The 57,671-nt window shown below is 55.2% G+C and carries 42 protein-coding genes (1 of these 42 running past the window's edge); 21 read left to right on the top strand and 21 right to left on the bottom strand.

All coding sequences use genetic code 11. The features are described from left to right. Positions 1 to 454: 454 nt before the first annotated feature. Complete coding sequence (locus tag Q0I19_RS09205; RefSeq protein WP_294761743.1) at positions 455 to 1,654, bottom strand: helix-turn-helix domain-containing protein; 1,200 nt, start codon at positions 1,652 to 1,654, stop codon at positions 455 to 457. A gap of 74 nt (positions 1,655 to 1,728) precedes the next feature. Next, positions 1,729 to 3,030: a family 1 glycosylhydrolase gene (locus tag Q0I19_RS09210; protein ID WP_294761741.1), complete on the bottom strand. Its 1,302-nt coding sequence runs from the start codon at positions 3,028 to 3,030 to the stop codon at positions 1,729 to 1,731. A gap of 234 nt (positions 3,031 to 3,264) precedes the next feature. Between Q0I19_RS09210 and Q0I19_RS09215 the strand changes: the two genes are divergently transcribed. The 6 genes from Q0I19_RS09215 to Q0I19_RS09240 all read left to right on the top strand — a co-directional run bounded on the left by Q0I19_RS09215 (position 3,265) and on the right by Q0I19_RS09240 (position 11,210). Continuing rightward, positions 3,265 to 4,752, top strand: coding sequence for an MFS transporter (locus Q0I19_RS09215; protein WP_294761739.1), 1,488 nt, complete (start codon positions 3,265 to 3,267; stop codon positions 4,750 to 4,752). A gap of 78 nt (positions 4,753 to 4,830) precedes the next feature. Continuing rightward, positions 4,831 to 7,020 (top strand): glycoside hydrolase family 2 TIM barrel-domain containing protein, encoded by a 2,190-nt coding sequence (locus Q0I19_RS09220; protein WP_294761737.1) that lies wholly within the window; start codon positions 4,831 to 4,833, stop codon positions 7,018 to 7,020. A 4-nt stretch (positions 7,021 to 7,024) separates the two neighbouring features. After that, positions 7,025 to 8,836, top strand: a complete 1,812-nt coding sequence (locus Q0I19_RS09225; protein ID WP_296023646.1) for a family 43 glycosylhydrolase — start codon at positions 7,025 to 7,027, stop codon at positions 8,834 to 8,836. Between the two features lie 3 nt (positions 8,837 to 8,839). After that, a complete protein-coding gene (locus Q0I19_RS09230; RefSeq protein ID WP_294761100.1) occupies positions 8,840 to 9,688 on the top strand; it encodes a TIM barrel protein in 849 nt (282 codons plus the stop codon). 115 nt (positions 9,689 to 9,803) lie between these two features. Next, the gene (locus Q0I19_RS09235) at positions 9,804 to 9,965 is read left to right on the top strand and encodes a binding-protein-dependent transport permease (protein WP_294761099.1); all 162 of its coding nucleotides are present in this window, start codon (positions 9,804 to 9,806) and stop codon (positions 9,963 to 9,965) included. A gap of 432 nt (positions 9,966 to 10,397) precedes the next feature. Next, positions 10,398 to 11,210, top strand: coding sequence for a type II CAAX endopeptidase family protein (locus tag Q0I19_RS09240; RefSeq protein WP_114000749.1), 813 nt, complete (start codon positions 10,398 to 10,400; stop codon positions 11,208 to 11,210). A 113-nt stretch (positions 11,211 to 11,323) separates the two neighbouring features. Here Q0I19_RS09240 and Q0I19_RS09245 read toward each other — a convergent pair whose 3' ends face one another. Next, a complete protein-coding gene (locus Q0I19_RS09245; protein WP_294761096.1) occupies positions 11,324 to 11,455 on the bottom strand; it encodes a hypothetical protein in 132 nt (43 codons plus the stop codon). An 88-nt stretch (positions 11,456 to 11,543) separates the two neighbouring features. On the opposite strand from Q0I19_RS09245, the gene Q0I19_RS09250 reads away from it, so the two are divergent. Beyond that, complete coding sequence (locus tag Q0I19_RS09250) at positions 11,544 to 11,981, top strand: zinc ribbon domain-containing protein (RefSeq protein ID WP_294761095.1); 438 nt, start codon at positions 11,544 to 11,546, stop codon at positions 11,979 to 11,981. 77 nt (positions 11,982 to 12,058) lie between these two features. On the opposite strand, the gene Q0I19_RS09255 is transcribed toward Q0I19_RS09250, so the two are convergent. Next, the gene (locus tag Q0I19_RS09255; RefSeq protein WP_294761093.1) at positions 12,059 to 14,671 is read right to left on the bottom strand and encodes a family 78 glycoside hydrolase catalytic domain; all 2,613 of its coding nucleotides are present in this window, start codon (positions 14,669 to 14,671) and stop codon (positions 12,059 to 12,061) included. Positions 14,672 to 14,951: 280 nt separating this feature from the next. Here Q0I19_RS09255 and Q0I19_RS09260 point away from each other — a divergent pair, with 280 nt between their 5' ends. Together Q0I19_RS09260 and Q0I19_RS09265 are read left to right on the top strand one after the other, a co-directional pair. Further along, positions 14,952 to 15,761, top strand: coding sequence for a LytTR family transcriptional regulator DNA-binding domain-containing protein (locus tag Q0I19_RS09260; protein WP_294761092.1), 810 nt, complete (start codon positions 14,952 to 14,954; stop codon positions 15,759 to 15,761). A gap of 238 nt (positions 15,762 to 15,999) precedes the next feature. After that, positions 16,000 to 16,239, top strand: coding sequence for a hypothetical protein (locus tag Q0I19_RS09265; RefSeq protein WP_294761091.1), 240 nt, complete (start codon positions 16,000 to 16,002; stop codon positions 16,237 to 16,239). 261 nt (positions 16,240 to 16,500) lie between these two features. Here the strand turns inward: Q0I19_RS09265 and Q0I19_RS09270 are convergent, their stop codons facing one another. The 17 genes from Q0I19_RS09270 to Q0I19_RS09350 form a co-directional block, all read right to left on the bottom strand. Then, positions 16,501 to 17,733: a glycerate kinase gene (locus Q0I19_RS09270; protein ID WP_294761087.1), complete on the bottom strand. Its 1,233-nt coding sequence runs from the start codon at positions 17,731 to 17,733 to the stop codon at positions 16,501 to 16,503. 11 nt (positions 17,734 to 17,744) lie between these two features. Next, positions 17,745 to 18,482: an MBL fold metallo-hydrolase gene (locus Q0I19_RS09275; protein ID WP_294761085.1), complete on the bottom strand. Its 738-nt coding sequence runs from the start codon at positions 18,480 to 18,482 to the stop codon at positions 17,745 to 17,747. Between the two features lie 60 nt (positions 18,483 to 18,542). After that, positions 18,543 to 20,555, bottom strand: coding sequence for a DUF6259 domain-containing protein (locus Q0I19_RS09280; RefSeq protein WP_294761082.1), 2,013 nt, complete (start codon positions 20,553 to 20,555; stop codon positions 18,543 to 18,545). 14 nt (positions 20,556 to 20,569) lie between these two features. Further along, entirely contained in the window at positions 20,570 to 21,310 is a 741-nt protein-coding gene (locus Q0I19_RS09285) for a sugar isomerase domain-containing protein (protein WP_270462175.1), read from the bottom strand. After that, a complete protein-coding gene (locus Q0I19_RS09290) occupies positions 21,297 to 22,259 on the bottom strand; it encodes a BadF/BadG/BcrA/BcrD ATPase family protein (protein WP_294761078.1) in 963 nt (320 codons plus the stop codon). Before Q0I19_RS09290 ends, Q0I19_RS09285 begins: the two co-directional genes overlap by 14 nt. Positions 22,260 to 22,277: 18 nt before the next feature. Next, positions 22,278 to 23,030 carry an SIS domain-containing protein gene (locus Q0I19_RS09295; protein ID WP_294761077.1) on the bottom strand — a complete coding sequence of 251 codons (753 nt, stop codon included), beginning with the start codon at positions 23,028 to 23,030 and terminating at the stop codon, positions 22,278 to 22,280. 68 nt (positions 23,031 to 23,098) lie between these two features. Then, a complete protein-coding gene (locus tag Q0I19_RS09300) occupies positions 23,099 to 24,421 on the bottom strand; it encodes a sugar ABC transporter substrate-binding protein (protein WP_294761074.1) in 1,323 nt (440 codons plus the stop codon). A 58-nt stretch (positions 24,422 to 24,479) separates the two neighbouring features. Then, entirely contained in the window at positions 24,480 to 25,340 is an 861-nt protein-coding gene (locus Q0I19_RS09305; protein ID WP_294761071.1) for a carbohydrate ABC transporter permease, read from the bottom strand. Position 25,341: 1 nt separating this feature from the next. Beyond that, positions 25,342 to 26,259: a sugar ABC transporter permease gene (locus tag Q0I19_RS09310; RefSeq protein WP_294761069.1), complete on the bottom strand. Its 918-nt coding sequence runs from the start codon at positions 26,257 to 26,259 to the stop codon at positions 25,342 to 25,344. A 111-nt stretch (positions 26,260 to 26,370) separates the two neighbouring features. Then, on the bottom strand, positions 26,371 to 27,081 hold the full coding sequence (locus Q0I19_RS09315; protein ID WP_294761067.1) for a GntR family transcriptional regulator: 711 nt from the start codon (positions 27,079 to 27,081) through the stop codon (positions 26,371 to 26,373). Positions 27,082 to 27,385: 304 nt separating this feature from the next. Further along, positions 27,386 to 32,353 (bottom strand): hypothetical protein, encoded by a 4,968-nt coding sequence (locus Q0I19_RS09320; RefSeq protein WP_294761064.1) that lies wholly within the window; start codon positions 32,351 to 32,353, stop codon positions 27,386 to 27,388. After that, entirely contained in the window at positions 32,350 to 32,676 is a 327-nt protein-coding gene (locus Q0I19_RS09325; protein WP_294761061.1) for a glycosyltransferase, read from the bottom strand. The genes Q0I19_RS09320 and Q0I19_RS09325 overlap by 4 nt, the downstream gene beginning before the upstream one ends. A 159-nt stretch (positions 32,677 to 32,835) precedes the next feature. Then, positions 32,836 to 33,465 carry a PrsW family glutamic-type intramembrane protease gene (locus Q0I19_RS09330; protein ID WP_294761059.1) on the bottom strand — a complete coding sequence of 210 codons (630 nt, stop codon included), beginning with the start codon at positions 33,463 to 33,465 and terminating at the stop codon, positions 32,836 to 32,838. After that, complete coding sequence (locus tag Q0I19_RS09335) at positions 33,462 to 34,088, bottom strand: histidine kinase (RefSeq protein ID WP_294761057.1); 627 nt, start codon at positions 34,086 to 34,088, stop codon at positions 33,462 to 33,464. The genes Q0I19_RS09330 and Q0I19_RS09335 overlap by 4 nt, the downstream gene beginning before the upstream one ends. Further along, a complete protein-coding gene (locus Q0I19_RS09340) occupies positions 34,075 to 34,437 on the bottom strand; it encodes a DUF4179 domain-containing protein (protein WP_294761054.1) in 363 nt (120 codons plus the stop codon). Before Q0I19_RS09340 ends, Q0I19_RS09335 begins: the two co-directional genes overlap by 14 nt. Beyond that, positions 34,424 to 34,972 (bottom strand): sigma-70 family RNA polymerase sigma factor, encoded by a 549-nt coding sequence (locus Q0I19_RS09345; RefSeq protein ID WP_294761051.1) that lies wholly within the window; start codon positions 34,970 to 34,972, stop codon positions 34,424 to 34,426. The genes Q0I19_RS09340 and Q0I19_RS09345 overlap by 14 nt, the downstream gene beginning before the upstream one ends. Positions 34,973 to 34,995: 23 nt before the next feature. Continuing rightward, positions 34,996 to 36,138 carry an AraC family transcriptional regulator gene (locus tag Q0I19_RS09350; protein ID WP_294761048.1) on the bottom strand — a complete coding sequence of 381 codons (1,143 nt, stop codon included), beginning with the start codon at positions 36,136 to 36,138 and terminating at the stop codon, positions 34,996 to 34,998. Positions 36,139 to 36,515: 377 nt separating this feature from the next. Here Q0I19_RS09350 and Q0I19_RS09355 point away from each other — a divergent pair, with 377 nt between their 5' ends. The 12 genes from Q0I19_RS09355 to Q0I19_RS09410 all read left to right on the top strand — a co-directional run. Further along, positions 36,516 to 38,867 (top strand): glycoside hydrolase family 3 C-terminal domain-containing protein, encoded by a 2,352-nt coding sequence (locus tag Q0I19_RS09355; protein ID WP_294761045.1) that lies wholly within the window; start codon positions 36,516 to 36,518, stop codon positions 38,865 to 38,867. Between the two features lie 439 nt (positions 38,868 to 39,306). Next, positions 39,307 to 44,967 carry a SpaA isopeptide-forming pilin-related protein gene (locus tag Q0I19_RS09360; protein ID WP_294761043.1) on the top strand — a complete coding sequence of 1,887 codons (5,661 nt, stop codon included), beginning with the start codon at positions 39,307 to 39,309 and terminating at the stop codon, positions 44,965 to 44,967. Between the two features lie 59 nt (positions 44,968 to 45,026). Further along, a complete protein-coding gene (locus Q0I19_RS09365; RefSeq protein ID WP_294761041.1) occupies positions 45,027 to 47,246 on the top strand; it encodes a SpaH/EbpB family LPXTG-anchored major pilin in 2,220 nt (739 codons plus the stop codon). 125 nt (positions 47,247 to 47,371) lie between these two features. Continuing rightward, on the top strand, positions 47,372 to 48,250 hold the full coding sequence (locus tag Q0I19_RS09370) for a class C sortase (RefSeq protein WP_294761038.1): 879 nt from the start codon (positions 47,372 to 47,374) through the stop codon (positions 48,248 to 48,250). After that, positions 48,250 to 49,254, top strand: a complete 1,005-nt coding sequence (locus Q0I19_RS09375) for a class C sortase (RefSeq protein ID WP_294761035.1) — start codon at positions 48,250 to 48,252, stop codon at positions 49,252 to 49,254. Before Q0I19_RS09370 ends, Q0I19_RS09375 begins: the two co-directional genes overlap by 1 nt. Before the next feature lie 5 nt (positions 49,255 to 49,259). Then, a complete protein-coding gene (locus Q0I19_RS09380; RefSeq protein ID WP_294761033.1) occupies positions 49,260 to 50,219 on the top strand; it encodes a MoxR family ATPase in 960 nt (319 codons plus the stop codon). Beyond that, positions 50,209 to 53,313 (top strand): transglutaminase domain-containing protein, encoded by a 3,105-nt coding sequence (locus Q0I19_RS09385; RefSeq protein ID WP_294761031.1) that lies wholly within the window; start codon positions 50,209 to 50,211, stop codon positions 53,311 to 53,313. Before Q0I19_RS09380 ends, Q0I19_RS09385 begins: the two co-directional genes overlap by 11 nt. A gap of 95 nt (positions 53,314 to 53,408) precedes the next feature. Continuing rightward, positions 53,409 to 54,425 (top strand): LacI family DNA-binding transcriptional regulator, encoded by a 1,017-nt coding sequence (locus tag Q0I19_RS09390; protein WP_294761029.1) that lies wholly within the window; start codon positions 53,409 to 53,411, stop codon positions 54,423 to 54,425. A 405-nt stretch (positions 54,426 to 54,830) separates the two neighbouring features. Continuing rightward, on the top strand, positions 54,831 to 56,147 hold the full coding sequence (locus Q0I19_RS09395) for an ABC transporter substrate-binding protein (protein WP_366012735.1): 1,317 nt from the start codon (positions 54,831 to 54,833) through the stop codon (positions 56,145 to 56,147). Positions 56,148 to 56,367: 220 nt separating this feature from the next. Further along, complete coding sequence (locus Q0I19_RS09400) at positions 56,368 to 56,586, top strand: helix-turn-helix transcriptional regulator (RefSeq protein WP_294761026.1); 219 nt, start codon at positions 56,368 to 56,370, stop codon at positions 56,584 to 56,586. Further along, entirely contained in the window at positions 56,576 to 57,367 is a 792-nt protein-coding gene (locus Q0I19_RS09405) for a DUF3169 family protein (RefSeq protein WP_294761025.1), read from the top strand. Before Q0I19_RS09400 ends, Q0I19_RS09405 begins: the two co-directional genes overlap by 11 nt. A gap of 153 nt (positions 57,368 to 57,520) precedes the next feature. Beyond that, positions 57,521 to 57,671, top strand: partial view of a hypothetical protein gene (locus Q0I19_RS09410; protein ID WP_294761023.1) — the 5' portion only. Its footprint extends 74 nt past the window's final position; the window shows 151 of its 225 coding nt (coding positions 1-151); the start codon lies at positions 57,521 to 57,523; its stop codon lies off the right edge, out of view.

Here is a 57,671-nt window from a genome sequence, read left to right on the forward strand (position 1 = left end):
CGGATGTCTTTATTCTAGCAAAAACTGTTACCTATGTCTCTTCTCTACCTGTTACCTATGTTACTACTCTATACACAATGCTCGCCCCTACGGATTAACCCGTTATGTTGTTGCAATATTCCGTGACAATATGGTATTTTCGGCAGGTTTGTAGGGGACGCATATATGCGTCCCGCAGCTTGTAGAAAAAGTTACTTGCCGGAAGATTTGTAGGGATGGGTCTTGACCCATCCGCACATATGGCCGCGCGCAGCGCATAAAATCGCGCCGAATGGCGCGCGGTTTTCTCGTTACGTCGTGCTTTTGGCGAGGCAGCACGGAACGGTCAAGACCGTTCCCTACAAACCAGCCGAAAGGTCGCAATCATCCCGTTAGGTTTATCGACAACCTGCGGGCGGCATATATGCCGCCCCTACGGACTAACCCGTTATGTTGTTGCAACCGTAAAACCGCGTTACCCCTCGCGGTATTCCATGGGGGTCTGCCCGGTCACTTCCTGAAAAACGCGGCTGAAATAATTGCGCGTGGCGAAGCCCAGCCCCAAGGCAATATCCTGTACGGGGCGGTCGGTACTTTTTAACAAAACCTTGGCGCGCTCGATCTTGGCAAATTTGGCGTAGTCGTTGACCGAAAGCCCCGTTTCTTCCTTAAATTTATGGGTCAGGTAGTATTCGGTATAGCCCACCAGTGCCGCCAGGTCGGCGGCGCGGATTTTTTCTTCCAAGTGCATTTCGATGTAATCCACACACTTTTGCACCTGCTGGCTGAGGTTGGGGTTGGTGCGGCATTTATGCACGCGGCGCACAAAATCATCGTACATCATCAGCCCCAGCGGTTCCAAGTCGTCCAGCGTCTTGGCATTCTCGGCGGATTGTATATAGCTGTCCCCCAACGCGTAGGCTTCCTCGGGCGAAAGCCCGCCCTCAATGGCGGCGCGGCACACCAGCGAGGTAAACACGATAATGCTCGTCTTGCTTTGGCGCAAGGCGTCATCGCTGCGCACAGGCACGCCCGCACTGATGCCCATACTGGCGGAAAGCGCCTGCTTGTAGTTCAAGTCCCCTGTGCGCACCATCTGCAAAAGTCCCTGCTCTGCCATCCAGACCTTGTGGCGGTCATGCGCGGGGTTTTGCGGGGCATCGGCAGGCTTTGCCGGCACGTCGCTGTTGATATCGCTCAGCGTAAGATGCTCACCGCACAGGCAGTAGTGCAGCATCAGGGTATAGCGATGCAAAATGGTGCATTGCAGCACGGGGACGGTTTTCAGCACCTCGTACAGCTGCATCGTCCACGCGACGCTGACCTCCAGACGGCTGTAGTATTGCAGCCCTTTTTCAATGCCGCGCAAGGATACATCCTGATAAAACACAGGGCCGATGACCCACGCACGTTTTAACGTGCCGCCGTCCTTTTCAAAGGCTGCCGCCCACGTCATGCCCAAGGCTGTGCCCAGCGTGACGGGCTTTGTGTGCTGCCTGCCGTAGTCCAGCATTTTTTGCCGGCAGCCGAATAAATCAAACGCGCCGGAAAGAAACCCTGCGTCCGGGCAGTTGCTTTGCAGCAGCTTGCCGTCCGCGTCATAGCACCATGTATAAATATCACCGCCGCAACGGATCATCTCCGAAAACAGCGTCATATTTTGAAAAACGTCCATCTCGCCACCTCCGTTTTTTAACAGCATACCACAAAAAGGGGCTGCCGTACAGACAGCCCCTGGTATATATTTATTTATGCGTTGGCGTAGCTGCCCAGCACGGCAAGGCTGGGCTTGGCGGTGCGCTGCATCGTTTCGCGGTCAACAGCAACCAAGCCAAAGTTCATGGCATAGCCCTTCTGCCACTCAAAGTTATCCATCAGGCTCCAATGGAAGTAGCCCTTCACGGGGATGCCGTCGGCGATGCAGTTTTGCACACCAGACAGCGCGGCTTCGATAAACGCCACGCGGCGGGTATCATCGGCGGTGGCAATGCCGTTTTCGGTGACAATGAGGTCGCCCTTAAAGTCGGCCGCCACCTTGCGGATGACGTTTTCCAGCGCCTGCGGGTAAAATTCGTAGTCCATCTGGGTCAGCTCCACGCCCTGCGGGGCGGGCAGCTGACCCTGCGCGCCGTACAGCGTGCGGGTGTAGTTCTGCACGCCGAGGAAATCGTCCTCCTTTATATAAGGTAGGTAATGGGTGAATTCTTCCTCCCACGCGGCGTCGGCAAAGGCTTCGCCGCCCGGCTGGGCTTGCAAATCGTGCAGGGAGAGCGTCAGCCCGACTTTGACTTGCGGGCAGATCTCCTTGATGACTTCCCGCGCGGCAGCGTGGGCGCGCAGAACCAGCAGGTCACCCTCGGGCGTGCGCTCACTGACAAAGATTTTCGGCTGCGGCGTGCCGAACACAGCGGCGTTTTCGGCGGCGGCGTACTTCATGTTTTCCATCATCTTCTGGAAGTTCATACCCACCTGCACGCTGCCCTCGGCGGATTTGCCCGCGTTGGCGGCAGCCTTGGCGGCTTGCTCCGCCATTAAGCGGAACCGTTTGGAGATGGCCGCCAGCTGCAAGCCCATATTCGCCTCGTTGATGGTGCAGACGTATTGCAGCTCGCTGCCCAGCTGCTGCATAACATAGCGAGCATAGCGCTTGAAGTCGTCCACGGTGGATTCCGCTTCCCAGCCGCCCTTGGCGATCAGCCATTTGGGGCTGGTGAAGTGCAGCAGCGTCACAACGGGTTCCACCCCGTGCGCCTTGCAGCAGGCAATGACCTTGCGGTAATGCTCGATTTCGGCGGGGTCAAACTTGCCCTTCTCTGGCTCGATGCGCGCCCACTCGATGGAAAAGCGGTAGGCGTTCAACCCGGCGTCCGCCAGCAATTTGATATCTTCTTCATACCGATTGTAGTGGTCGCAGGCAATGCCGCTGGGTTCGGCAAAGCTCGTATGCGGCAGCTGCTCCTGCGCCCAGTAGTCGGAATGGATGTTGTTGCCCTCGACCTGATGGGCGGCGGTGGCAGCACCCACAAAAAAGCCTTTTTCAAATTTCTGCATGGTCTTTCTCCTTTATTAAATGCTTGCGGGTTTGTTTCTGTTTGTATCATAGCACAGACCGCGCCGACTGTATGTACAAAATTTCGTGTTTTGGGATTATATTTTGTGATGCTGTAAATTTTGCGTGAATTTTTGCCCTGTTGTTTGGATTTTTGCCCCGCTTTGTGCGGTCGGGTCTGGTATAGTGGTGTCAGTAAGAGATACCCCTTGCGGAATCTGAGGAGGAAAAACAAAATGTTCAAAAAGAAACCCACTGCTTCTGAAGTTGACGGCGTGCAATATCGCCGCGCCAAATTGTGGCAGATCATCTGCTACGCCTGCAACGGTCTTGTCGGTATGAGTGTCTACTCCCTCATCGGTATGGCAAGCTACTCTGCCAGCATCGGCTACGGCATCACGACCGCCGCCGTCGGCATTATCCTGACCTGCTCCCGTATTCTGGACGGCATCACCGACCCCCTGCTTGCCTTTGTGTATGACCGCGTCAACACCAAGTTCGGCAAGCTGCGCGTCCTGCTGGTTGCCGGGTACCTGATCGAAGCACTTGCCCTGTACGGAATGTTCACCGGCTTTTCGTCCAAGGGTCTGGGTCTGCCGGTGTTCGCCCTGCTGTACATCGTTTACATCATCGGCTATACCATCACCAATATGACCGCACAGACCATCCCCGCCATCATGACCAACGACCCGCGCCAGCGCCCCACCATCGGCGTCTGGACGACCGCCTTCAACTATCTGGTGCCGATGGCCATGTCGATGATCTTCAACGTCGTGCTGCTGCCCAAATGCGGCGGCACCTACAACCAGGCGTTCCTGACCGCTGCCTGCAATATGACCCTGATCGCCGCGGGTATCGGCACCATTCTGGTCTGCCTGGGCGTTTCTGCCTACGATAAGCCGGAAACCTTTGTCGGCACCAAAAAGTCCGAACCGCTGAAAATGTCCGACATCGTCGAGGTTCTCAAGCACAACAAGCCCCTGCAGTGCTACATTGCCTCCAACGCTTCTGATAAGCTGGCGCAGCAGGTTGCCAGCCAGGCCATCATCGGCACGCTGTTCAATGGTATTTTGATCGGCAATATGGGTCTTGCCACCATTCTGACCGTCATAAGCATGGTTCCCTCCATCTTCTTTGCGGCGTTCGGTGCCAAGTATGTCGGCAAGCACGGCAGCAAAAACGGCATCGTCACCTGGACCTATGTCAGCATGACCATCACCGCCGCGCTGGTTCTGTTCTTTATTTTTGGCGACCCCACGCAGATCGGCGTTATGGGCAGCCCGTCCATGATCCTCTATGTGGTGCTGTCCCTTCTGCAGAACGGCTCCAATATGTGCATCACCACCTCCAACACCTCTTACATGGCGGACGCCATCGACTATGAGCTGGATCGCAGCGGACGTTACATTCCCGCCGTTGTTTCCGGCACCTACAGCTTGGTGGATAAGCTCATCACCTCCTTTGCCGCTGTCATCGCAACCGGCGCCGTGGCGCTGCTGGGCTACACCACCACGATGCCCCAGCCCACCGACCCCTGCACGAGCGGGATTTTCTGGATGACGATGTCCCTGAAATTCGGTCTGCCCCTCATCGGCTGGGTCATCACGCTGATTGCCATGCGCGAATGCCCGCTGACCAAGGAGGAAATGGTCAACGTCCAAAAGCGCATTGCCGAGAAAAAGGCTGCCGCGCAGTCCGAACTCTATAAAGAACAGCTTCAGTAAGCCCATCCCACAAAAGCCGAAAGGGTTTGCAGCCCTTTCGGCTCTTTGAAGTTAAAACCATACATAAGGAGTCATTTTATGAGCAAGACCATTCTTTTGAACCGGAACTGGATTTTCTCCAAGGAAGGACACGACGAACCCGTCACCCTGCCCCACACCTGGAACGCCATTGACGGGCAGGACGGCGGCAATGACTACTACCGCGGCACCTGCAGCTACACCACCGTGCTGCCTGACATAACCTTGCCGGAGAACGGGCGCGCCGTTTTGCAGTTTGACGCCGTTGCCATGACCGCCGAGGTCTATCTGAACGAGCAAAAACTGACCGAGCATAAGGGCGGCTATTCTGCATTTTGCGTGGACATTACCGATGCGCTGCGCAACGGCAGCAACCTGCTGCGCGTGAATGTGGACAACAGCGACAACGACACCGTCTACCCGCAAAAGGCTGACTTTACCTTCTACGGCGGCATTTACCGCGATGTTACGCTGCATATTCTACCCGCTGTTCACTTTGCCCTTGCCGAAAACGGCGCGGTACCCGTCAAGGTCACGCCCGTTGTGACCGACCTTGCCGCGCATCGCTGTGAGGTGACCGTGGAGGCGTTTGTCGTGGGCGCAAAGACCGTGCGCTTTGCGCTGGACGGGCAGGAAACCTGCGCCACCGTGCATAACGGCACCGCCAAGGCGGTGTTCACGCTGGAACACGCCCACCTGTGGGACGGCGTGGACGACCCGTATCTGTACACCGTGACCGCGCAGCTGGACAACGGCGAGCAGGCATCGGCGCGTTTCGGCTGCCGCAAGTTTGAAATCGACCCGCAGAAGGGCTTTATTTTGAACGGACGCGAATATCCCCTGCGCGGTGTTTCCCGCCATCAGGACCGCAAGGGCGCGGGCGTTGCCATCACCCGCGAGATGATGGAAGAAGATATGGCGCTGATTCTGGAAATGGGCGCCAACACCATTCGCCTGGCCCACTACCAGCACGTGCAGGCGTTCTATGACCTGTGCGACGAAAAGGGTCTTGTCATTTGGGCGGAAATTCCCTATATCACAATGCATATGCACAACGGGCGCGCCAACACGCTGTCCCAGATGGAAGAACTCATCGTGCAGAACTACAACCACCCCTGCATTGCCGTTTGGGGGCTATCCAACGAAATTACCGCCGCGTCGGCTGTCAATGAGGAGCTGCTGGAAAACCACCGCGCCCTCAACGATTTGGCGCACAAGCTCGACCCGACCCGCCCGACCACGATGGCGAACGTCTTTATGCTGGAGATCACCAGCCCGATTCTGGAAATCCCCGATGTGAACAGCTACAACCTGTACTTTGGCTGGTACTTGGGCGAGCTTGACCAGAACGACGACTTTTTTGACACCTACCACGCCAAATACCCCGACCGCTGCATCGGTTTTTCGGAGTACGGCGCGGACGCAAACCCCGCCTACCAGAGCGCCCACCCCGAAAAGGGCGACTACACCGAAACCTACCAGTGCGTCTACCACGAGCATATGGCGAAAATGATTGCCGACCGTCCGTGGCTGTGGGCGACCCACGTCTGGAATATGTTCGACTTTGCCGCCGACGGGCGCGACGAGGGCGGCAAAAACGGCGAGAACCAGAAGGGTCTTGTCACCTTTGACCGCCAGATCAAGAAGGACGCTTTCTACCTGTACAAAGCCTACTGGAGTAAGCAGCCCTTTGTGCATACCTGCGGCAGCCGCTATGTGGACCGCACCGAGGACGTGACCGAAATCAAGGTCTACTCCAACCAGCCGGAGGTTGCGCTGTACAAGGACGGGCATCTGGTCGAAAGCAAAAAGGGCGATAAGGTGTTTGTTTTTAACGTACCCATCTCCGGCAAGCACAGCATCGAGGCGCGCGCGGGGGCGTATTCCAGCGTGATTCTGGTCAACAAGGTTGCCGAGCCGAACCCCGCCTACGCCATGTCCAACCGTCAGGTCGTAAACAACTGGTTTGACGGTGAATTGGACGAAACCTGCTGGAGCGTCAAAGACAATATGGCAGCTGCCATGGCGGACGCCAAGGTGGGACCTGTTCTGAAGGCCATCACCGACAAGGCGGCAGCCGCCCGCGGTGATGTCGCCGCCGCCGTCAAGGACAACCCCGCGCTGGTTGCCATGATGGAGCGCGCCATGCAGCGTATGACCGTGGAGGGTATGCTCAAGCAGGCGGGCGCGGACGCCGAAAGCATCAAACAGCTGAACCGCGTTTTGCAGGGCATCAAAAAGGATGTGTAACACGATGAAAACCTACTGCAACCCCTTGGATTTAAGCTACCGCTACCAGCATATGAAGGAGGGTGAGCGCATCGCAGGTTTCCGCGAGGGCGCCGACCCGACACTGGTGTATTTCAAAAACAAATACTATCTGTTCATTTCAATGTCGGCGGGGTTCTGGTATTCGGACGATCTGCTGCACTGGGATTTCCACGCCGACCCCGATCTGCTGATTTACGACTACGCGCCCGATGTGCGCCAAGTCGGCGACTCCCTGTATTTTTCTGCCAGCCGCAAGGGGCGCAACTGCCCGATTTTGCGCACGGCTGACCCGCTGACCGAGCCGTTTACCGAGGTCAGCGCGCCGTTCGCCTTTTGGGACCCGGATATGTTCTGTGACGATGACGGGCGTGTGTATTTTTACTGGGGCTGCTCCAACACCTCGCCCATCTGGGGCGTGGAGCTTGACCCCGAAACCATGACGCCCATCGGGGAAAAGAAAGAACTGATTTTCGGTCGTGAAAACGAACTGGGCTATGAGCGCCCCGGCAACAACGGCATTGTGGATAAAGAGTCCAGCGTGCTTTACAAATCCATGAAGCCGTTCTATAACGAGGCAACCGGCAAGCTGGAGCTGCCGCCCCAGATGGCGCAGATACCGGGGCTGAACGCCGAGGCTCTGACCGCTATGTTCCACGCCGTCGGCAAGCCCTACATTGAGGGCGCGTTTATGACAAAGCACGACGGAACGTACTATTTGCAGTATGCCTGCCCCGGCACCCAGTACAACACCTACGCCGACGGCGTTTACACGTCCAAGTCCCCGCTGGGACCGTTCACCCTGCAAAACTCCAACCCGTTTTCCTCCAAGCCGGGCGGGTTTATGACCGGTGCGGGACACGGCAGCACCATTGCCGACAAGTACGGCAACTACTGGCACGCATCCACGATGCGCATTTCGGTCAACTACGACTTTGAGCGCCGCGTGGGGCTGTTCCCCGCGGGGTTTGATGCGGACGGCGTGCTGTACTGCAACCAGAATTTTGCCGACTACCCGCACGAGATTCCGGCTGGCAAATTCGATGCCGCCGCGCAAGCCCCCGAGTGGATGCTGTTGAGCTACCGCAAGGCTGTCACCGCATCCTCCACCGCCGAGGGCAGCGCCCCGGCCAACGCCGTGGACGAGGACTGCCGCCGCTGGTGGAGTGCCGGCAACAGCGCCCCCGGCGAGTGGCTCTGCGTGGATTTGGGCAGGGACTGCGATGTGCGCGCGGTTCAGGTCAATCTGGCGGACGAAGCGCTGGTGGTGGACTTCCCTGCGGACAGCTACGGCGATGACCGCAAGACCCGCCACATCGAAACTCGCCCGCAGATTTCGCATTACACCGTCGAAACCAGCTTGGACGGCAAGTCGTGGACTCTGCGCGAGGATGTCGCCCGCGAATGCTCCAACGGCTATTATGAATATGCCGACGGCATCCGCGCGCGGTATATCCGCGTGACGGGCGGCGAGCTGCCCTACGGTCAGACCCTGCGCATCAGCGGGCTGCGTGTGTTCGGCAACGGCGAGGGCGACCGCCCCGCCCAAGCCGACGCCAAAGCCGTGCGCGTGGATGCGCTGGACGGCAAAATCAGCTGGCAGCATATTGAAAACGCGCAGGGCTGCAACGTGCGTTACGGCATTGCCCCGGATAAGCTCTACCAGAGCTGGCTCGTCTACGATGCCGACGAAGTGACGCTGTCCACCCTGATGACCGGGCAGGAATATTACGTCTGTGTGGACAGCTTCAACGAAAACGGCATCACAACGGGAAAAATCATCAAGATGGAGGGCTGAACCATGCCCACAAAAGCAGTCCAGCAGTTTATGCTGGGAACCGTTTTAAGCAACGAAAACGAGGCACGCCGGACGCTGGCCGCCATGAAAGCCGCCGGCTATGACGGCATTGAGCTGTGCGGGTTTATGATCCACCCCATTGGCTTTATGGTGCGGCTGCTGACCAAGGCGGCGGGGATGCCCGTGGGCAAGGGCGGCAACCTTGACTGGCACAAGCTGGTCAAGGACGCCGACCTGCAGGTCGTCAGCCTGCACACCGATTTGGGCAGCTTAGAGCGCGATGCCAAGGCGGTGGCGGACGAAGCCAAAAGCTTTGGCACCAAGTATGTCGTTATTACCGGAATGTACCGCTTTGATTACGGCGATGAAGCCACCATGCACGACCTTGCCGCACGGCTGAACAAGGCGGGCGCGGCGCTGAAGGCTGAGGGCGTGGAGCTGCTCTACCACAACCACAACTGCGAGCTGCGCCATGTGAACGCCGAAAAGCGTTCCTACGACATTTTGCTGGAGGAAACCGACCCGCAGTACGTCAACTTTGAGTTTGACAGCTACTGGTTTACCGAGGGCGGCGCGAACGCCCTTGCGTGGATGCAGCGTCTGGGCACCCGCATGAAGCTGTGGCACATCAACGACCGCGGCACCCGCCTTACGGGCAGCGCCGTGACGCCGATTTTGAAAACCGACAGCATGGAGCTGGGCACCGGCAATATGGACCTCGACAGCCTGATGGCACAGGCGCTTTCCGTCGGCGTGGATGCCGTGATTCTGGAAAGCCACCGCAACTGGGTGGATAACTCTCCCCTAAAGAGTTTGCAGGTCAGCGCCGAATATCTCAAACAGCATTGCTAAACTTCAATCCCCTGCCCGCAAGGACAGGGGATTTATTTTTCCTGCGTTGAAATTTGGTTTTATGTATGATATACTTAGGGCAGAAAATTGGAATTTGATAAGGGAGTGTGTTTCTATGGGTAAGGCGATTTTTGCAGCAATCGTTACATTGATTGTTGGTTACTTAGGTATGGTCGTAGGACTTGAATTTTTAGGAAATTGGGTTGAGTTTGGACTGCTCATTGCTATTGCAGTGATGGGTGCATTTATCATCTACTTCAATGACAAGAAGAAGTAAATCAATTCCCGTCTATCATAAAACAGCGCCTGCCCTGCCGTAGAATTTACGGCGGGGCTTATTGTATCCCGAAAACCACTCACTAGGCGAGTGGTTCAGCTTGTAGGAAAAGCCTGTTAACGGAAGATTTGTAGGGATGGGTCTTGACCCATCCGCACATCTGGCCGCGCGCAGCGCATAAAATCGCGCCGAATGGCGCGCGGTTTTCTCGTTACGCCGTGCTTTTGGCAAGGCGGTACGGAACGGTCAAGACCGTTCCCTACAAACCAACCGTTAGGTTGCAAATGCTGCATAAAGGCAAAGAAGGTTTTTCGACAGTCTGCAATCCCCTGCCCGCAAGGACAGGGGATTTGTTTTTCCTGCGTTGAAAATTGGTTTTTTGTGTGATATACTTAGGGCAGAAAATCGGAATTATGAAAGAAGGAAAAAGTAATGGATGAACAGAAAAAAATGTTTACGAATAAATCAGTTACACTTTTTTTAGTAATAGTCATTTCAGTTAGTGCAATATTCGAAACGATAGTTATTGCACTAAGAGCTATGGGGTTAGCTGTTTTTTTAATGTGGGTTCCCACAATAGCGGCAATAATTGCAGGATGTATATCGCAGAAAGAAAGTAACGGAAAAATATCATTCAAAAAATTACTTCAGAGTATTGGATTTCAGAAGACATCAATTAAATGGATACTATTATCTTGTTTAATTCCGGCAGTTTACATAGGAATACCATATGTGCTTTTTTGGATTGCTTTTCCCAATAGTTTAGATATGAGTAAAGCATCCGTCATTCAGTTGGTTCTTATGTCTGTTGTTGGGATTTTCATAGGCTTGATTACAGCTATCGGTGAGGAAATTGGGTGGAGAGGTTATTTAGTTCCAGCTACCTTAGAAAGAGTAGGAATAAAAAAGGCACTAATATATACTTCTATATTTTGGGGTGTATGGCACTTGCCTATTCTTATATCAGGTCTGTATATGCCGGGAACTCCCGCATGGTATTCTGTTCCGGCTTTTCTTTTTATGATTATACCTGTTGGAATGATTTACGGAATAATAACGATAAAAACAAAAAGTATTTGGCCTGCTATCTTTTTGCATGCAGCTCATAATACTTTTGACCAGTTGATTTTTGGAACAGTAACCGTTGCTAATAACAAAATGTTTTTTGTGAGTGAAACAGGTATATTTACTATTATTTTTGCATGGATCGTAGCTGTTTTTCTTTATAAAAAATGCAATGACTAAATGGTAATTTATAGATTAGGATTACCCTATTACAAAGAATTTGACAATTTCCAGTTTATCAAAAACAGCGCCTGCCCTGCCGTAAACTTTACGGCGGGTCAGGCGCTTTTTTCTTATACTGTGTGCTTTCCGGGGGCAAGGGTCAGCTTGCGCCCGTCGGGCAGGGTGATGTCTGCCGTCAGGTTGGCGGAGATCTCAAACTCATAGGTTACCACGTCGTCGCCATACCGCAATTTTGAAACCAAAGTATAATTTTCGCGGATTTAAGGCAACAGCCGGTTGCTTGTGTTTTCCGCCACGAATCATTATAATTAAGTCAAGGTGGTGATATAAATGGAAACAAAAGATGTGATACTCAGTCTGAGAAACAAAAACAATCTTTCTCAGGAAGAACTGGCTGAAAAGGTATTTGTAACTCGTCAGGCAGTTTCTCGTTGGGAAACGGGTGAGACAATCCCAAATACAGAAACCTTAAAACAGCTTTCAAAATTGTTCGACGTATCCATCAATACATTGTTAGGAACTCCAAGACAGCTTATTTGCCAATGTTGCGGAATGCCTCTTGACGATGGAACACTTAGCAAAGAACCCGATGGCGAATTTAATGAAGATTACTGTAAATGGTGTTACAGTGATGGTAAATTCACATACGAGAGCAAAGAACAGCTTATAGATTTTTGTGTAGAACACATGGCAAATGAGAATTGGTCTGCCGAGCAGGTCAGAGCATATATGGAGTCTTTCGTTCCTACGCTAAAGCATTGGAAGTAAAAAGCCAAGAAATTCCCGTCTATCAAAAACAGCGCCTGACCTGCCGTAGAGTTTACGGCGGGTCAGGCGCTTTCTTCTTATATTGTGTGCTTTCCGGGGACAAGGGTCAGCTTGCGCCCGTCGGGCAGGGTGACGTCGGCGGTCAAATTGGCGGGGATCTCAAACTCATAAGTCACTGCATCGCCGTCATACTGCCAGCCGCTTACGATGCGCCCGGCCGGGGAATCGTAGGCAGCCTTTGCCCGGCCCAGCGATTTATCAGGCGTAGGGGCAATCGTCAGTGTGCCGTCCGCGTACCGAATGCCGCACACGCCGCCGAACAGCCAGCCGCAAATCGCGCCGTAACTGTAATGGTTCAGCGATTCATGGGGCTTGCCGTTTTCGTCAATGCCCGTCCAGGTTTCCCAAACGGTCGTGGCACCTTTGCCGACCTCATACAGCCAGCCGGGGGCATCTGGCTGCAAAAGCAGCTTGTACGCGGTGTCCGCATAGCCGTATTTTGCCAGCACATCGCACAAAAACGGCGTGGACAAAAAGCCCGTGTTCAAATGATAACCGTTCTCGATGACCATTTGGTTCAGCGTTTCGGCGGCGGCTTTGCTTTCGTTCTCACCCAGCAGGGCAAAGGCAATAGCGCGGACATACTCGCACTGGCGGTCGGACGTGATCACGCCGTTCTCGGTAAACGCCGCGCGGTACGCTTTCACCGCGTTGGCAGCGGTGCCGCGGTAGTTGGCGGCATCGTCCGCCTTGCCCAGTGCCTCAGCCACTTCTGCCAGCAAGCGCCCGGAGTATGCCAGATACGCCGTACCGACGCTCTTGCGCGGGTTCATCATCGCCTGCATGGGGGTGATGCCCGGCTCGCACCATTCGCCGTAATCCATACCGTTCAGCACGGTGAACTTGGCGTAATCGCCGCCCTGCTGCTCATCGGTCGTCTGCTGCGCACGCCCCAGCAAAAAGCCGTACCAGCGCTGCATCATCTCGTAGTTGTCCGCCAGAATTTTGCGGTCACCCGTGCGTTTGTACATCGCATACGGCACCAGAATCGCCGCATCGCCCCACCCTGCCGACATACACAGCATCGGGGTCATATAGCCGGGGCGGGCGTTCGGCGGGGCAATGTTCGCCATACGTCCGTCGGGGTATTGGTTCAGGCGGCACTCCGCCAGCCATTTTTCCGCCACGGGGTAGCAGTCCATCAGGGTCAAGCCGGTTTCGATAAACACACCCATATCCCCTGTCCAACCGGCGCGTTCGCGGGTCGGGCAGTCGGTGGGGATATCGCAGAAGTTGCCCTTCTGGCTCCAGATGCTGTTCTTGACAAGCCGGTTCACCGCGTCATTTCCGCAGGTAAACGTGCCCGTCACCGCCATGTCAGAGTAGACGGCGTGGGCGGTAAACACGGCGTCGGTCAGGTCGGCGTCGGTTTCGACCTTGGCGTAGCGGAAGCCCATGATCGTAAAGTGGGGCTTGAAGTGGTTCTCGCCCTCTTTGCAGACAAGCTCCAGCATCTGGGCGGTGCCGCCCTCCTTGTGGCGGTTGCGGTCCTGGAAGTTCTCTTGGGTAAAGTTGCCATTTTCGTCCAGCGCTTCGCCGCAGGTCAGCTTGACCTTTTGCCCGGCGCGGGCGGTCAGCGTCATCTCCACATAACCGGCAAGGTTCTGCCCAAAGTCCAGCACGGTTTCGCCGTTGGGCGTTTGCAGCATCTTGCCGGGGAAGGCTTCGTGTTCCAAGATCGGCACGGTGTTCATGCCAAGAACGGGCAAATCGTCGCGGTAGGCGCGCACGCCGTGCCAGCCGGTCAATTCGCCCTCGCGCCGTGCATCGTAGACCTCGCCCTGCTGCATATCGTTTTGGCGGATCGCCCCGCACTGCGTTGCCTGCATCGTGCCGTCAGAAACGCAAACCGGCTTGCCGTCCACCTCCAGCTGGAACAGCACGCCCAGCGTATCACCGAACAAGTCGCGGTCACCGTCCACGCCGCCCGTGCTGCGGTGCCAGCCGTCACCAAGGGCAACCAGCAGTTCATTTTCGCCTTCGCGTAAATACTGCGTCACATCGTAGGTTTGCGCCGCAAGGTGCTTGTTGCCGGTAAAGCTGCCGGGGGCTAAAACCATATCCCCGACACGCACACCGTTCAGCCATGCCACATACAGCCCCTTGGCGGTAATGTACAGCCGTGCCGCGCCCTTGGCTGCCGTAAAGGTTTTGCGCAGGTACGATGCCGGGCGGTGGGGCTTGTACGGCTCGGCTGCGCCCTTGCCTGCGGCTTCTTTCTCCGCCTGCTTGCTCTCCCAGTTGGGGCGGGCAAAGGCGTTGATGGCATCATCTCCGGGGATGTCGATTTCCTCCGTTTCGGGGTCTACCCATTCCCCCTGCCAGTCGCTTTGCGCCAGGCCCGTTTCAAAGTGCGCCGCACTCCACACGCCGGGGATGTCGTTTTCGTCCCACAGGCGCACGCGCCAGCACCCGCGCACGCGGGAGCCGCCCACAGCCGGGGCATCGGCGTGCATGGCAGCGCTTTGCACCTTGCCGCTGTGCCAAACCGTTTCGCCGTTCGCGGTCAGTTCAATTTCATAGGCAGTCTGGCGCACACCGTCCGCGCACTGCCACGACAAAAACAGCGCTCCTGCGTCAATGCCGACAGGTTCGGTCAGATGGTTGGTTTTACATTGTATTGCTCGCATCGTCAAGGGACTCCTTTATATCATAATACCTATATTATAAAGAAACCGCGCGAGGATGCGAACCCAAAAATTACGGAACAGGGATAATTATTCGCAAACTTGTCGGGATTTCCGACAGGTTATGCTTTGCTCTGACTCGCCTTTCTCAAAAATGTTTTTATGCTCCCTGACATTGGCTTTGCTGCTCTGATATCGCCCCCTCATAAATCCGCAATATTCCTTGCCGTGGTTTCCCTGCTGTGGTATACTTAAAGCAAACCCGCAGAAAGAAGGCTTGCTTATGTCTGCAAAAACCATTACCTTTGCGCCGCGGTGCAAAGACCGCGATAACCCGCTGACCATCAACGCTGACACGATCCGCTATATCCAAATGAAGCGCAACTACGCCGAAGTGCATCTGACGAACGGCGTGGTCTTTACCTCTCGCATCACCATGGAGGAGCTGGAGCAGCACTTGGGTGATGACTTTATTAAGGTACATCGCAGCTGCCTGGTCGCAGTGCGCGCCATCCACAGTGTAGAGGATACCGTTGTTCTAAACAGCGGCGAGAAGCTGGAATATGTGGTGCGGCAGAAAAAGCGGATATTGGAGCAGCTGCAAACCCAGCAGAAACGGCTGATCATGACCCTGCAGGACGACACCGCGCCCGCCAACGCCGAGGAATACCACGAATATTACAAGAGCTTTGACGCCATGCCCTTTGCCTTTACCGACATTGAAATGATCTTTGACGAGGAGCGCCGCGCCGTGGACTGGATTTTCCGCTACGCCAACCCTGCGCTGGCAAAGCTGGAAAAATTGCCGCTGGAATGTCTGATCGACCATTCGTTCGGCAGCCTGTTCGCCAATATGGACGCCAAGTGGCTGCGCAGCTATGAGCGCGCTGTTCTGTACGGTGAAATGCTGGAAATTTTCGATTACAGCCCGGAGGTGGACACCTACTTAAAGGTCACTTGCTTCCCCACATTTGCCGGACATTGCGGGTGTATTTTGTTCAATGTGCAGGATTTTTCTGCCGCGCACACGCTGGCGGACAGCGAAAAAGCAATGATGATGTATCTTGGAATTTCTTTGGGACGAAGTGGCTAAATTATCTGCAAAACCGCCTGTTTGCGTTTAACGACAGGCGGTCTTTTTTATATATGCAGCGCATTACAAAATATAACAATGTCTATTCGTCCCAAACGCTTGCGTCTGTGCTAAGCGTGGCGTTGCTGTTGCAGTTAAGCCCCCTTAACATCTGGGCGCTGGACGAGGAGCCGCTGCAAACGCCACGGCAACCATTTCTGCCGAAAACGTCACCCTGCCCACCGGCAAAACGCTGAAGGTGACTGTCAACGGTCCCTTTACCGCCGCGCTGATCGGCGATAACAATGTAACGGTAGGCTACAAAATCAAAAGCGGCGATACTGCGTTGACTGACGGCAGCACGGTCTTGACCGCCCAAAACGGCGATATTACAAAGACTTCTACCCTGACCTTTGTCAAGCCGGATGACGCCCCCTACGCGGGCAGCTACACCAGCACGGTAACCTTCGAAGTCAGCGTTGTAACCCCCACCCCGTAAACCACACAAACCACACAAACAGGCTCCGCCCGGTGTCGGGCGGAGCCTGTTGTTTTGTCAAAAACCTAATGGGACAACTGTGAACCTTCGGTGGGTTTGTAGGGGACACATATATGCGTCCCGTGCGGTTTACCCGTTATATTCATTATAATTATGGTCGCGGGCGGGGCGTACCCCGCCCCTACCAGCGGCAAGGAGGGGTTAAGACCCCTCCCTACTTCATGATTCATCACCCGTTTTGGCTGCTTCGGCTGCCGATTTTCACCGAACCAGCACTACCGCAACATCATTTACATTGGTTCCTGTCGGACCGGTAAACAGCAGCCCGCCCACCGCTTGCAGCGCTGTGTAGGAATCATTTTGGTTGAGAGATTCCACCGGGTCGATTTGCGCCGCCCGCAAGGCTGCCAGCGTGTCGCCGTCCACATAGCCGCCTGCTGCATCTGTCGGTCCATCGGTGCCGTCTGACCCCACACTAAAAACCGCCGCATTGCAGCCCGAAATGCCGGGTGCCGCCGCCAGCGCCAATTCCTGATTGCGCCCGCCCTTACCGTTTCCGATGATTTTGACCACCGTTTCTCCGCCGGCTATAAACGCCATGGGTTTATCGGGGTGCTGATGTGTTCGGGCGATTTCCGCAAGGAACAGCCCTGCCTCCCGCGCCTGACAAGCCAGCTGATCGGTCAAAAGGATCGGCGTATAACCAAGTGCATGCGCCGCATCGGCAGCCGCCGCGCAAAGCTCCCGAACACTTCCTGTAATGCGCGTTGTTACGTTATCTATTTGTTTGGGCGTTTCTTTGCGAAGGCAAGTCAGCGCATCGGCGGACAGATGCAAGCCGTACTTTTTGACCACATTTTCCGCATCTTTGCAGGTAGACGAATCGGCACAAGCCGGACCACTTGCAATCATATCCAGCGGGTCGCCCAAGACATCGCTCAGGACAACGCACAGCACCTGTGCCGGGGCGCACGCCATGGCAAAACGCCCGCCCTTTACGGTGGACAGCCGCTTGCGGATGGTGTTGATCTCCACGATGTCGGCGCCGCATCCCAGTAACTGCTGTGTGATATCCTGCAATTCCTCCAGAGCAATCATAGGCTTTTCCAGCAGGGCGCTTCCCCCGCCGGACAGAAGAAACACCACCGTATCCTGCGGCGTCAGCCCCTGCACAAGGTCAAGCGCCGCCTGCGTACCCCGGCAAGAGCCGTCATCCGGGACAGGGTGTCCACCCTCAAAGCAGCGGATATGGGCAATCGGTCCTTTTATATGCCCATACTTTGTGACAACAACACCATCCGCAATACGATCCCCCAGGAAGTCAGATGCCGCGTTTGCCATCTGCCACGCTGCTTTGCCCGCGGCAACCAGAACGATTTTTCCGGTTCCGAAGTGATATCCTTGCAGCGCACGCACTACGGCGACATCCGGCAAAACCGCGTGAATTGCCGCAGAAACGATAGATTCCGTATGTTGATGAAGTAATGAATTCATATGCTGTGTTCTCATTTCCCGCCTACGGCGTATGTGCTTTCTATCTGCGTAAGGACGGCATCCGGGAAAACCCGCCGTGCCTCCCGCAGCAGCGCTTGAGCTTGCTCGGAATGATAATGTGTCATAAACAACTGTTTGACGCCCGCATCCTTGGCGGTCTGCGCCGCTGTATGCGCGCTCAGGTGATGGCTTTCCTCTGCCGTTTTCCCTGCGCAGAAGGTGGATTCACACAGGAATGCATCCGCCCCGGACGCAACCTTGTATAATCCATCGCACACACCGGTATCCCCGCTGTAGGCAAAGGTTTTTCCTTCCGCTGAGATCCTGACCCCGTAGGATTCGATCAGGTGCTTTACTTCAAAGAACGCAAAATGCACTTCATCGAAGTCATACGCTGCGCCATCCTTGATCGTGTGGATTTGGAACACATCGTTCGTGCACAGTTCCTCGCTTGCCCATTGCGGCAAGGCAGGTACAAACAGCGGGATAGGCTGCAAATTTTCGCCGTAGGCACGTTTTGTTTCTAACGCATACTTGGCACAGAACAGATCTCCAAAATGATCAAAATGCAGATGACTTATTACGATCGCGTCCAACTGCGCAAGCGGCAGATGCTTTTGCAGCTTTGCTGCCGAGCCGTTTCCCATATCCAGCAGGATTCGTTTGCCCTTTGTTTCCAGCAGATAGCACGAACAGGCACCATCTGCCTCCGGGCAGGTTGCATTGTTACCGAATACCGTCAGTTTCATACAGGTTCCTCCAAAAAGACAAGCTGCCCCGATTGTTCTTCGCAATCGGGGCAGCAAATTTCACTGCAACAAGAAATAACTCAGCTGTCCCTGCGGTACAGTGATGGTAATCGGATCGGTGCCGATAATTGAGCTATCCTGGATAGCCGTATCCATAGATTTCGTATCCTTAACGATACTGCCGTGCAAGTCCTTTATCCGGAAAGACACGTCCGCTGCGCTGTCATTGGCAAGAATCACGAGTTTCTCGCCGTTTTCAAGCGCCCAGCAGGATGCAAAGCACTGGTTGGGAACGTTCTCCAGCCACAAATCATCCAGATATTGGGCGTGCTTCAGCAGGGGCTGAAGATTTCCTCGGAAGGCAGTTGCCATCATTCCGTAGTCATGATATGCACTGTCCTCGGGGCGAAGGCGGCTGGTGATGCCAAGCCACAAAATGCTGCCCAGCGTAATGGCTCTGTGCAGGTCCTTGCGGAACCATTCGGGGCGGTCTTTTTCTTCCGCCCAGCTTCTGGGATTTACCATATTGACCTGCGTAAACTCCGGGAAGGTATACTTGAACACATTATAGTGTTCATCGTACTCAGCGCCATTCCAAGTCAGATTTCCCCAAGTATAACTGCCGTAAATATCGCCGCAGTTCTCGGTCATGATGTAGGCGTTCGGATTATAGGCCCGCAGGCGTTCCAGCAGGTTTTTCAGCACGTATACATAGCCGTTGTTGAACTCCCCGATGTTGTCATGCGTGTGCTCGCTGCAATAGCACGGGAAAGGCTCCGCCGACGCAAGCTGATCCAGATAAATACCGTCGCAGCCATACGCTTTTACGCAGAATTCTGCCGTGTCCAGCAGATACTCTCTCCACAGGGCGTCCGAGGGGCAGTTTACGGTGAAATGTTCCGGGCCATAGGTTTCCCGGTACATCTCACCCTTCTCGTCCCGCATGGCCATCTTCTCGCCAACCAGCTTATGGAAGTCCGATTTCAAATCAAATATGCGCGCGTTGATATACAGCGTGGACATACCGCCATGATTGCGGACATATTCCAGCCCGCGTCGGAATTCCATGGCGCTGCCGAGTTCCATATCGGGATAATACTCCGGATAAAAGGAGTCAAAGCCCGTGCGGTTCCAGCTTGCAATAAACATATGCCTTGCGCCCCATGCCTTGCCTGCCTCAAACATAGCCGGGATGTCTTTGAAGGTATGCTCCACCTTGCCGGTACGCTTAAAGTTGTAGCACTGGTTCAGGGCATATTCATTTTGTAAATACTCGGGGTTATGGTCAAAATCCAGATAGGGAGCGATGTATTCCCGATACACCTTGGAGCCGTAATGCCAATCCTTGTCGGAAAGGCATACAACATAATCCCCGGTCTGATAGGTTTCCCCTTGCTTGATGCGGAAATATTTACGGAAGGCAAATGCCATCCAAGGATTTTCTCTGTCGCCGCTGGTTTCTGCTATAACGCCGGTCACCGGGAATCGGGGGTCATGGCTGCCAATATAGAATCCACCGCAACTATTGTAATAGTACATCCAGCTCATGGAGGCTAAGCCGCAGTAATTGATCTCACGGCGATAGATATCCTCAAAGGGTACGCTGCAGCCACGCCAGAAAGTCATACGGTTCTCAGCGTAATTATATACCGGATCTTCTGTTTTGTCACCTGCGTGGTGCGGGTAAATGAGATAATCTTTCTGCCCGTTGCCCAGATAGATGCCGCCCAAGTGCGGCATCAGAATCTCGGTCACATCGATTGTGCTGTAATTGCAGATTTCTGCAGAAAACACCAGACGATCCTGCTCGCAACGGCAGGTCACCTTTGCGGAAACGTCATATTCTCCGAAGGAATCATAGCTCAGGATCAGCACGTCAGGGGCTTCTGCCACGTCAGAAATATGCCCCGACAGTTTGACCCGTTCGCCGTTCTTCAAGCCATAGAGTTCGATCAGCGGGTCGCGCGGCGCGCAGCGGACATAGTTGGTATTGGTAGAAAGATTCCACAGTTCCGTGAAATTTCCGATCTTACGGTCGAAACAAGCCCTGATTTTATCGGTTCTCAATTCCATAGCAGTATACCTTATCAATAACCAAATTCGTTATAGCGTTCCAGCGCCTCACCGTTGATTTTGGGAGCATTCGGCATATGGTTGGAGATATAGACACTGGGTTTCAGCCCCTTTGCCAGCAGCTTTTCCACCACTGTGCTTTGCAGCGCCCACATCAGATAGCTGGCGCTGATACCGCTTGCCGGGCAGATACTCTGTCCCAACGCAGGCACATCGACCAGCGTATCACCATAGTTCGTGCAGTTATCAATACAGTAGGTACAAGCCTCAAATAGGCGCTTTCCGCTGGGGTGCTTGCTTGTCAGGTGGCTGGAGTATTCGACAGACGTCAAAGCGATTGTGGCACAGCCCATCTCGTTCGCCTTAATGGCAAGGTCTACCGGGAAGTAGTTGTATCCCGATACAGAACCGATCATAATGACATCTTCCGGCAGAACATTGGCTCTGCCCAGCACATAATCCGCAAATCCGGGAATGCTGTCATATCCGATGATACCGCGCGCCGGAGAAGGGCGATACCGCACCGGGTTCTGGATTTCGCAGGTGATCTTGATGGGCTTTATTGCCATCATACCGCCGGTTCGACCGACGGCCTCAAACATCAACATATGCCCGGTGTCCATAATATGCCATGCGCCGCCTTTTTCCAGGCGATTCGCAATTTCATCGGCAGCTGCAAGAATCGTTTCCCGCTGGGTGTTTTCTGCCTTGGTCAGCACGTTTTTCATGGCAGAAAAATACTCATCCATTAACATAGGTTGTCCCCCATTCAGCTTGTATATTTTTCAAAAAGTCTTCACGCGAATCCATGCGGCCGACAATCTCGTACATCACAAAAAGTGCCGCGCCGACAATGGGTTCAAACATAGGTTTCCTGTAACTGCATTGCGGCAGTTTCTCTTTTAAGGCAGCCTCAAAGCGTTTCGTAAAAATGTCGCCCATATGGCTGGTTCCGCCAAGTAAGGATACCGGCAGTTCATCGTTTCCTACACGCCTTGCCACGGCAGCCGCCAAGTCTGCCAGACATACAGATGCCTCATCCAGAATTTTCAGCGCATCTATGTCCCCTGCCTTGGCAGCTTCTGCCACCGTATAAGACAGCTTTGCTATTTTTTCCCGTGTAAAGTCCGGTTTATATGCGCCCTGCCTTAACGACGGGATACTCTCCATATGCAGCTGCTTCAGTGCCAGCGTTTGCAGCAAGGTGTTGGTACTGCCGCGATCCCATTGCTGTGTGATCCTGTCCAGACACATCAGCCCCATATGGTAACCGCTGCCTTTGTCGCCAAAGAGTGGTCCCCATCCGCCGACGGATATCCAACTTCCCTTTTTATCTCTGCATACGGCAAAGGAACCCGTTCCGGACAAAACGGCAATGCCACCCGGTTCCCCCAAGGCTCCGTAATACGCGTTATACTCATCGCCTAATACCATCAGCCTTGTTTTCGGGAAACGATCACGCACCGCATTGGCGGAATTTTTGAAGCCGGGAATGAACAGACAGATTTCATTCAGATCTGTATCCCGGATACCTGCCTGTTGCAGGCAATCCGAGATGCCGCCGCATACAGCATCTGCAGCGGCATCCGGGTTTATAAAGATGGCATTGGTTCCCTGGGTCTTGCTGAAGCCATGTATATGTCCGGACTGATCAAAGAGCATATATTCTGTTTTGGTTCCCCCGCCGTCACACACCAAATACATGGTCATTACCTCCATCCATCAGGAAAGCGCCGGGATTCTTGCGCGGTACAGTGCAACAGCTTTGGCGTTAAACTCATCACCACCGGGAATATTGGCACTGCGCAATATCGGGGGAATTTCGCCGTTTTTCAAGTACAGGTTTTCGATTTTCAGAACAATTCTCTGTGCGATAAACAGGCTGCCGAAGGTAGAGGCACCTCCCGTCACCTGATTGGTTCCGGGAACGGTAAAGACGCCATCTCCAAAGGGCGCATGGTTATCGATCACGATATCCGACACATCACACAGATGCTTTCCGATGGCACTGCGCGGTTTCAGCTGCTCCGATATCGTCTTGGACGTAACGCATACAACCGTCAGCCCCTTTTGCTTTGCGTACAGCGCAGCTTCAACCGGCACGGTGTTGATGCCTGTGTTGGAAGAGATGATGATCGTGTCGCCCTTTTGCAGGGATGCCTTGCCCAAGACCTCCGCAGCCTTGCCGGATTTGCGCTCCATCTGTGTGCTGGTTATCGCGCCGGTGTGGAGCATCAACTCATCTGATAAGATGGGGTTAATGGGAACCAGTCCGCCGCTTCGATAGAACATCTCCTCGACGATCATGTGGGAATGACCTGTTGAAAAGACATGCAGCAAACCGCCATTTTGGATGGATCGGTAGGCTGCCTCCGCAGCTGCATCCATCGGTTCCTGTTCCTGCTGCTCGATGCGATTCAGCATCTCATAGATTTTGGACAGATAGCTTCCGTCAGGCAGGAGTTTTTCTGTCATAAGGCCCTCCTTTCTGAAAAAGGGCGGCATATTGCCGCCCTTCCTTCCGGGTCGTACCGGTGAGCCAATTATTTGTTGAGGATCTCCGCAGCCTGCTCGTCCACGCGGGTCTCAAATTCTTCCGGCGTGATCGCACCGGCCCACAGGGATTCACATTCCTTCTGGAACATGGTCTGGAAAGCAGAACCATTGAGGTTCGTGGGATAAGGAACAGCAGTTTCCAGAGCTTCCACGAAGTACTTGTTATAGGGAGCCTTTGCTTCAAACGCAGTGGTATCGACCAGCTTAGATGCGGGCAGACCGAAGTTCATATCCAGAGCGATCTGCTGACCTTCCTTACCGGACAGGAACTCCACAACACGCCAAGACAGATCAGGGTTCTTTGCGGTTTTGGGGATGACCCAAGTGTTTACGAAAGAAGAAGTCTTGCTAACGCCATCAATGGAAGGCATGGGCAGAACGGTGTACTCCGTGCCGTTTGCATCCATGTTAGAAGCTGTGGACAGGGCGCCGATCTGCATGGCGACCTTGTTTGCCATAAAGGGAGCAAATTCGTTGTCGCCGAACTGAGCAGCCTGCGTTGCAGTGGGGCATACCTTGTAGGTGTTGCACAGGTCATACATGAACTGGACGGCTTCCTTGGTCTTGGGGTCGGTAGACAGAACGCTTGCCTTGCCGTCTTCGCTGTACAGCTTGCCGCCGAAGGCTGCGATCATAGCAAAGGTCTGGTCGGTATAGTTCTTCCAGTAATAGCCCCACTGTGCATCGGCACCGGAACCCTTGGTCAGCTGCTTTGCCACTTCGACAAAGTCATCCATCGTCCAATCTTCGGAAGGAATTTCCACACCGGCGTCCTTGAACATCTTGGTGTTGATGTACATGACCTTGGGGGTGATGTCACGGGCAGCCGCATACATCGTGCCGTTCACGGTCAGAGCCTCGGTAACGACGGGATAGAGGGAATCCTTGTATTCCTGGCTGGCCAGATCGTCCAGCGGCATCAACATACCGTTCAGCGCATAACGGGGCACCTGGTCCATGGCAAGCATCATAACGTCAGGAATCTCACCTGCTGCCAGCTTGGTAATCATGGTATCGGCATACTTGCTGGGGATGGTAACGAACTCCAGCTTGATATCCGGATTTTCTGCTTCAAAATCCGACTTCATCTTCTGCAGATGCTCAAATTTGGTGATGTCCCACCAAGTATACACAGTAAGGGTAACAGGGTCTTTCGTTTCAGGGGTCGTGGCAACCGTGGGTGTTTCTTCGCTGCCGGAAGCAGCAGGTGCTGCACCGGAGCTTGCGCCGTTGCAGCCGCAGGCAGCAAGGGATAGGATGAATGTCAGCGCCAAAAGCAGTGCAAAGACATTGCGAACGATCTTTTTCATTTCTAGTCCTCCGTTTTGTATGAATATTGTACGACCGTCACAGGTCGCGAGTCCTTGATTATTTTCCGCCGAAACCGGAGTTCATGGCAGATGCCATAAAGTATTTCTGGAACAGCAGGAATACGATAACGATGGGCACGATGCTGATGGTTGCACCGGCCAGAAGAACCGCCCAGTTGGGGTCCCATTCCTTGAGGTATTTAAGACCTACCGTCAGGGTCAGCTTGTCATAATCGTTGATTACGATCATCGGCCAGAGGAATGCGTTCCAAACGCTGCGGAACGACAGAATTGCTGTTGTAGCAATAGCAGGCTTTGCATTGGGAAGAACAATCTTGAAGAACACGCCCAGTCGGGAGCAGCCATCCACGATCGCTGCATTTTCAAGATCCTTGGGGATGCTCAGGAAATACTGCCGGAAGAAAAAGATGTTGAATGCATTTGTTCCGGTAAACATACTGGTAAGGAACAATGCGGTATAGGTGTTAGCCAAATGCGCATCCACAACGATTTTGTAGTTCGGGATAAGCGTTACATGGCTGGGCACCATCATGGTTGCCACAAATGCCAAGAACAGGATGTTCCTTCCCTTAAACTCCAACCGAGTCAGCGCGTAGGCTGTCAGGGATGCTACGGCAATCATGCATATGGGCATTGCCACAGCAAGGAAGAACGAGTTTACGACAAACTTGCCGAACGGCAGCACCTGAAACAGGCGCTCATAATTGTAAAGCGTTGCCGGCTTCGGCAGCAGATCCAGCGGAGAACCGCCATAGAGCTGTTCCGATGTCTTAAAGGACGACAGCACCGACCATACGAACGGATAAATCATCGTCAGTGACAAAAGCACCATAAAGCAGTGATAAACCACTGACCCAATGCGCTTACGGGCCTTGACGCCCAGGGATTTCTGTTTCATTTTATTCTCCTCCCTGTTCGTTGCGGAATTTATACTGAATTAACGACACGACCATAATCAGTGCAAAGAATATCCATGCCAGTGCGGATGCATAGCCCATGTTGTAGCTGCTGAACGCCTGTTCGTAGATGTAATACATCATGGTACTGGTCGAACCCAAAGGACCGCCGGCTGTCATAATAAAGATGGACTCAAACATATTGAACGCTTCGATCACCAGAAGAATCATGACAACAAACGTTGTGTTCGACAAAAGTGGCAATGTGATGCGGAAGAATTTCTGGATCCCGCTGGCGCCGTCCAGCTCCGCTGCTTCGTACAGGGTTTCGGGGATCGTCTGTAGACCGGCAAGGAACATAATCATATAGTAGCCGCCCATCTGCCATACACGCATGATGACAAGCGCCGGCTTGCTCCACGCTGTATCACCCAGCCACATGGGTACGTCGTTCAGACCGATTGCCATCAGGAAGTTGTTGATCAAACCCATATCCGGGTTGAATATCCACAACCAAACCATACTGACCGCAACCGTTGAGGTGATGCTGGGCAGGAACAGTGCCACGCGATAAATATTGTTCACCCAACTGGTCTTTTTGTTGATCAGTATAGCCAGTAAGAGGGAAAGCGCCAGAACGATGGGAACCAGCGTGACGACAAAGTAAAGCGTATTGCCAAAGTACTTATAAAAATACTGATCCTTCGTGAAGGCTCGGATATAATTGTCAAAGCCCACCCATTTGGGAGCGCTGAGCAGATCATAGTCTGTCAGCGACAGATAGAAGGAATACAAGATTGAGCCAAAGGTGAAAATGCTAAACCCAATCAGGGCCGGTGAAACAAACAGCCATCCCAAACAGGCTTCACGTCGTTTCAGCGTCATAAACCGTTTTTTCGGTTCCTTTACTGTCGGATTCATCTGTGTCCTGTGCTCCTTTCAAATCCTGTCAATAAATACATGTTGTTATGTTGTTATAACGACTGTATCGATTTTTTATTGCGTCCTGTGGAACGGACGCAATAAATTGGTTTATTTTTCCAATGTGACATTAAAAACATACTTATCTCCGCGATATACGGATTCCGTATATTCAAACGGAACTCCCGCCCCGTCATACGCAGTTCGCGTGATGCGTAAGACCGGCGCACCGGCTTTGATCTGAAGTTGCTTTGCTTCCTTTGCCTTTGCCAAGCCGGATTGAATGCTCTGGATCGCTTTTGCAGGCTCACAGCCGTAACGCTGTCTGAGCAGTGTATAAAGCGACTTGCTCATATCATACGTTTCGATCCCTGCAAATCTGGCAAACGGCAGATAAACCGTTTCAACCGCCATAGGCACTGCGTCTGCACAGCGCAAGCGAGAAATGATGTATACCTTTTGGGTACCATCCAATTCTAAGGCGTTGGCGACCGGTTCACTCGGAAATTCCAGACTCTGTGAAATCAGCGATGTGGAGGGTTCCATACCAATGCTGCGCATTTCATCGCTGAAACCAATCAGGTGGTTCAATTGCATACCGGCTTTTTTTGCTGCTACAAAACTTCCCTTACCTTGTATTTTGTAGATGTAACCACTCTGTGCCAAGCCGTCTAACGCTTGTCTTACCGTAATACGGCTGACGCCGAAAATTTCGCCTATGGTCCCCTCCGTGGGCATTTTGTCGCCCTCTGCCAACTTTCCTGACTCAATGAGTGACCGATAATAGCTAATGATTTGAGAATATCTTGGTGCAGCTTTCATAATCGTTTGTACCTTTCCCTCTTAGCCTATTCAGTTTTTTCCTCATCTACTTGTTATGACAACATAATAACACTGCCTTATCCCCTTGTCAATGTGTTTTGCCACAAATCGCGCAAGTTTGTGAATACCTCCAATTTACGCATCCTTGTTTTATACAAAAAAGCAATCCAATCTGACGTGATAGAATCCGGGTATCCAATCTGATATACCCGTATAACAGCAACAGCCGCCACGGCTGGTAAAACCGTGACGGCTGTTCCGGGAATTGGCAGTGTCCTATTCCGTTTATGCGGTCAAGCGCTGTTTATCTGCGGCGCTTCCTTTTGAAAATCACGAAACCTCCAGCCAGCGCCACACCGCCGGCAATCGGCAGCGCAACCCACCATACAGGGGGCTTTGCTGCGGGGGCGGTTGGTTCGGGGGTCGTGCCGCTGTCCGGTTTTGCGGTAGCAGCAGGTGCGGGGGTTGGGCTGCTGTCCGGTTTCGCGGTAGCGGTGGGTGTGGGGGTTGGGCTGCTGTTTGGTTTCGCGGTAGCAGCAGGTACGCGGGTTGCGCTGCTGTTTGGCTTTGTGGGTGCGGCAGGTGCGGGGGCCGTGCCGCTGTTTGGCGTTGTGGGTGCAGCAGGTGCGGGGGTTGCGCTGCTGTCCGGTTTTGCGGTGGCAGTGGGTGCGGGGGTCGCAGGCGCTGCGTCCTTTTCAAAAATTGCCTTGATCTCCACATCGCCGTCCGGCATGGTGAACTTGTCGTTCTCGATGGTCACACCGCCGCTGACGACCTGCCACTCTTTGAAGTGATAGCCCGCATTCGGTGTGGCGCTCAAGGCGATGTTCGTACCTGCCGCAGCGGCTTCGAGGTCTGCAGAAGCGGTGCCGTTGCCGTCCGTTGTTACGGTGACGGCATACGTTTCCGCCTGCCGCGCTACCAAGGCAAGCTGCTGCGCAGAGAGGTTCCCGGCGCTGTCCTGCGCGCGGAAATACAGGGCATAGCTGGTTTGGCTTTCTTCCAGAGTTCCCTGCACCGTAAAGCTGCCGTCACCTGCGGCATAAACACTTTCGTTGTTTTTTCCGTAAAGGATTTCGCTGCCGGCATCCGCCGTGCCGGTAATTTGATAGGTTCCCGCAGCCCTGTCCGCGTAGAAAACCGGGGCGGAAAGGGTCAGCACAGGGGCGGTAGTGTCCCTGCTTACCAGCAGGAACACGCTGGTCACGTCCTTATCCTTCATGCCGTCTACGCGGAGCATCAGCGTGCCGGTAAAATCGGGGATGTCAAAGGTGTTCGACCCGTCCGGTGTGAGGGGTGCATCGGTATCCATACGTGTGACCGCAATGCTTGTGGCATCCGCGCAGGTCACAGTAAGGGAATTGCTGCCGCCGCCCACATAGGCATGGTATACGCCGTTTTCGTCCGGCTCACAGTCAGTGCCGTTTACGGAAAGGGCAAGGTTCAGCGGCGTGTATTCCGGCAGGGGAACGCCGGAGGATTCGGCTTCCGCGCTGTAATACTTTGCGCCGTCCTCTGTCTGCGTGTAGGCGCTTACACCAACCTTGTAGGTTTCGTTCGCAGACAGGTTTTTGGATTTCTCCGTTTCCGCGCCGCCCACGGTCAGTGCCATATCAATGGCAGCGGTTTCCTTGTCCAAGTCATCAATGGTAATGGTTTCATTGTCCAAGTCATAGCCAAAGCCGGTATCGACCCAGTTGCCGTTCTGTTGCTGCTGATAAATCGTCACGCGGTAGCCGTCGGCGTTTTCCACAGAATCCCATGCGGCGTGCATGACCTCATTGCCGGTGGCCTCCAAATTAACGGTCGCAGGAGATTCCGGCTGATTGGTGTTCGTATACAAGATTTTGCTGTTGAATTGGTTGCTATCGATGGCGGCAAGCGCTTTTTCTTTCTCGCCGTCACCATCAAGATCTGCCTCCTTTTCCGTCATCAGGAAGGAGGTCACATAATATTCGCCCGTAGGCGCCAGTGTACCGCTTCCAGGAATGTTGACAGCAACACTTCCGGGATTTGCCACCACCTGCTCATCGACCAGATAGTCCGCGCCGCCCTCGGTATTGGCAAGATAAGTGCGCAGTACATACTCTGTGCCTGTCTCGGCGTATTTGATTTCGCCCGACAGCTGATAATCATTCAAATTCAAGACAAGACTTTCGAACGGGGTGATGGCAACGCCACAGGATTTGTCCGTCACAAGCGTAAGCGAGCTTGTATTGACCTCGTAGGTGCCGCCCTCCGACAGCCGCAGCATCGCCACACGGTATTGTTTGTCATTCTCATTCTTGTTCTTGAGGATTTCGGTGTCGGCGTTGATGGCATAGTCTGGATTCCTTTGGCCGCCATCGTCCACCCAATTGATTGCAATATCTTGGTTATTCTTTTTAATTGTTAAAGCATCCTTGATCTGCTGCTCGGTAACGGTGTTCTCAAATACCAGCAAGATATACGGCGTCTCGTCCGGGTTGGCGTTCACCTCAATGATTTGCGTGTTTGTGCCACCGTTTTCCGCAGCATATGGTTCTGCCGCGAGCAGCATGGGAACTGCCTCGCCGCTGTCTTCTGCAACCACGGCCTGCACCAGCGGATCAACGCCCTTTGTTGACCAGTCCCATTCGGGCAGCTTGCCGAGCCACTTGATTTCGATGTCCCAGCCGCCGCCTTTGCGGAAATTCGTCTGCACAATTTGCGGTACAAGCACCCACACGCGCGCGTCGACGACTCCTGCATTCACACCTGTCATCGCGCCGAGGTAGACGTCCACATTCTTAAACGCCTGCTTCATGCCCTCGCTGACGTTTGCGTTTCTGACGGGGAAGGTCGTCTGCCCGCCCACGATGAGGTTGATGTTCGTGCTGGGAAGGCTAAGGCCACTGAGGAACGGGATGCCAAGGCTGCTCGGAATCTGCAGTCTGCCCTTGACAATACCGTTGGCGCCGATGCCGAGATACACGGTGTCCTTGTTTTGATTTGCGCCGCCGAACGCGCCCAGCTTGATTGCGGTGTTTATGTAAAAGATGTCCAGCGTCTTGCTTGGCAGATTGATGGCAAGCTCCTGCGAGCCGCCGAAGTAGACGCCCTTGTAGGTATCTCCTTTATAAGTACGCTCCTGCCCGTTGAGTTGGAGAGAATAGCCGAAGCTGTCGATGAACTGCGCATTCTTCCCCAGCCCGACGATGCCGACATCCGTCGCCTTGAGGGAAATTTCACTGGGGCCCAGAACGACGTTGCCTGTACCTTCAATCAGATGCATATAGGTACCCGCCAGCGCGCCCCGCAGCTTGATGGGCGGGATGGCGAAGTAGTCGCCGTTCACGGTTTTTGCCAGATCCTTGAAGCCCGCGCCGCCGCCGTTAAGCTGCCCGACGGGAACGGGCGGAACAAGGGGGATGCCGGGGCTGGCCTTAACAAAGAACCACAGCTCGTCGGGAATGAGCGAGCCGTCCTTTTTGCTGCGTTCCAGCGCCAAAGACGCTTCCGTTTCAAACAGGTCGAAGGCGTTCAGCTCCAGCTCAAAGGCATAGCGTTCCTCACCCTTGAAGGTGTTGACCTCGCCTTGGATTTTGGCAAGCTCCAGCGCCATCAGCTTTGCGGTCTCAAAGCGGCCCGTGGCCTTTACGCCGTTGACCTTGAACTCGTTCTTGGTATTCAAGCCGTAGCCCAGCTTTTCCATCGAAAACTCGGCGCCGTTGAAGATGGTTCGGAAACCGATGTCGCCGCTGAACACAAGGTTCCCTGCCGCGTCGGCTTTCGCGTTTTCCAGCTTTACCGTGGCATAGGGAATGTCCACAAAGACGATGGCGTCGTTCTTGTCGGGATTGATTTGGAACGCAAAGCCGTCCTTTGTGAGCGAGATTTGCAAGTCCTTTTCCGCGCCGCTTTTCGGCTGGTAGAACTTAAAGCTCGGCGCGTTCAGGCTCACGCCGCTGTGTTCGATCGTGCCGTCCTTTTTGATGACCAGCTTGCCGCCGGTCTTATTCCATGTCGCCGTGACAGAGGGCGAGAGCATCGCCGCGCCGCCGGTAAAGGTAAACTCCGTGCCGTTCTTGCTCTCATAGTCGCCGCTGATCAGCGCAACGGGTTCTCCGTACTGCTTTTTCAGCGCTTGCAGCGCGGCATCATCCGCCACATACTCCACCGTCACGCCGCCGTTTACGGCGAACGCGGCAAGCCGCTTGGCGTTGATGGCAGTATTCACCGCATCCGGCTGGGAGGGGACATTCTCCGCGCCCGCCTTGATCAGATCATGGAAGCCCCAAAGGAAGTGGGAGTAATGCTCCGAGCCGTCGGCTTCCCCAAGCGTGCGGTCGACATAGCTGTCACATTGCACCCAGGTATTCAGCGGCTTATCGCCCGGTACTACGCTGACGGTCTGCGCCAAGGCGACACGAATCGGCTTGCCGCTGCCGGAGGTGATATCTTTTTCATAGTAATCCGACAGTCCCACAAAGGGATTTGCCCAAGGGTAGCCGTCCGTGTAGACTTCGGTGATGTAAATGCCGTCCTTATCGCCCCACTGGGAATACCCCTTGGGAACGGTTTTTGTGTTCAGATCCTCCACGGATGCGGTGAATGCCGAGCTTTCGGTGGTGATTTGCGGGTTCTCCCCCTCCGGCACGGTGGTACGGCTCATTTTAATGGCAGGACCGCCCGGCTTTTCCAGCGTGGAGATATGCCCCGTGGCGGTAAAGCAGTTGAACGAATAGCCCCATTTGAAATTGAAGTCACGATTCCAGTCTTGGGACATACTGTCTTTGTCGATGTAAATCGTACCAACGGACGCCAGCACACCCCATGTGTCGGACGATGCACCGTTCTCCTTGAGTTGGACAAGCTCATAGTAGACGGTTGCCTTTGCCTTGATCAGGCTAAGGGCGGTCAGCAGAGAATACTCCACCTTGATGGCATTCGCGCTGCCGTTGGGCGTTTTGGTCACAAATTCTGCTTTTATCGGCTCAGTCACCACGCCCTCTGTCTTTTCCCTGCCTTGGTCATAGGTGATGAAGGTGCAGCGCGGCGTCTGCCCGATCAGTATACCTTCCTCCTCGGGCTTTGCAGCGGGCACAACCGTGAGGTAGGCATAGGTTCCCCACAATTTGCGAAACGTCATGTGGATGTACTCGTTTTGCAGGGAAAGCGAGCCGTCGTCCAGTGTGACGGTTTTCACCGTTCCTTCGGACGGAAAAATGTCCCCCGCAAAAGCCAACGCCTGCATGGGCAGTGTGCCAAGCAGCAGGCAAAGGCTCAAAAGCAGGGATAGAAATTTTTTCATGTTGCGTCCTCCTCGTGTTTTTGTTTTTGCTTTTCCCGTTCATGCAGCCGCATACAAACGACCGTCAGCACAACGGCTGCCGCGAACGCCGCAACGCCCACCAGCACATAGCCGCCTGCGTCCTCCCGCAGCAGCATCGCACCGAAGCCGCCCCAGGCAGCGGTCTGTCCCTGCCCGACGACCCTGTACGCTGTCTGCATCAGCGCCGCAAACAACAGCATACATACAGCGCTCAGCCTGCGGATGCCGCACTTCTGCCTTCGTCGGGTGTTTTTGCGTATCTGCCTTTTGACAAGCTCGACCCGTCTCGCGGTATCATACATATCGGGGAAGCCTCCTTTCCGGTTTTGCTGAAACTTAGGGTGAAAAGTCCTTTCACCTATATAGGTACAAAAATTCGGGAAAACTCTCACCCAAAATGCAAAAATTTACAAAAAAATTAGGAGCCGCGCAAAAGCGGCCCCCAAGAAGCAGATATTCAGCTATTCTTTGCGTGCTATGCGAAATGCAGACAGCTTTCCCGCCGCCACCAGCAGCACCGGCAGGGCGTAGGCGATGTACTGCGCTGCGCCGCCGTAGGCAATCAGCAGGTTGTAGGTAGCGTGCAGGGTAATCGCTGCGCCCAGCAGCCCGCAGGTTCCGGCGATTTTCAGCCATGTGCGCTGCCATGTGTAGGCAAGCCCGGCACCCACGATGATACCGCACAAAACGTGCATGGCACCCGTGCCGAAACCCCGGAAAAAGATGAACGAGAATCGGTCGGCGCCATTCTGGATGAGGTAGCACATGTTTTCAAAGGTGGCGAAGGCGAGCGCGACCGTGACGGCGGCGGACTTGATTTTTTTGCCCTCCGGCTCAAATACCAGCAGGTAGAATGCCAGCGGCAGCAGTTTCATGATTTCCTCCACCACCGGCGCAATCTCCGCCGTGGCAGCAAGGGCGTCTGCCTGATAGACCGCCGCAAAAAAGGTGTTGATGTAGGCGGAAAGCAGACACACGCCCATTCCTGCGATACAGAGCACAAAAAAGCGGAGTTGTCGTCTGCCCATGCACAAGGCAGCCACCAGCAGCGGGGACACCATACAGAGGAAGATGTTTTCAATGTAGGTCATTCTTCCACCACCTTTCTTACCGCGGGCAGCAGCCCCAGCAGGGCAAGGGTCAGGAGCAAGTCGCACCAGAAAGCAGGGCTTGCGAAAGAGTCAGCCGACCAGAAGCAGCCCACCGTCCAGAGCAGATATTCCGATGCGACATAGCACAGCACGCCGATGTGGAAATACCGCCGATTCCGCGCTTTTCCTGTCAGGGTGTTTGCATAAAACAGCCCCCGTACAGCGCAGAAGGACAGCCAGATCATCAGGCCGCACCAAATCAGGTTGGAGAGGATATCCCCATAGGTACAGTAGAACACCAGCAGCGGCACACCGACCAAGGGGGCAAGCCACGCTTTTCGGCAGCGGAAACTGTGTTCCCCCGAATCGGTCAGCGTGACCTGCAAAATTCGCAGGAAGATCACGCTGGCGACCCAGCCGAACTCCGACACATAAAAGACCCGCGGCGTGGTGTTGAACAGCAGCAGGTACAGCGTCCAATACAGCGACCCCAGGGCAAAGCAGCCGTAGAAGCAAAGCAGCAAAAAGTACGCCTGTCTGCGGCTTTTTTGCCATGCAATGCCCGATAGCACCGCGCCGATGCAGGTAGTCAGCAGCTGCAGCAGGTTTTCAATCAGTTCCATGCCGCCCCTCGCCTTCCCTGTCCTGACTGTCCTCCCGGTTCATCTGCCGTAACCGGAAGCACAGAACGGTCACGCACACGCCCAAAAGAAAGGACAAAAGCCCGATGACAATATACCCCAGCGCCGCACCGCCGCCATACATACTGGCCACGGTTTCATAGCCCGCGTAGTCGCTGGGTCGGATCCCCGCAACCATGCCGGGCATGGCAAAGGATACGCCCACGATCAGCACAAGGCACGCCGCTGCCGCAGAAAACGTGGTGACCATACTGCGCCGCCGCTGTTCCCTGCGCTGTCTTGCGGCGATGCGCCGCTTTGTCTCCGCAACACGTTCTTCATGGCTCCGCATTGGTGATTCCCTCCCGTTCCAATAATTTGCGCAGGCTCTCTTTTCCGCGATACACCAGATTGGTGATCTGCTTCACGCTTTTGCCTGTGACCTCCGCTGCCTGCGCGTAGCTCATACCCTCAAAATAGGTCAGATACAAAACCTCCCGATAGTCCGGGTTCATTTCGCCCATACAGCCATGCAGGATGCGGTTGCGTTCCGCTGTGCCGATGACCTCCTCGGCCAGCTGCTGCCCGTCCGGCTCGTCGGTCAGCGCGTCCAGGCTGAACATCCGCTTTCGTTTGCTTTTATGGCGCAGCGCCATATGCCGCGCCGCCTTATATAAATACGCCTTGAAGCCGCCGTCCCGGATGCGGGGCTTTTTCGTGAACAGATAGGCGAACACATCCAGCATCAGTTCCTCTGCTTCGTGTATGTCGTGCAGGTAGCCGTCAAGGTACACAGTCAGCGGGTCGCCGTATTTTTCCATCAGAGCCTCCAGCCCTGCATCGTCGCCGTTCAGATATTGGCGGTAAAAATCCCCGTCGGAAACCATGGTGTCCCCCTCCTTCCGATGCATTATGCGCCGTGCGGGTTATCGCGGTACTGCTGCGGCGTGCGCCCCTCGTACCGCTTAAAGATTTGGGTAAAGTAGCTTTGGGTCGGGTAGTTCAGAAATCCCGCAATGTCGGACAGGCTGTAGTCGGTGTTGGTCAAAAGATAGCGCGCTTCGCGCAGCTTTTCGCGGTGGATGTACTCCGGTATGCCGCAGCCGACCTCCGCCTTGAACTTCAGCGACAGGCTGCGGCTGCACAGCCCACACTCGTGCGCCAGCTCCTCTAAACGCAGATCCTCGTGCAGATGGGTGGAAATATATTGCAGGCATTTTTTGACGACGGCGCTCTGTGCGCTGCCTTTTTTGGTTTCCGCCACACGGTTGCAGAAATCCACCGCCATCGTAAAGGACAGCTTTTGTACGGGTTCGATTTCCGTCTGCGCATCGGCGCGCTGGCAGTACACATCGCTTAGGTTGAACGCCGTTTCGCTGTCCAGCCCGCCGCGAATCGCCGCGCGGGACAGCAGCGTGGCAAAGGATATAAAAGAATATTTCTGTTGCTGCAAAGGGCTGGAGCTCATTCTGCCGATTTTTCCCTGCGAGGGCTGCAGCAGGCGGCGCTGCAGCATTTCGGTATCGCCGTTTTCCACGGCACTGCATACACCCGACTCAAAATCCACCGGGATATGAAACGCCGCTTCCTCCCGCTGGCTGAAAAGCGCGCGGTCGGGTCGTTCGGTGCGCAGCACGGTGTTGTCCACAAACAAAATATTTTCCGGCGTGATGCCGACCCCGTGTGTCAGCTTTACCAGCAGGCACATCAGTGACTTGAGCTGATACAGGTTCACCAAGGGCGTTTGCGCCATAATATCGCAAAATTGCTGGATTTTCTGCGGTGCAATGACCTGCGCTGTCATAGCTAAAATATCGGCGCGCGGGTGCTGAAACGGGCTGACCAGCCCCACAATGCAATACCGATCATCGGGCAGCGCCGCCACGCCGACAAAGTAGCCGGGTTCCACATAGGTGATCAGCGGGTGCAGTGCATCGCGCTTTTGCAGCCGAAAGTCCGCCAGCACCCAGGACACGGCGGTGTCCGGCACAAGATCGCCGTAGCCGGTCGGCAGTATAAAAAGCGGCTTGCCGTCTGCATCAACAATGGTCAACGGCACCGGGCAGAGTGCGTGCAGTTGTTCGCAGCATTGAAAAATATCCAGAAAACAATCCCCCTTTCTCTCTAACTGTATCACAATTTTGCCATTACAGTCAATATATCGACACAAAGTAATGGCCGGCTGCCGATGTAAAAAACGGCAACCTCCGCCGAAGTTATCATATTTTGGAAACGAAAGTCAGAAATATGATATAACCACCGTCTTTTATGCAGTACAATAAGGCTATAATTAAAAGCAGTGCCGCCCGTAATTCCGCCCACCGACTACGAATGAACGTCCACGGTATGGGACAACCGCGGCGATTCCGGCAAGCCGTTGTTTGCACGGGCGCCGGCTGCGATGCATCAGGCAGATAAGGAGTGAACATAATGAACAAAAAAGTACAGGACATTTTGTCCAAAATGACGTTGGAGGATAAAATCAGCCTTTGCAACGGTGCGGATTTCTGGCACAGCAAGGCGATGGCGCAGTACAGCATCCCCGCCGTCACGATGAGCGATGGCCCCCACGGCGTGCGCTGCCAGAAAAACGGCGCCGATATGCTGGGCGTCAACGAGTCCGAGCCTGCCACCTGCTTCCCCACCGCCGTGACCAGCGGCGCAACGTGGGACGCCGCGCTGCTCAAAGCCGAGGGGCAGGCCATCGGCGAGGAAGGACTTTCCTGCAGTGTGGACGTGGTGTTGGGACCCGGCGTCAACATCAAGCGCAACCCGCTGTGCGGGCGCAACTTTGAATATTTCTCCGAGGACCCCTACATTGCGGGCGCGATGGGCGCGGCATGGGTGCAGGGCGCACAAAGCACCGGCGCCGGCACCAGCCTCAAGCATTTTGCCGCCAACAATCAGGAGTACAAGCGGTTCAACGGCAACAGCCAAGTGGACGAGCGCACCCTGCGCGAGCTGTACCTGCCCGCGTTTGAAACCGTAATCAAGACCGCTCAGCCCGAAACCGTTATGTGCAGCTACCCGCGCATCAACAACGTCCACGCCAGCGACAACCACTGGCTGCTGACCGATGTCCTGCGCAAGGATTGGGGCTTTGCCGGTCTTGTCGTGACCGACTGGGGCGCGATGTGTGACCGCGTCAAGGCTATGCACGCCGGATGCGACCTGAGTATGCCGGGCGGCAGCACCTATATGGAGGACTGGGTCGCCGCCGCTGTCAGGGACGGCACCCTGCCCGAAAGCGACGTAGACGCCTGCGCCGCAAGGGTTATTGCCCTTGCCCTCAAGGGCGAAAGCCGCCCCAAGGGACACGCCTTTGACAAGGACGCCCACAACGCATTGGCGCAGAAAATCGCCGAAAACGGCGCTGTGCTGCTGAAAAACGAGGGCGGCATCCTGCCGCTGGACGCAGGCGATATCGCCCTCATCGGCGAGATGGCGCGCACCATGCGCTACCAGGGCGCAGGCTCCAGCCACATCAACCCCACCCAATTGACCACCCTGTGCGACGCTTTGCCCGGTGTGCCGTTTGCCGCCGGCTGCGATGTCAAGGGTGCCGTGACCGAAGAATCCCTGCGTGAAGCCGCCGAAACCGCCCGCAAGGCAAAAATCGCCGTGGTCTGCGCGGGTCTGCCGGACATCTACGAATCCGAGGGCTTTGACCGCGAAACCATGTCCATGCCCGAGGGTCATGTCCGCCTGATCGAAACCGTCGCCGCCGCCAACCCCAACACCGTGGTGGTGCTGCTCTGCGGCTGTGCCGTGGAAATGCCGTGGCTCGATAAGGTCAAGGCGGTTCTGTACATGGGTCTGCCCGGTCAGGCGGGCGGCGCGGCAGCCGCCAACCTGCTTACGGGCAAGGCAAATCCCAGCGGCAAGCTGACCGAAACCTGGCCGCTTTGCTACGATGACGTACCCAGCCGCGACACCTTTGGCAAAAAGACTACCCACTACAAAGAGGGCTTGTATGCGGGCTACCACTACTACGACACCGCGGGCAAGGCAGTGCGGTTCCCCTTCGGCTACGGGTTAAGCTACACGCAGTTTGCCTATTCGGATTTGAAAATCGAGGGGCGAACCGTTTCCGCCACGGTGACCAACACCGGCAGCACCGCCGGTGCCGAGGTCGTACAGCTGTACGTTGCACCGCCTAAAAATGGTCCGTATCGCCCCGCCAAGGAATTAAAGGGCTTTGCTAAGGTCAGCCTGCAGCCCGGCGAGAGCCAAACGGTACACTTTGAACTGAACGACCGCAGCTTTGCCGTCTGGTGTGACGGCTGGCAGGTTCCCGCCGGCAGCTATGAAATTTGCATAGGCGCGTCCGTGGCGGACATTCGTCTGCACGCCGCGCTGAACGTGGACGGCGTAAGCCTTGCCGCACCCGATTGGCAGAAAGGCAGCTGGTACGAAACACTGCAGGGTCTGCCCACCGATGCCGAGTTTGCAGCGCTCTGCGGCAGCGCCCTGCAAAGCGACCCCGAACCCAAAAAGGGCGCGTTCACGATGGAGCATTCCACCATGGAACTCAAGGATATTTCCGGCGCTATGATGCTGATGTTCAAGGGTACCGAGTCCACCATTGCCAAGAGCTTCGGCGGCAAAAAGGATTACAGCGACCCCACGTTTAAAATGATGGTTATGTCCGGCGCGGACGCCCCGCTGCGCGCGGCGGTGCTGTCCAGCTGCGGTATGTTCCCTGCCAATCTGGCGGAGGGGATGCTTGCCTTGGCCAACGGTCACCCCCTGCAGGGCATAAAAAAGATGGTGAAAAAGTAAGGGATCAGCCCCGGATAAACGAAAAAACGCAAGCGCACACACGACCATATTCACGGAAATTCCCGTTGAATTTATGTTGTGTGTGCGCTTTTGTTTGCGGCGATTTTCGCGCAACTATTGCGCAAAAACATCAGTAAAGTCTTAACAAACACTTAGCAGGGTGTACAAAAGCCGCCAAAATTGCTTGTCATAGTATACAATTTTATAAATCAAAATTAAACAAGCTGCCGAAAATCATTCGCTTTAATGGTATCTATTGAAATCTTCATTCCAAAGTATTATACTATTTTTTATAAAAAGGTACACACAAAAACATACTGTGTCTTACTTTTCCCGACGTAAGCGCAAATGTTTGCGCAGCGGATTTTGTTCTGAAAAAAGGCTGTAAATACAGCTCTTTTCAGGATGTTTGGATTTCCTATAAAAGGAGGCAAAGCAGATGACGAAAGCATTTTCTATCCTGCACCGTGCGGCGGCACTGCTTGTCGCCCTGTGCCTGCTGGTCGGTATGGCTCTGCCGGTTTATGCAGCTGAGGACGGGGCTTTATTTTTTGACGCAGGTTCGGAAACGATTCCGACTATTCCTGCCGCAAACACGGCAAGCGAGGGTGTAGAACCTGCGCAAGAGACTATTGTATCGGACTTGGAAACGGTTCCGGGTGAAGAAGGCACCCCTCCCACTGCGAACGTGTCGGAAACAGAAACGGGAAACACCGTAAACAATACAGAAGCGGTTCCGAACAATGACGGCAAAACCCAGGAACCGGAAGAAAATCCGACCCCCGCCGCCGATAAGGACACCGCCCCTGCCGAAACCTCGTCCGCCCCTGCCGAAACCTCGTCCGCCCCTGCCGACAACCCCACCACAGCCGACAAGGACGCCACGGCCGACAACGCCACCGCGGCCGACAAGGACACCGCCGCCGACGCGGAGAAAACCGCGGCGGCCAAAACCAACACAGAGCAGGATAACCTTTTCGATGACGGGGATGACCCCGACGAAGAAGATACTATGCTTGCGGGTGATTTGCCTGACAGCGATGACGCGAACACGCCTGATACGATAGCGAACACGAGCGAATCGACGGGCTTTATCCCCTCAACGGCAACCATTTATTTTGAGGATGACGGCAGATACGATTCCACATATAACGGAAATTGCACCATACGTTTCCTCGCGCAGAATATATGCTCTGGCAGCAATAATGCCCACGTGAACAAGGACATGACGCTTACCGAAACGGAAACCAACGGTCACAAGGTTTTCAGCGTCACGCTGAATTCCGCGGACTATCCGGCGGGCGGATTTTATCGGCTTGCCTTCCAGTATTATGAAGGCGGTACTTGGAAAGAAGAAATCTACGCTTTTGGCGGTATGAATGCTGAAACCACTAAGGATCGCTGGACACCGATTGACCAGCTTGCCGGCAAAAAGTTTGTCAGAACAGGCAAAGAACCAAAAAACAACGGTAGCAATCATTACAATCCTTATTCGTCCTACAACCCCACCCAATGGACGCGCGTGGAGTACTATTACAAGGACACGCCGCTTTACTTCAAAAATGAAAGCGGTGCCGACCTTACCAACGTAACCGCAGTATTTTATAAACAAGATGAAACCAGCGGCACGGCAGAAACCAAGCGCCTGCCAATCGGCACGGTGAAAGCGGGCGAGTTTTACGCGCAGAAAATCCTGATCCCGGACAATGATTCGCAGTTTGTAAAGTTCACTTGGGACAACGGCGGCGCAAGCGACCTGTATAATTTCAGCACAGAGGACTACGGCAGCACAACAAAGTTCGACTTAACAAAAGCCAATTGCTTTGTCTACGATGGTCCCACATCCTCTTGGCAAAGTGCGAGCAGTGATTTGCTTGCCGGGGGCAAAACCATTTACTTTGATGCCACGCTGTCCTCTTACAGTTACGAGGGCGAGTATTTACAGCAACAGCCCATGCCGGGCAGCGACGACGACGACAAAATGTACTGCTTCCTGACGGGTTCAGACAGCAGCACTGTCGAAACCGTAACGATGAACAAAGTCCCCGACCCCGATGCCCCCGACCGCCAGCTGTGGTCTTGCCAGATTCCCATTGACGAAAAAACTTACACCGAAGTGCAATTCTCCGCAGTGAATGACACAAACGCCATCGCAAAAGACAACAAGACCAAGCCGTACAGCACGGCGGATATTTCCCCGACGCTGACGAACCCCTGCTTTTTTGCCGACGATGGCGACCCTACGGCTTACTCGCAAGACACCCCCGTTTTCCGTGACGGCTACTGGGGCGAGAAAGACTCCCGCCACGATGCCGAAAGCGGCAAAGGCTCGACCGTTGTGGACATTGATAACAGCGGCAAGTTCACCCAACAGAAGGGTACAAAGTATATCACCAGCACCCTGTACGATTACTACACCGACTACGAGCTGAACGGCTTGAACCGCGACAGCGCCCCGGGTGCTACAAACGATACCCAACGCTGGTATGTCACTTTTGAGCAGTTTGACCGCGCCCTCAGCAAGGCTTACGAGAACAACGACAATGTCAAATACCCGCTTTACACCGGGCATTTTCAACCGTCAGCCCTCGGAGGGAATGCGCTTTTCGCGACTGTTGCCGGTGGTATGAAGCTGTATGGTTGGGACCGTGTGGATAGCGACAAATACAAAATCTTTATGGCGGTAAACAACTCCGCCTATAACGATAAGGGTGAACGGCTAACTGATGGCAGCGCCTTCGTCTATGACCGCACCTTCCAAGGTCTTGTAGAAAGCAAGACTTCTGACGGTTCGGCAAACGGTCTGCCGCTGTTAAGAGCCGCAAGTCCCAAAGATACAACAAAAACCGCGCTGGTTGACCCGCACTTTAACGAAGATTTCTTGCTAGGCAACAACAGCTTTAACACCGTGCTGGGCAAGGTGTATAAGGATGTTTCCTTCCCGTTCACAAAGGACGCTGTTTTTTACAATGAAGCCGTGCAAAACGACGCTGAAAACGCCAAGGAGAAAGAAGCCAAATATTGGTACTATGACAGTAACAAAGCCTCGCTGTATCTGAAGCAGGATCAGGACAACGGCAAGTATTATCTGGAATCCTCCAAAGGTACTGACGGCAAACCCACCACGAAAAACATGGATTCGGGATCAGGTTCTAAATCCACCTACGGCTTCTTCCCGTTTAACGAAACGGTTCCCAGCAATGCCAATGCCGCCCAATACAACTACGGCTTTGGCGCCAAGCTGCAATTTGACTTTACGCTTACAAGTGACGGCAATGTTGTTGTAGGAAAAGACAAAGACGGCAAGAACATCAAAGTTCCCATCAAGTTTTTCTTCTCCGGTGACGATGACGTGTGGGTCTACATTGACGGCGATTTGGTTCTGGATGTCGGCGGTGCGCACGGCGCAGCGTCCGGTCTGCTGGAATTTGGCGCGAACAGCACCGTAACCCCCTACGTCAGCTCCAACAAGAACACCGAGAACGACAACTCCATGGCTTACACGAAACCCGCCGACAAAACCGTCTACTTCAACGGTACCCGTGTCACGTTCAAAAAGACGATAGACAAAGCCATCCAACTGGATGCAAAACGCACCACCCACACCCTGACCATGTTCTATATGGAGCGCGGTATGTGGGAGTCCAACATGGCGGTGGCGTTCAACTTCCCCGACAATAACGAATTGCAGGTTGAAAAGCATGTCGATCTCAGCAACGTAGACCCCGCGTTCTGGGATTTATTCAAAGGTCAAAATCTCTTTACCTTTACCCTGCAAAACTTGGCTACGCATTACAGCTCGAAAAAAATCACCAACGACACCCCCGCCCCCAAGAAAGTCGACAGCAATTTCACCGTCAGCAGCAGCGCCACTAACCGCACAACCATGGAAAAAAATGTATCTCCGTCCGACGGCGACAGCGAAGAAGATAAAGCTAAAACCGTAAAATGGTACGCCCAAGGGTATGATAAAGGCAGTCAATACCGCGACCTGCGCCACGGTACTATGTTGCTGGATCCCACGCTCAACATCGAAAACCGCGACTATCTGTCCTTTGACGTTTACGCCGTGGGTAATAAGGGTGACGGCGTTCTGTCCACCAACTACCTGTATCTGACCTTGGTGGACGGCAGCGGCAAGAAGATGGGCTGCGATGCCAAAGGCAAACAGTCCTATCTGAACACCATGCTCAGCGGCAGCGTTGTGATGGAAAACGACAAGTGGGTCACGGTCAAGCTGCAGCTGGACAAAATGCTAAAAGACGATGACTTTGACCTGACCAACATCAAGGAAATCCGCATTGGCGATGACTACGAGCGCACGGTTTACTTCCGCAATTTTGTTTTTACCGCCAAGCCCGTGGTAAATACCACGGTGGGCTTCTCGGTAGAGCAAGCGGAAATCCCGGACTATGGCTCGGTGGATAGCAAAACCTTGATGCCCGCCGGCGGCGCGATCTTTACGTCCAGCGTGGCGATCAACGGCACACAGGCGGTGGACACCGATGGCACGTTTGATTTGCAAAACGACGAAACCGTGACCTTTACGGACCAGTTCCGCCGTGGCAGTTATATCTCGCTGCAAGAGGCGGAAAACCCCGCCTTGTACGACACCCGCTGGGAGGTGTACGAGAACGGGACGTTGGTCGACACAGCGGGGACAAGTTCGTCTGTAGGCGCCGCATCCCCCCTCCCGCTGAAAGACAACGGCACAAAGCCGAAGGATAACCGAACCGAAGCAAAGGACAACCCGTCAACAGGCAGCAACTACGATGGCAACAAGCCCGCAGGCGCGAATACGCTGGTGTTCCGCAGTTACGCCGCGCCGGAAGAAGAATTCCCCAAATTGAAGGTCAGGTTTATTAACACCGTCAAGGTCGGCAAGCTGGTAATTGAAAAGAAAGAGGCGGACGGCGAAAAGGCGCTGACAGGCAAAAAATACAAATTTACCGTCACCTTCAGCAACGTTGGCGGTATCGGCTTGGGCGGCGCGACGGGCGTAACAATGACAAAAGATGACCTTGCCGTTGGCGATAGCTGGACAATTACCGGCATCCCCATTGGCACACGCTTCCGGGTAGTTGAAGAAACGCCCGCCGTTGGCAGCCTGAAAAGCGTAACCTGCAACGCCGCTGACGCAAAGTACGATGTGGACAACGGCGTGCGCGGCACGGTTACCAGCGAAACGCAACCAGTCACCGCCACCTTTACCAACACGGCGCACCAATTGATGGATATTGAGGTGGAAAAGCAGTGGCAGGATACAAAAGGCACCCCGCTGACCGACAACCTGCCGGATGCCATCTGGGTCAAGCTGCAGCGCCGCCACGTTGGCATAGACGAAACGTGGCAAGGCGTACCGTCTATGGACGCGGTCGAGCTGGAATGCAACTATATGACCGGGAAGTGGACGCACAAGTTTGAACGTCTGGACAAGACGGATGTCAGCAGCACCGGCAACCCCGACTATGAGTACCGCGTGGTGGAGTGCGCAAGCCAAACCGGCGATTATAAGGCAAACGGTACGGTTACGATTGGCAGATACACCTACACCCCATCGCAGACAACCCTTACCGATGGCAAGATTACCCTGACCAACCAGCGCACCGACCCGAAATTTGCCCTGAACCTTACCAAAATGGGCATAGACGGTGCAACCGAAACCCCGCTGGGCGGTGTAGAGTTCAAGCTGGAAAAGCTGAAAGATGACGGCACGGCTGATACAACCGAAACGCGCACGACGGGCAGCGACGGCACGGGAACAGGCAAATGCAGCTTTACGTCCCTGTCCCCCGGCAGCTACCGCCTGACCGAGACAAAAACCGCCGAGGGCTACACCCTGCTGGCCAAGCCCATCGAATTTACGCTGACAGCGGACGGGTATTGCAAACGCGGCGACGAGAACTTTGGCGCGAGAACCACCGATGCCGACGGCGTGTACAACATTGCCCTGACCATTTACAACCGCAAGGGCTTTACCCTGCCGCACACGGGCGCGGACGCACCCAGCCTGTGGCTGCTGATAGGTTTGCCCGCACTGGTGGCTGTGCTGCTGGTGTTGGTGTTCCGATACAATAAGAAAGGGGGCAAGCGTTCCTGAGCCCCCTAAAACAAGCCCTCTACACAAAACAACATAGAGAGAAAGAGGTATGCAACAAGATGAAACTGAAACGTTTATTTACCGCAGCCCTCAGCGCCGCCCTGGCCCTGAGCCTCTGCGCCATGCCCGCAATGGCAGTTGACGGCGCGGCGACGACGGGGACGACGACACCGTCAAGTAAAACACTAACTGCCATTGACTGGAACCAGACAGGCTCGCTGACGATTCATAAATATGAAACGAATTCCGCTCCAACTGCAACTGACCCGACGGATAACGGTGAAACCTCTACAGTACCCAGTGGCACCACGCCCTTGAACGGCGTTACCTTTACGCTTTATAAGGTGGAAGGTGTTGATTGGCTGAAATCGTACTATCAGGGTATCGGCACTCCTACGGCAATGCCTACGGTGAGCGATTATATCGATGATGATGGTACTCTGAAATCAGGTGTACCATCGACCCCCGCAGCCACGGTAACAACAGGCGATTCAACTAAAGGCTGGGCTGACGGCACTGCCGTTGCAAGCGGGCTTGAATTGGGCTTATATCTGGTTGTTGAAACCAAAAAGCCGGACGCGGTCAAGCAAGCTGCCGATCCGTTCTTGGTTTCGATTCCTATGACTTCTGTTGATACCAAGAGCTGGCTGTATGATGTTACGGTGAACCCCAAAAACGTCACGAAGTACGGCGCTGCCACACTGAAAAAGGTCGGCTATACGGGCAGCAGGGCGGATTCTACTACAATGAATGGCTATACCTTTAAGCTGTACAAGTGGAATGGCACTGCATGGGTTCAGATTACCAAAAAGCCCAAAAACGGTCAGGACAATATGGGCGACCCCCTTGTAACGGGACGCACTGACGGCATTCTGACGACTGACGGCAGCGGCACGATTTCGGTTGCCGATTTGACGCAGGGCGTATATGCCTTTGCGGAAACCGAGGTGCCCCGTACGCAGGGGTACATTCTGGATGCCGGAACTGCCTATGTGTTCAAACTTGACGCTGAGGGCGCTATGCTGAAAGCGACCGCCTTGGATGTTACAGAAACCAACTTTGGCGCGGAAACCAAGACACTGAATTATGATTGTGTAAAATCTGCGGCACCAGGCAGCACCATCAACAACTTGGAAGTCATCAACTACAAGCCCGACCTCAACAAGACGGTAAAAGACCGTAAAGGCAATACTTCTGATAAGCATACTGCCGACTATGCCATTGGCGATAAGGTTCCCTTTGTTTTGACGATTACGGTTCCCGAAAACATTGATAAGTTAAAGACCTTTGCCGTCACGGATAAGACGGACAAAAAACAGTTGCTTCACACGCAGGATGCGGTTGTTACGGGTACTAAAAAAGGTGAAACGGACGCAACCCCGCTGACAGCAGCCGACTATACTATCAACTACAATCCTGATAAAGACGGCTTTACGATTGATTTTAAAGACGCTAGTTTAACCTCCTCCACATTAAATACTTACGCTGGCGGAACCATTACCATTACCTACACGGCAACCCTGCAAGAAGGTGCTGCTGTCGTTGACGGCATCACCGACACGGTCAATAAAAACAGCGCCGAATTGAATTACTCCAACAAAACCACAGTCACCGGAGATACGGAACCCGAAAAGCCGTACACCATCCACGAGGAAGCCGCGGTTTACACCTTTAAGGCTGGCATCCATAAAACGGACGGTACCGACCCTCTTAAAGACGTAAAGTTTGACCTGTACAAAAAGTTCGATGCCAATACGGATGAAGCGGACGGCGCCACCGGCGTCAAATATAAAGGTCGAACCGTTCCATTCCTTGCTGATGCTGAAGCAACCCGCCTTGGCTTAAATGCCGCAACCGGCTCCAGTGTTAATTGGTATCTGGTCGAGAAAGACCTGACAACGGGTACTGACGGCAAAGTCGTTGCCAACGGTCTGCCCAAAGGCGAGTACAAATTTGTAGAAACCAAAACAAAAGAGGGCTACAACCTGCTGAGCAAGCCTGTGGATGCAGACCTGAACATCGAATACACAACAGTTCGAGGCACCGACACAACCTATGATGCAACCGGCAAGAAAACGCACAGCGTCACCTCTACCACCTACACACATAATGGAGAGCCTTATCGCTATACTGACATCGAAGTCATCAACCGAAAGGGCTTTACGCTGCCTGTCACCGGCGGCTTCGGTACGCTGCTGTTCAGCGGTATCGGCTTGCTGCTGGTTCTGGTGGGCGTCAGTGTGCTGTTCAGCCTGAAAAAGAAAACCAACCGTGCGTAATGCGCACCATACCAACTTTCACAGCAAAATAAACGGGTAATCCATAGGGGAAGGGTCGGAAACGGTTCTTCCCCTATGCCCCGTTGTGGCTGTACCGCCCATCCTGTACAGAAAGGCTCTTTCCTATGGAAACCACCGTCAAATTAAAACTTGGCTTTGCGGCATTGATGATCGTTTCGGGCATCGGCGTGGCCATGTACCCCGTTGTCAGCAACGCGGTGGCACAGCGCCACGCAAGTTCTGTCATTGAAAGCTACACCGACACCGTGCAGTCGATGGACGCAGAGAAAATCGACGCCGCCAAGCAGGCTGCCCGCCGCTACAACCAACAGCTGAACAACGCCCTTGACCGCGACGCGGCGGGCGAAGCGGACGACATCGGCACAAGCTATGTGGACATGCTGGACGTGGGCGAGAGCCTGGGCTACATTACCATACCCAAAATTGACGTCAACCTGCCCATTTATGAGGGCACAAGCGACGACGTGCTGGTAAAGGGCGTTGGGCATCTGGAAGGCTCCAGCTATCCGCTGGGCGGCGCGGGTACGCACAGCGTGCTGACGGGACATCGCGGGCTGGCAGAGGCCGTGCTTTTTACCGACCTGGACAAGCTGGGCGAGGGCGACCGTTTTTACCTGCACATTATGGACGAGGTGCTGGCGTATCAGGTGGATCAGGTCAAGGTCGTGGAGCCGGAACACACCGAGGATCTGGAAATCATCCCCGGCGCAGACTACTGTACGCTGGTCACCTGCACGCCCTATGCCATTAACACCCACCGTATGCTTGTGCGCGGCGCCCGTGTGCCGTATACCGGAGAGGACGAGCAGCCCACCGCCCCGCAGACCGTGCAGTACCAGCAGCTGAATACCGGCAACGTGGTAAAGCGCATAGTGGACGCCTGGCCGTGGATCAGCGTGACGGGCAGCCTTGTGATCGGCGGCGAGGCGCTGCTGCTGTTGCTGCTGTTGCACCGCTGCAAAAAACGCGAGGAGGACGACTGATGAAACGCCTGTTTCTGCAGATTTTTGCGTGGCTTGCCATCCTGCTGGGCGTCGGGCTTATGCTGCAGCCCACGGTCAGCCAATATCTGGCGGCGCGGCAAAGCACCAAAACCGTACAAAAATTTGTGCAGGCCGCCGCGGCTGCCGCCCCCGCCGAACCCGAAACCCCCGACACTGCCGAACCCGCCCGCGCCTACCCCGCGCTGTACGATGCGCTGCAGGCCTACAATGCCCAGATTTTTGCCGAGGGGCAAAGCGGCCTGAAAGACCCCTTTGCCTACGAGACCCCCGCCTTTGACCTGACGGGCTACGGCCTGCCCGATGATGTAATTGCCGCGCTGTGGATACCGCGTTTGGACTTGGAACTGCCCGTCTACCTTGGGGCAAGCACCGCCAATATGGCGCGCGGCGGCGCACTGCTGGGGCAGACCTCCATGCCGCTGGGCGGCGAAAACACAAACACCGTAATTGCCGCCCACCGCGGCTACTACGGCGCGGAAATGCTGCGCAACGTGCAGCAGATACAAATTGACGACAAAATCACCCTGACAACGCCGTGGGAGACACTGGTTTACCGCGTGTGCGAGCTGAAAATTATACAGCCGGACGACATAAACGCCGTGCTGATACAGCCCGGCCGCGACCTGCTTACCCTGACGACCTGCCACCCCTACACCCAAAATACACAGCGGTATCTGGTCATTGCCGAGCGTGACCCCGATGCAGAGGCCGCCACCCATGCGGCAGACCTGGCCGAGTGTGACGAAACCTGGGACGCCGCGCCGCGCCAAGTAACGGTGGAAGCCGACGGTACGACCGCACTGGAGGAAGTCGCGCCCGAAAGCATCACTCCCCTGCCCCACGAAGGCAGCGGAGAGGACGCGGGCGGCACGTTCTCCAACCGGATGATTTGGCTGGAAAACAACGCCCTGTGGGCAGGATTTTTGCTGATTGCCGCCGTGGTCGGCTGTATGCTGATCGCGCGCAGGCAGAGAAAGGATTGAACCCCATGCAGAATACCAACGAAAAAGCGCTGGCGGTCACCGCGGAGGTAAGCAAAGCGGTGCTGGGCAAGCCGGAGGTCGTGCTGAAAATTATGATGGCGATACTGGCGCACGGTCATGTGCTGATCGAGGACATCCCCGGCGTGGGCAAAACCACGTTGGCACAGGCCTTTGCCCGCGCCATGAACCTGACCCAAAACCGCGTACAGTTTACCCCCGACGTTTTGCCGTCCGACATTGTGGGGTTTTCGCTGTACCAAAAGGAAACCGGAAAGTTTGTGTACCACCCCGGCGCGGTGGCGTGCAACCTGTTTTTGGCCGATGAAATCAACCGTACCAGCGCCCGCACCCAGTCTGCCTTGCTGGAAGTCATGGAGGAAGGTGCCGCCACGGTGGACGGCGTGACACGTCCCCTGCCCCAGCCGTTTACCGTTTTGGCAACCGAAAACCCCGTCGGCTCGGTGGGTACGCAGATGCTGCCGGAATCGCAGCTGGACCGTTTTATGGTCTGCGTGGTCATGGGCTACCCGGACGCCGAGGCGGAAATGGAGATTCTGTCCCGCCAGCCGCGCCGCGACCTGCTGGACCGTGTGCAGCCCGTCATTGACAAAAGCGACCTGCTGGCTATGCAGCAGCAGGTGGACGAAGTGTATATGAGCGACGAAATCCGGCGGTATATCGTGGAGCTATCCCGTGCAACCCGGCAGGACAGCCGCCTGGCGCTGGGGCTGTCGCCCCGTGCTTCGCTGGCTGTGGCAGGTATGGCGCGCGCTGCCGCCTTTCTGGGCGGGCGCAATTATGTGGTTCCGCAGGACGTGACCGCCGTTTTTGCCGATGCCGCCCACCATCGTCTGCGCCTGACCGAACAGGCCCGAACCGGCGGCGAAACCGCGGAAGCTATCCTTGCCGAGGTTCTGCACACCGTGCCGCGCCCCCGCCCGGAGAACCCCCGCCATGGCAGGTAAGGTCGGCTGCGGGCTGCTGCTGGCGGTGCTGTTTGCTGCGGCTGCGGTCAGTCGTGCGCCGTTTGCGGTGTTTCTGCTGGCATTTGCGGTGTTTCTGGTGGGATTTCTGGCGTGGTATGTCCGCACACTGCGCCGGGATGTGGCGGTAACGCTGCAGCTGCCCACCCATCCCGTGCAGCCCGGCGAGGAATTTTCCGTGCTTGTACAGCTGCACAACGCGGGGCGGCGGCCTGTGCCGGAGCTGCGGGTGGTTTTGCAGGCTGCGGATGCCGAGAGCGGAACAGTCATAGAGCTGCCGTGCGGAGCGATGCTGGCCCCGCATCAGCGCGCCGATTTGCGCGTGACCCTGCGCGCTGCCCAAAGCGGTTTGTGGCGGTTCTGTGTGCAAAAGGCTGCCGTGCGCGACCCGCTTGGGTTGTTTGCCGCGTCCTGCGCCGTGCCGCCCCAAAGTCAAGCGCTGTGTGTACTGCCGCCCGCCGAGGGCGAGGACAACGGCGCGGGCAGCAACCCGCAAAACAAAACAGAAGCACAAACCACTGCCGGTCACGATATGGCTGACGGTGTGTATGATCTGCGCCCCTACCGCATGGGAGATTCCCTGAAGCAAATCCACTGGAAATTGACCGCCCGCGTGGGCGAATTGACCGTGCGCGAGCCGTTGGGGGCAACCTACCGCGCCGACCCTGCCGGAACCGTCTTGGCAGAGCAAGCAGCGCCGCCGGTGCTGCACTTGGCGCAGGCTGCCGTAAAACGTTTGCGCAGATTGACCCGCCGCCAGACCGCCGACCCCGACACGGGGCTTGTGTTCCTTGACCGGGTGCTGCTGCCCCGCACAAAGGCTGCGGCGCATCCCGCGCGGGAAGCCGCCGCCGATTTACTGATTTTGGAATTGCTGGCTTTGGGTCTTTTGACCGCACTGAACGGCGCTTTTGCCTTGGCGCTGCCGTTTTGGGTGTGGCTTGGTACGGCGGCACTGTGTGCGGCATGGCTGGCACTGCACCACGCCCCGCTGCCAAGTGCCGCCCGCTATGGCGTAACACTGGCGCTTGGCATTGTGTATCTGGTGCTGCTGTTTTTTGTGCAGCGTCCGTTTTTGTCCGGCGCAGCGCAGTGCGCGGATGCCGTAAGGCTATGCCTGAATACACGATTCAACGCAGATTTTGCGGTGGCATCCTCACCGATTGCGGCGCACAGGGGCTTATTTGTGCTGTTGGCGGCAGTGCCGGTCACCGCGCTTTTGACCCTGCTGACGGTGTGCCACACCGATGCGCTGCTGCTGGGGCTGGCGCTGCTGCCGATCGTGGTGTTTACCCTGCTTACCGGGACAGGCAGCGCCGTTTTGGGCTGGCTGCTGCTTTTGCCGGGCTGGCTGGGTGCCTGTGCGGCGGCGCGGTCGGTGCCGCGCAAACGGCTGTGGGGCAGTAAGGCTTCCGCCGCTTATGCCGCCAACCTGCAAACCCACCGCACAAACCAAACGCTGACTGCCGCCGGTATGGCTGCGATTTGCGCGGTGCTGTTTTTGCCCGCCTTGGCGCTGCGCCCTGTGCTGACGCTGCCGCTGAACGCGCTGCAGCCCGTGACCGACAAAGCCAACGCGGCTGTGCTGCGGGTCGCCATTGCGTGGCTGCCGAAAATAAGCGGCGGTGCGTTGAATTTCCATGTAAGTGCCGCTGCAGGCGGCGTGGAGGACGGCAGCCTAGTGCAAGGGGAAGGTCTCGCGCTGACCGGGCTGGAGGATCTGCTGGTGACGACCGATACCGCACCGACAGAAACCATTTACCTGCGCGGGTTCATCGGCGCGGACTATGACGGCACAAGCTGGCAGCCGGGCGACGCCGCCGCCTTTGACAGCGCCGCGGCGAACTGGAAAACCGATGGCAGCGCGCGGTTGGATATCGCAAACCTGCCCTTTTTGCGCGCGGCCTTGGGCAGCGCAGAGCCGCAGCAGATGACCGTGCAGCGCATCCATGCAAACGACGCCTACACTTTTTCACCGTACAACGCATATTTTAATGATTACTACCTCTTGGACGGAGACGGCGCAGCGGCAGGTCAGACCGTGCAGGATGATATCTTCTACTATTTCCCGCGCAAACAGGCAGCCGAATTGCTGGCTGCCCGCGCTGACGGTGACGCCGGCGTGCTGGACCGCTTGGAGAGCGCCTACGCCGCGTATGTTCAGGCACGCTACTTGGAGGTTCCTGCGGGCGAAGGGTACGATGCGATTCGCGCGGAACTGCAAGCGCTGCTAAAAGAGCGCAAGCTGAAGGACGATGACCTTGACGGACGCCGTGCACTGGTGCGCAGCTGGCTGAATGAGCGTTGCCGATACAGCACCGATGCCGCCGTATCTGCCGGAACCGACCCTGTGTTGTGTTTTTTGAACGAGAGCCATGCGGGCAGCAGTACGCAGTTTGCCTCGGCGGCGGTGCTGCTCTGCCGCATGGTGGGGCTGCCCGCCCGGTATGTGGTGGGCTACGCCGCACCGCAAAGTCTGTTCACCGCTGCGGGCGACGGCAGCTGCCGTGCGGTTTTGCAGGACGATAACGCCCACGCTTGGGCAGAGATTTACCTTGCCGGGCAGGGCTGGACGCCGCTGGAGGTCACCCCCGGTATGGCAGCGGAATTGACCGAGGGCGAGCTTGCCGCCGATGCCGCACAGGCAGCGCAAGATACCGCAGACAGCGACACGCCCCTGCCCGCCCGGCAGGAGGCCGCCTCCCCTGCCGAAACGCCGCAGCGCGTCCCGCTTTTGTGGGTGCTGCCTACGGTTTTGCTGCTGCTCGTCCTGACCTTGGCGCTTGTGCGCCGTGCAAGACGCACGCCTTTGCAGACCGTGCAGGCAGAATTTTGCGCGCTCCATCGCAAGATGCGGTGCTGCGGGCTGGGGGCGGAGGTATCCTCTGATGAGGCGGCATTTGCGGAATTTCTGCAAACGCATTGCCCGCAGACGAACCACGAAACCGTGCAGTACCTGCTGGATGCCGTACAGGCGGCACAGTTTGCGCCCGATCCATGCACCGCCGAAACTGCGCAGGAGGTACGCACCATCTGCCGCAAATTGCGCAAAAAACTGCGCAAAGGAACGGTTTAAGGGCTGTGCAACGGGAAGCTTTGCGCAAGAAATGATTGACGATTCGGCAAAAAGCGATTATGATAATGGTAAATACATATCGGAGATGAGAAACCATGTCACCTTTGCCGCAGAACGACAAGCCGGTCGATATCACGCAGATCGCGCAGGCGCTGGGCGTATCCAAAACCACCGTGTCCCGTGCCATATCCGGCAACGGGCGCATCAGCGCAGCAACCCGCCAACGTGTGCTGGACTATGTAAAAGCGCATAACTATACCCCCAGTATGATGGCGCGCGGGCTGGTGAAGCGCTGCTCCTACAATATTTCGCTGGTGGTCTCCAAGCAATTCTCCGACTTTGAGCTGCCCTATCTGCGCAAGGTGATGCGCTCTGTCTATCAGGTTGCCGGAGATTCCGATTACGATGTCCTGCTGACGCTGGTGGACGAAAACGAAACCCGCCCTGTGGAGCGGCTGCTGGATTACCGCAAAATTGACGGGCTGATTTTGACCCGCACATTGGAGCGCGACCCCTTGATCCCGCTGCTGAAGGCGCGCAAAATTCCGTTTGTCGCCATTGGTCAGCCGGAGGACGATCAGGTGCTTTCCGTTGACCACGACCAGGTGGGCGGCTGCCGTGAGATGACCAGCCTGCTGCTGATGAAAGGCATGAAGCATATTGCCCTGCTGGGCGGCAGTATGCTGTACACCGTCAACCAGTCCCGCTTGGAGGGCTTCCGGCAGGCTTATGTCAAAATGGGGCAAAAAATTGACGAAAGCCTGCTGTTTTTGGAGTTGGAAAGCGACGATTTGCGCATGGAGGCTGTGCAGCAGGCAGTGGAACGCGGGGCGGATTGCATCCTGTGCATGGACGAACGGCTGGCACAGCTGACGCTGAATATGCTCAAGCAGCTGAATCTGCGCGTGCCGCAGGATATCCGGCTGGCGTCGCTGTATGACAATGAAAATCTGGTCAATACCGTGCCGCCCATCACCGCCGTGCAGTTTAATGCGGATATCCTTGGCTTACAAGCAACGCAGCTGCTGCTGTGTGCCTTGCAGGGGCAGCCTGTTGAAACCCGAATGGAGTTGGGTTACCAGATAAGCCTGCGGCAATCGACGCAGACGTGAAAGCCGGTCTATCATATTCAAGCGCACACCGAGGGTGTGCGCTTTTTGTTTGACAAGAAACCGGCCTATGGCAGCGGAAATGCGCATCTGTTCCCGCCAAGGCTGCGTAACAGAAAGAGCTGTTGCGCAGCTTTGGAATCGTTTTCGGGGGAAATGCGGGATTTTTTAAGGCATTCTGACATAAAACGCCTACCAGGATTTGTGCATTACACCAATCTTGTGTATAATGTATAGATTAGTGATTGATTTTTATAGCAAAACGGTGTATTATAATGTCAACCCGATGCGGAAACGTTTCCGCATCAAAATCAAAGGAGTCCCATCCTTGTTATGCAATGTTTTTCTTTAGAAGGAGGAAAAACCATGAAAACCAAGAAAACTTTGTCCCTGACCCTCGCGGCCGCTATGACCGCAGGTCTGCTGGTCGGCTGCGGCGGTGGCGCTGCCAGCTCCAGCACCCCCGCTGCTTCCAGTGACGCCCCTGCTTCCAGCACCGCTGCCCCCGCTGCCCCCGCAGCCGCCGGCAAGGTCTACTACCTGAACTTCAAGCCCGAACAGGATGAAGCCTGGCAGAAGCTGGCCGCCACCTACACCGAGGAGACCGGCGTTCCCGTAACCGTCGTTACCGCCGCCTCCGGCCAGTACGAAACCACCCTGATGAGCGAGATGGCCAAGAGCGACGCTCCCACCTTGTTCCAGGTCAACGGCCCTGTCGGTCTTGCCAGCTGGAAGGACTACTGCTACGACCTGTCCGGCACTCCCTTTGCCGGCGAGCTGACCAGCGACACCTACTCCCTGAAGGACGGCGACGCCACCTTGGGCATCGGCTACGTTATCGAGAGCTACGGCCTGATCACCAACAAGACCCTGCTCGAGCAGGCCGGCTACAAGGCTGAGGACATCAAGAGCTTTGACGACCTGAAGAAGGTTGCCGAGGACATCACCGCCCGCAAGGACGAGCTGGGCTTCGCCGCCTTCACCTCCGCCGGTATGGACGGTTCTTCTGACTGGCGCTTCAAGACCCACCTCGCCAACCTGCCCATCTACTTTGAGTATCAGGCAGACGGTATCACCTCTACCGATGCCATCAAGGGCACCTACCTCGACAACTACAAGAACATCTTTGATCTGTACATCAACAACTCCACCTGCGATCCCGCCGAGTTGGCAGGCAAGACCGGCGATGACAGCCGCAACGAGTTCCTGAACAAAGAGGCCGTCTTCTTCCAGAACGGTTCTTGGGAGTACAACAACCTCGTCGGCGAGGACAAGCCCTTCACCGATGACGACCTGACCATGCTGCCCATCTACATTGGCGTCGGCGACGAAGCCAACCAGGGCCTGTGCACCGGCACCGAGAACTACTGGTGCGTCAACAAGGAAGCCAGCGCCGACGACATTCAGGCTACGCTGGACTTCATGTACTGGTGCGTCACCTCTGAGGAAGGCACCACTGCCATGGCAAACGACATGGGCTTTGTTATCCCCTTCAAGAAGGCTGTCGAGTCCCCCAACCTGTTCGTCAAGGTTGACAACGCTATGACCGCCGCCGGCAAGACCCCTGTGGCCTGGAACTTCTCCACCATGCCTTCCGAGAACTGGAAGAACGGTGTGGGTTCTGCCCTGACCGCTTACGCTGCCGGTACCGGCACTTGGGACGCTGTTGTCACCGCATTCGTGGATGGCTGGGCTACCGAGGCTGCTCTGAACGCTGCTGCGTAATTTCCACTAAAATCTCCTACTTTCTTTAGGAATCTTCTCCCCCATTCTGGCGGGGCGGGCAAAATGCCCGCCCCGCTCTTTTTTGTTTTGTGCGTTTTTTCCGGGCGGGCTTGTGATTTTTTGCAAAGGCTATTGACAGATTGCTCTGACAAGAGTATACTGCATTATGACAACATTAGTTGTCATTCAGACAAGGATGCTTGTCAGTCGGAGGTACAGTATGATACTGCGAAATCGCCTGAAGGAACGCAGGGCTGCCCTAAATGTCAATCAGCAGGAAATGGGGCGGTTATGCGGCGTATCGCGGCAGACCATCAGCCTGATCGAGCGCGGTGATTATTCACCGTCCGTCACCCTGGCCTTGACCATTGCAAAGGTTTGCGGCGTTACAGTAGAGGAAGTTTTCTATTTGCAGGAGGAAACGGAAGATGAAAAATGATGAAATCAAGCAGGCAAACCGAAAAGCCCTGCCCAAGTTCCTGTTCTTTGCCGTTGTATGTACGCTGGTCGGCGGCGTGATCGGCTACTTTTCCGCAGACACCGAACCGGCGTCCTTGGTCGCTATGACAAAGAACGCCGGGGCGCTTTTCAGCATCCGCATTGCCCCGTGGCTGATGCTGGCGCTGGCGATCCTTGTGCCGGTCGTCTGCCTTCCGCTGTATCACAGCGCCAAAAAGCTGGCTGCCGTCTGGGACGACGAGGACGAGGATCTCTACAACACGATCGACCAAAAGCTGTCGGTGGTAGTTTGGCTTGCAGGTGCCGCCTTTATCCTTGCCGTTTTTCTGATTACAGCGACCTATTCCGTGGGTTTGGAAGGCATTGACAACGCCAACGGCTTCGTTTTCTTCTTTATCAGCATTGCAGCCTTTTTCGCCATCATGGTGGAGACAACGATTTTTCAGCAGAAATGCGTGGACACCACCAAGCGGTTGAACCCCGAAAAAAAGGCGTCCGTGTACGATATGCACTTTCAAAAGAAATGGATGGCAGACTGCGACGAAGCCGAGAAAATCATCATCGGCAAGTGTGCGTTCAAGGCGTACTCCGCCACCAATATCGTCTGTGCGGTTTGTGCCGTTGTGCTTGCCGTCTGTGCGCTTACCTTTAACATCGGGTTCCTGCCCTCGCTGATCGTGTGCCTAATTTGGATGGTCAATCTGTCGGTGTACTCCTGCGAGGCGCTGCGCTGCTCCAAAGCCGGAAACAAAATTTCCTGAGCATAAACCGGAAGGGGTGCTTACATGAAAGGCTCTTATCTTATTTTTCTGCTCCTTCTCGTGATCCTTCCGGCAATCAGACAGCGAAGGATCGCAATAACCATAATCAGAACGATTTTAAGCAAAAAAATGCAGAACAAGGAGAATCACGTTATGAAAGAGTTAGCAAAACGTTTTATCGGGGAAGATTGCATTATCTACCCAATCAATTCCTTTGACGGCAGCCTGCATGGCGTTATTAAAGAAGTAAATGACAGCGCTATGATCATTGAAAACACGTCCGGCGAGTTGGAAGTCGTCAATC

Origin of the sequence: uncultured Gemmiger sp. (genome assembly GCF_934561205.1) — a bacterium.
Classification (GTDB): Bacteria; Bacillota; Clostridia; order Oscillospirales; family Ruminococcaceae; genus Gemmiger.

What these genes read in the sequence shown, in the direction of transcription:
- Q0I19_RS09310 (WP_294761069.1), bottom strand. Translation starts at nt 26,259, where the DNA reads ATGAATCCGACAGTAAAGGAACCGAAAAAACGGTTTATGACGCTGAAA.
- Q0I19_RS09240 (WP_114000749.1), top strand. Translation starts at nt 10,398, where the DNA reads ATGGATGAACAGAAAAAAATGTTTACGAATAAATCAGTTACACTTTTT.
- Q0I19_RS09275 (WP_294761085.1), bottom strand. Translation starts at nt 18,482, where the DNA reads ATGAAACTGACGGTATTCGGTAACAATGCAACCTGCCCGGAGGCAGAT.
- Q0I19_RS09320 (WP_294761064.1), bottom strand. Translation starts at nt 32,353, where the DNA reads ATGAAAAAATTTCTATCCCTGCTTTTGAGCCTTTGCCTGCTGCTTGGC.
- Q0I19_RS09370 (WP_294761038.1), top strand. Translation starts at nt 47,372, where the DNA reads ATGGAAACCACCGTCAAATTAAAACTTGGCTTTGCGGCATTGATGATC.
- Q0I19_RS09330 (WP_294761059.1), bottom strand. Translation starts at nt 33,465, where the DNA reads ATGACCTACATTGAAAACATCTTCCTCTGTATGGTGTCCCCGCTGCTG.
- Q0I19_RS09255 (WP_294761093.1), bottom strand. Translation starts at nt 14,671, where the DNA reads ATGCGAGCAATACAATGTAAAACCAACCATCTGACCGAACCTGTCGGC.
- Q0I19_RS09205 (WP_294761743.1), bottom strand. Translation starts at nt 1,654, where the DNA reads ATGGACGTTTTTCAAAATATGACGCTGTTTTCGGAGATGATCCGTTGC.
- Q0I19_RS09355 (WP_294761045.1), top strand. Translation starts at nt 36,516, where the DNA reads ATGAACAAAAAAGTACAGGACATTTTGTCCAAAATGACGTTGGAGGAT.
- Q0I19_RS09365 (WP_294761041.1), top strand. Translation starts at nt 45,027, where the DNA reads ATGAAACTGAAACGTTTATTTACCGCAGCCCTCAGCGCCGCCCTGGCC.
- Q0I19_RS09335 (WP_294761057.1), bottom strand. Translation starts at nt 34,088, where the DNA reads ATGGAACTGATTGAAAACCTGCTGCAGCTGCTGACTACCTGCATCGGC.
- Q0I19_RS09405 (WP_294761025.1), top strand. Translation starts at nt 56,576, where the DNA reads ATGAAAAATGATGAAATCAAGCAGGCAAACCGAAAAGCCCTGCCCAAG.
- Q0I19_RS09250 (WP_294761095.1), top strand. Translation starts at nt 11,544, where the DNA reads ATGGAAACAAAAGATGTGATACTCAGTCTGAGAAACAAAAACAATCTT.
- Q0I19_RS09400 (WP_294761026.1), top strand. Translation starts at nt 56,368, where the DNA reads ATGATACTGCGAAATCGCCTGAAGGAACGCAGGGCTGCCCTAAATGTC.
- Q0I19_RS09380 (WP_294761033.1), top strand. Translation starts at nt 49,260, where the DNA reads ATGCAGAATACCAACGAAAAAGCGCTGGCGGTCACCGCGGAGGTAAGC.
- Q0I19_RS09390 (WP_294761029.1), top strand. Translation starts at nt 53,409, where the DNA reads ATGTCACCTTTGCCGCAGAACGACAAGCCGGTCGATATCACGCAGATC.
- Q0I19_RS09280 (WP_294761082.1), bottom strand. Translation starts at nt 20,555, where the DNA reads ATGGAATTGAGAACCGATAAAATCAGGGCTTGTTTCGACCGTAAGATC.
- Q0I19_RS09315 (WP_294761067.1), bottom strand. Translation starts at nt 27,081, where the DNA reads ATGAAAGCTGCACCAAGATATTCTCAAATCATTAGCTATTATCGGTCA.
- Q0I19_RS09270 (WP_294761087.1), bottom strand. Translation starts at nt 17,733, where the DNA reads ATGAATTCATTACTTCATCAACATACGGAATCTATCGTTTCTGCGGCA.
- Q0I19_RS09360 (WP_294761043.1), top strand. Translation starts at nt 39,307, where the DNA reads ATGACGAAAGCATTTTCTATCCTGCACCGTGCGGCGGCACTGCTTGTC.
- Q0I19_RS09300 (WP_294761074.1), bottom strand. Translation starts at nt 24,421, where the DNA reads ATGAAAAAGATCGTTCGCAATGTCTTTGCACTGCTTTTGGCGCTGACA.
- Q0I19_RS09375 (WP_294761035.1), top strand. Translation starts at nt 48,250, where the DNA reads ATGAAACGCCTGTTTCTGCAGATTTTTGCGTGGCTTGCCATCCTGCTG.
- Q0I19_RS09290 (WP_294761078.1), bottom strand. Translation starts at nt 22,259, where the DNA reads ATGTATTTGGTGTGTGACGGCGGGGGAACCAAAACAGAATATATGCTC.
- Q0I19_RS09225 (WP_296023646.1), top strand. Translation starts at nt 7,025, where the DNA reads ATGAAAACCTACTGCAACCCCTTGGATTTAAGCTACCGCTACCAGCAT.
- Q0I19_RS09305 (WP_294761071.1), bottom strand. Translation starts at nt 25,340, where the DNA reads ATGAAACAGAAATCCCTGGGCGTCAAGGCCCGTAAGCGCATTGGGTCA.
- Q0I19_RS09215 (WP_294761739.1), top strand. Translation starts at nt 3,265, where the DNA reads ATGTTCAAAAAGAAACCCACTGCTTCTGAAGTTGACGGCGTGCAATAT.
- Q0I19_RS09285 (WP_270462175.1), bottom strand. Translation starts at nt 21,310, where the DNA reads ATGTTAATGGATGAGTATTTTTCTGCCATGAAAAACGTGCTGACCAAG.
- Q0I19_RS09385 (WP_294761031.1), top strand. Translation starts at nt 50,209, where the DNA reads ATGGCAGGTAAGGTCGGCTGCGGGCTGCTGCTGGCGGTGCTGTTTGCT.
- Q0I19_RS09340 (WP_294761054.1), bottom strand. Translation starts at nt 34,437, where the DNA reads ATGCGGAGCCATGAAGAACGTGTTGCGGAGACAAAGCGGCGCATCGCC.
- Q0I19_RS09295 (WP_294761077.1), bottom strand. Translation starts at nt 23,030, where the DNA reads ATGACAGAAAAACTCCTGCCTGACGGAAGCTATCTGTCCAAAATCTAT.
- Q0I19_RS09220 (WP_294761737.1), top strand. Translation starts at nt 4,831, where the DNA reads ATGAGCAAGACCATTCTTTTGAACCGGAACTGGATTTTCTCCAAGGAA.
- Q0I19_RS09345 (WP_294761051.1), bottom strand. Translation starts at nt 34,972, where the DNA reads ATGGTTTCCGACGGGGATTTTTACCGCCAATATCTGAACGGCGACGAT.
- Q0I19_RS09260 (WP_294761092.1), top strand. Translation starts at nt 14,952, where the DNA reads ATGTCTGCAAAAACCATTACCTTTGCGCCGCGGTGCAAAGACCGCGAT.
- Q0I19_RS09395 (WP_366012735.1), top strand. Translation starts at nt 54,831, where the DNA reads ATGACCGCAGGTCTGCTGGTCGGCTGCGGCGGTGGCGCTGCCAGCTCC.
- Q0I19_RS09210 (WP_294761741.1), bottom strand. Translation starts at nt 3,030, where the DNA reads ATGCAGAAATTTGAAAAAGGCTTTTTTGTGGGTGCTGCCACCGCCGCC.
- Q0I19_RS09325 (WP_294761061.1), bottom strand. Translation starts at nt 32,676, where the DNA reads ATGTATGATACCGCGAGACGGGTCGAGCTTGTCAAAAGGCAGATACGC.
- Q0I19_RS09235 (WP_294761099.1), top strand. Translation starts at nt 9,804, where the DNA reads ATGGGTAAGGCGATTTTTGCAGCAATCGTTACATTGATTGTTGGTTAC.
- Q0I19_RS09230 (WP_294761100.1), top strand. Translation starts at nt 8,840, where the DNA reads ATGCCCACAAAAGCAGTCCAGCAGTTTATGCTGGGAACCGTTTTAAGC.